General features: G+C 62.4%; 55 protein-coding genes, 3 tRNA genes and 1 pseudogene (1 of these 59 cut by a window edge). 24 read left to right on the top strand and 35 right to left on the bottom strand.

The window, feature by feature from the left end:
* From LB543_RS26285 to cpaB, 6 genes are all read right to left on the bottom strand, one after another.
* Window positions 1-676: the 5' portion of a type II secretion system F family protein gene (locus LB543_RS26285; protein ID WP_224616227.1), read on the bottom strand. It extends 290 nt beyond the left edge of the window; the window shows 676 of its 966 coding nt (coding positions 1-676); the start codon lies at window positions 674-676; its stop codon lies beyond the left edge, outside the window.
* 5 nt (window positions 677-681) lie between these two features.
* Window positions 682-2103, bottom strand: a complete 1422-nt coding sequence (locus LB543_RS26280) for a CpaF family protein (RefSeq protein ID WP_140760592.1) — start codon at window positions 2101-2103, stop codon at window positions 682-684.
* Complete coding sequence (locus LB543_RS26275) at window positions 2100-3308, bottom strand: CpaE family protein (protein ID WP_140808724.1); 1209 nt, start codon at window positions 3306-3308, stop codon at window positions 2100-2102. The genes LB543_RS26280 and LB543_RS26275 overlap by 4 nt, the downstream gene beginning before the upstream one ends.
* A 33-nt stretch (window positions 3309-3341) precedes the next feature.
* Window positions 3342-3611 (bottom strand): hypothetical protein, encoded by a 270-nt coding sequence (locus LB543_RS26270; RefSeq protein ID WP_140760588.1) that lies wholly within the window; start codon window positions 3609-3611, stop codon window positions 3342-3344.
* A 4-nt stretch (window positions 3612-3615) separates the two neighbouring features.
* Window positions 3616-5001, bottom strand: a complete 1386-nt coding sequence (locus LB543_RS26265; protein ID WP_224616240.1) for a type II and III secretion system protein family protein — start codon at window positions 4999-5001, stop codon at window positions 3616-3618.
* Between the two features lie 90 nt (window positions 5002-5091).
* Complete coding sequence (cpaB, locus tag LB543_RS26260) at window positions 5092-6018, bottom strand: Flp pilus assembly protein CpaB (protein ID WP_318013012.1); 927 nt, start codon at window positions 6016-6018, stop codon at window positions 5092-5094.
* A gap of 237 nt (window positions 6019-6255) precedes the next feature.
* Between cpaB and parE the strand changes: the two genes are divergently transcribed.
* Both parE and LB543_RS26250 read left to right on the top strand, forming a co-directional pair.
* Complete coding sequence (gene parE, locus LB543_RS26255; RefSeq protein WP_140808728.1) at window positions 6256-8313, top strand: DNA topoisomerase IV subunit B; 2058 nt, start codon at window positions 6256-6258, stop codon at window positions 8311-8313.
* Between the two features lie 44 nt (window positions 8314-8357).
* The gene (locus tag LB543_RS26250) at window positions 8358-10427 is read left to right on the top strand and encodes an FUSC family protein (protein WP_224616226.1); all 2070 of its coding nucleotides are present in this window, start codon (window positions 8358-8360) and stop codon (window positions 10425-10427) included.
* Here the strand turns inward: LB543_RS26250 and LB543_RS26245 are convergent.
* The gene (locus tag LB543_RS26245; protein ID WP_224616225.1) at window positions 10424-11548 is read right to left on the bottom strand and encodes a DUF2336 domain-containing protein; all 1125 of its coding nucleotides are present in this window, start codon (window positions 11546-11548) and stop codon (window positions 10424-10426) included. The genes LB543_RS26250 and LB543_RS26245 overlap by 4 nt on opposite strands.
* 151 nt (window positions 11549-11699) lie before the next feature.
* On the opposite strand from LB543_RS26245, the gene LB543_RS26240 reads away from it, so the two are divergent.
* Window positions 11700-12152, top strand: a complete 453-nt coding sequence (locus tag LB543_RS26240; RefSeq protein WP_224616224.1) for a MaoC family dehydratase — start codon at window positions 11700-11702, stop codon at window positions 12150-12152.
* Window positions 12152-13033 (top strand): HpcH/HpaI aldolase/citrate lyase family protein, encoded by an 882-nt coding sequence (locus LB543_RS26235; RefSeq protein WP_224616223.1) that lies wholly within the window; start codon window positions 12152-12154, stop codon window positions 13031-13033. The genes LB543_RS26240 and LB543_RS26235 overlap by 1 nt, the downstream gene beginning before the upstream one ends.
* Window positions 13034-13036: 3 nt before the next feature.
* Here the strand turns inward: LB543_RS26235 and LB543_RS26230 are convergent, their stop codons facing one another.
* Both LB543_RS26230 and LB543_RS26225 read right to left on the bottom strand, forming a co-directional pair.
* Complete coding sequence (locus tag LB543_RS26230) at window positions 13037-13645, bottom strand: flavin reductase family protein (protein WP_224616222.1); 609 nt, start codon at window positions 13643-13645, stop codon at window positions 13037-13039.
* Window positions 13646-14230, bottom strand: a complete 585-nt coding sequence (locus tag LB543_RS26225; protein WP_140808736.1) for a nitroreductase — start codon at window positions 14228-14230, stop codon at window positions 13646-13648.
* Window positions 14231-14385: 155 nt separating this feature from the next.
* Between LB543_RS26225 and LB543_RS26220 the strand changes: the two genes are divergently transcribed.
* Window positions 14386-15348 carry a hypothetical protein gene (locus LB543_RS26220; RefSeq protein WP_140760568.1) on the top strand — a complete coding sequence of 321 codons (963 nt, stop codon included), beginning with the start codon at window positions 14386-14388 and terminating at the stop codon, window positions 15346-15348.
* Window positions 15349-15351: 3 nt separating this feature from the next.
* Here LB543_RS26220 and LB543_RS26215 read toward each other — a convergent pair whose 3' ends face one another.
* The 5 genes from LB543_RS26215 to LB543_RS26195 form a co-directional block, all read right to left on the bottom strand.
* Complete coding sequence (locus LB543_RS26215; RefSeq protein WP_224616221.1) at window positions 15352-16290, bottom strand: lysophospholipid acyltransferase family protein; 939 nt, start codon at window positions 16288-16290, stop codon at window positions 15352-15354.
* Between the two features lie 86 nt (window positions 16291-16376).
* Window positions 16377-18353: a threonine--tRNA ligase gene (gene thrS, locus LB543_RS26210; RefSeq protein ID WP_140808742.1), complete on the bottom strand. Its 1977-nt coding sequence runs from the start codon at window positions 18351-18353 to the stop codon at window positions 16377-16379.
* 145 nt (window positions 18354-18498) lie between these two features.
* Window positions 18499-19317, bottom strand: a complete 819-nt coding sequence (blaOXA, locus tag LB543_RS26205) for a class D beta-lactamase (RefSeq protein ID WP_224616220.1) — start codon at window positions 19315-19317, stop codon at window positions 18499-18501.
* 140 nt (window positions 19318-19457) lie between these two features.
* The gene (gene yidD, locus LB543_RS26200) at window positions 19458-19826 is read right to left on the bottom strand and encodes a membrane protein insertion efficiency factor YidD (protein ID WP_140760559.1); all 369 of its coding nucleotides are present in this window, start codon (window positions 19824-19826) and stop codon (window positions 19458-19460) included.
* A 71-nt stretch (window positions 19827-19897) separates the two neighbouring features.
* A complete protein-coding gene (locus LB543_RS26195; RefSeq protein ID WP_224616219.1) occupies window positions 19898-20056 on the bottom strand; it encodes a hypothetical protein in 159 nt (52 codons plus the stop codon).
* 92 nt (window positions 20057-20148) lie between these two features.
* On the opposite strand from LB543_RS26195, the gene LB543_RS26190 reads away from it, so the two are divergent.
* Window positions 20149-21063: a LysR substrate-binding domain-containing protein gene (locus LB543_RS26190; protein WP_224616218.1), complete on the top strand. Its 915-nt coding sequence runs from the start codon at window positions 20149-20151 to the stop codon at window positions 21061-21063.
* On the opposite strand, the gene LB543_RS26185 is transcribed toward LB543_RS26190, so the two are convergent.
* Complete coding sequence (locus LB543_RS26185; protein WP_224616217.1) at window positions 21060-21506, bottom strand: iron-sulfur cluster assembly scaffold protein; 447 nt, start codon at window positions 21504-21506, stop codon at window positions 21060-21062. The genes LB543_RS26190 and LB543_RS26185 overlap by 4 nt on opposite strands.
* A 240-nt stretch (window positions 21507-21746) precedes the next feature.
* Between LB543_RS26185 and folE the strand changes: the two genes are divergently transcribed.
* From folE to LB543_RS26155, 6 genes and pseudogenes are all read left to right on the top strand, one after another.
* On the top strand, window positions 21747-22409 hold the full coding sequence (gene folE / locus LB543_RS26180; protein WP_224616216.1) for a GTP cyclohydrolase I FolE: 663 nt from the start codon (window positions 21747-21749) through the stop codon (window positions 22407-22409).
* Between the two features lie 7 nt (window positions 22410-22416).
* Window positions 22417-22878 (top strand): phosphoribosyl-AMP cyclohydrolase, encoded by a 462-nt coding sequence (gene hisI, locus LB543_RS26175; RefSeq protein WP_224616215.1) that lies wholly within the window; start codon window positions 22417-22419, stop codon window positions 22876-22878.
* A 138-nt stretch (window positions 22879-23016) separates the two neighbouring features.
* The gene (locus tag LB543_RS26170) at window positions 23017-23934 is read left to right on the top strand and encodes a patatin family protein (protein WP_411908789.1); all 918 of its coding nucleotides are present in this window, start codon (window positions 23017-23019) and stop codon (window positions 23932-23934) included.
* Window positions 23935-23939: 5 nt separating this feature from the next.
* Window positions 23940-24176, top strand: a pseudogene (locus LB543_RS34225) (transposase); the annotation flags it as partial.
* Between the two features lie 226 nt (window positions 24177-24402).
* A complete protein-coding gene (locus tag LB543_RS26160) occupies window positions 24403-25227 on the top strand; it encodes an Lpg1974 family pore-forming outer membrane protein (RefSeq protein WP_224616213.1) in 825 nt (274 codons plus the stop codon).
* A 90-nt stretch (window positions 25228-25317) separates the two neighbouring features.
* Entirely contained in the window at window positions 25318-25875 is a 558-nt protein-coding gene (locus LB543_RS26155) for a dihydrofolate reductase family protein (RefSeq protein ID WP_318013013.1), read from the top strand.
* Between the two features lie 21 nt (window positions 25876-25896).
* Here LB543_RS26155 and recJ read toward each other — a convergent pair whose 3' ends face one another.
* The 7 genes from recJ to LB543_RS26120 form a co-directional block, all read right to left on the bottom strand.
* Window positions 25897-27678 carry a single-stranded-DNA-specific exonuclease RecJ gene (gene recJ / locus LB543_RS26150; protein WP_224616238.1) on the bottom strand — a complete coding sequence of 594 codons (1782 nt, stop codon included), beginning with the start codon at window positions 27676-27678 and terminating at the stop codon, window positions 25897-25899.
* Between the two features lie 346 nt (window positions 27679-28024).
* Window positions 28025-29008 carry a class II fructose-bisphosphatase gene (glpX, locus tag LB543_RS26145; protein ID WP_140760541.1) on the bottom strand — a complete coding sequence of 328 codons (984 nt, stop codon included), beginning with the start codon at window positions 29006-29008 and terminating at the stop codon, window positions 28025-28027.
* Window positions 29009-29210: 202 nt separating this feature from the next.
* Window positions 29211-29378 (bottom strand): Thivi_2564 family membrane protein, encoded by a 168-nt coding sequence (locus LB543_RS26140; protein ID WP_081293949.1) that lies wholly within the window; start codon window positions 29376-29378, stop codon window positions 29211-29213.
* A 72-nt stretch (window positions 29379-29450) separates the two neighbouring features.
* A complete protein-coding gene (locus LB543_RS26135) occupies window positions 29451-29810 on the bottom strand; it encodes a hypothetical protein (RefSeq protein ID WP_140760539.1) in 360 nt (119 codons plus the stop codon).
* Window positions 29811-29936: 126 nt separating this feature from the next.
* Window positions 29937-31250: a homoserine dehydrogenase gene (locus tag LB543_RS26130; RefSeq protein WP_224616211.1), complete on the bottom strand. Its 1314-nt coding sequence runs from the start codon at window positions 31248-31250 to the stop codon at window positions 29937-29939.
* 37 nt (window positions 31251-31287) lie between these two features.
* On the bottom strand, window positions 31288-32505 hold the full coding sequence (locus LB543_RS26125) for an LL-diaminopimelate aminotransferase (RefSeq protein ID WP_140760535.1): 1218 nt from the start codon (window positions 32503-32505) through the stop codon (window positions 31288-31290).
* Window positions 32506-32549: 44 nt separating this feature from the next.
* Window positions 32550-32939, bottom strand: coding sequence for a hypothetical protein (locus LB543_RS26120; RefSeq protein ID WP_140760532.1), 390 nt, complete (start codon window positions 32937-32939; stop codon window positions 32550-32552).
* 97 nt (window positions 32940-33036) lie between these two features.
* Between LB543_RS26120 and phaC the strand changes: the two genes are divergently transcribed.
* From phaC to LB543_RS26100, 4 genes are all read left to right on the top strand, one after another.
* On the top strand, window positions 33037-34872 hold the full coding sequence (phaC, locus tag LB543_RS26115) for a class I poly(R)-hydroxyalkanoic acid synthase (RefSeq protein WP_224616210.1): 1836 nt from the start codon (window positions 33037-33039) through the stop codon (window positions 34870-34872).
* A gap of 215 nt (window positions 34873-35087) precedes the next feature.
* Entirely contained in the window at window positions 35088-36341 is a 1254-nt protein-coding gene (locus tag LB543_RS26110) for a YcbK family protein (RefSeq protein ID WP_224616209.1), read from the top strand.
* A 368-nt stretch (window positions 36342-36709) separates the two neighbouring features.
* A tRNA-Glu gene (locus tag LB543_RS26105) sits at window positions 36710-36784 on the top strand.
* A 1359-nt stretch (window positions 36785-38143) separates the two neighbouring features.
* Window positions 38144-39283: a hypothetical protein gene (locus LB543_RS26100; protein ID WP_224616208.1), complete on the top strand. Its 1140-nt coding sequence runs from the start codon at window positions 38144-38146 to the stop codon at window positions 39281-39283.
* 100 nt (window positions 39284-39383) lie between these two features.
* Here LB543_RS26100 and LB543_RS26095 read toward each other — a convergent pair.
* The 6 genes from LB543_RS26095 to LB543_RS26070 form a co-directional block, all read right to left on the bottom strand.
* Window positions 39384-39459 (bottom strand) — tRNA-Cys (locus LB543_RS26095).
* 219 nt (window positions 39460-39678) lie between these two features.
* On the bottom strand, window positions 39679-40083 hold the full coding sequence (locus LB543_RS26090; protein ID WP_224616207.1) for a TadE/TadG family type IV pilus assembly protein: 405 nt from the start codon (window positions 40081-40083) through the stop codon (window positions 39679-39681).
* Complete coding sequence (locus LB543_RS26085) at window positions 40073-40522, bottom strand: TadE/TadG family type IV pilus assembly protein (protein WP_224616206.1); 450 nt, start codon at window positions 40520-40522, stop codon at window positions 40073-40075. The genes LB543_RS26090 and LB543_RS26085 overlap by 11 nt, the downstream gene beginning before the upstream one ends.
* A complete protein-coding gene (locus LB543_RS26080; protein ID WP_181178686.1) occupies window positions 40519-41757 on the bottom strand; it encodes a pilus assembly protein TadG-related protein in 1239 nt (412 codons plus the stop codon). The genes LB543_RS26085 and LB543_RS26080 overlap by 4 nt, the downstream gene beginning before the upstream one ends.
* Window positions 41758-41931: 174 nt before the next feature.
* Complete coding sequence (locus tag LB543_RS26075; protein ID WP_224616205.1) at window positions 41932-42195, bottom strand: DUF6074 family protein; 264 nt, start codon at window positions 42193-42195, stop codon at window positions 41932-41934.
* Between the two features lie 165 nt (window positions 42196-42360).
* Entirely contained in the window at window positions 42361-42657 is a 297-nt protein-coding gene (locus LB543_RS26070) for a DUF982 domain-containing protein (protein ID WP_224616204.1), read from the bottom strand.
* Between the two features lie 402 nt (window positions 42658-43059).
* Here LB543_RS26070 and map point away from each other — a divergent pair, with 402 nt between their 5' ends.
* A complete protein-coding gene (map, locus tag LB543_RS26065; protein WP_224590349.1) occupies window positions 43060-43887 on the top strand; it encodes a type I methionyl aminopeptidase in 828 nt (275 codons plus the stop codon).
* A 56-nt stretch (window positions 43888-43943) separates the two neighbouring features.
* Here the strand turns inward: map and LB543_RS26060 are convergent, their stop codons facing one another.
* Window positions 43944-44423, bottom strand: a complete 480-nt coding sequence (locus LB543_RS26060) for a hypothetical protein (RefSeq protein WP_224590117.1) — start codon at window positions 44421-44423, stop codon at window positions 43944-43946.
* A 100-nt stretch (window positions 44424-44523) separates the two neighbouring features.
* Between LB543_RS26060 and radC the strand changes: the two genes are divergently transcribed.
* Window positions 44524-45285: a RadC family protein gene (radC, locus tag LB543_RS26055; protein ID WP_224616203.1), complete on the top strand. Its 762-nt coding sequence runs from the start codon at window positions 44524-44526 to the stop codon at window positions 45283-45285.
* Between the two features lie 160 nt (window positions 45286-45445).
* On the opposite strand, the gene LB543_RS26050 is transcribed toward radC, so the two are convergent.
* Entirely contained in the window at window positions 45446-46330 is an 885-nt protein-coding gene (locus tag LB543_RS26050; RefSeq protein WP_224616202.1) for a LysR family transcriptional regulator, read from the bottom strand.
* 122 nt (window positions 46331-46452) lie between these two features.
* On the opposite strand from LB543_RS26050, the gene LB543_RS26045 reads away from it, so the two are divergent.
* Complete coding sequence (locus LB543_RS26045; protein ID WP_224616201.1) at window positions 46453-47808, top strand: lactonase family protein; 1356 nt, start codon at window positions 46453-46455, stop codon at window positions 47806-47808.
* A 72-nt stretch (window positions 47809-47880) separates the two neighbouring features.
* Here LB543_RS26045 and LB543_RS26040 read toward each other — a convergent pair whose 3' ends face one another.
* Together LB543_RS26040 and tig are read right to left on the bottom strand one after the other, a co-directional pair.
* On the bottom strand, window positions 47881-48381 hold the full coding sequence (locus tag LB543_RS26040; RefSeq protein ID WP_411908788.1) for a hypothetical protein: 501 nt from the start codon (window positions 48379-48381) through the stop codon (window positions 47881-47883).
* 175 nt (window positions 48382-48556) lie between these two features.
* Window positions 48557-50032 carry a trigger factor gene (gene tig / locus LB543_RS26035; protein ID WP_140761349.1) on the bottom strand — a complete coding sequence of 492 codons (1476 nt, stop codon included), beginning with the start codon at window positions 50030-50032 and terminating at the stop codon, window positions 48557-48559.
* Between the two features lie 359 nt (window positions 50033-50391).
* On the opposite strand from tig, the gene LB543_RS26030 reads away from it, so the two are divergent.
* Window positions 50392-50474, top strand: a tRNA-Leu gene (locus LB543_RS26030).
* Between the two features lie 95 nt (window positions 50475-50569).
* On the opposite strand, the gene LB543_RS26025 is transcribed toward LB543_RS26030, so the two are convergent.
* The 3 genes from LB543_RS26025 to LB543_RS26015 form a co-directional block, all read right to left on the bottom strand.
* On the bottom strand, window positions 50570-50941 hold the full coding sequence (locus LB543_RS26025; protein WP_224616200.1) for a hypothetical protein: 372 nt from the start codon (window positions 50939-50941) through the stop codon (window positions 50570-50572).
* 238 nt (window positions 50942-51179) lie between these two features.
* A complete protein-coding gene (locus LB543_RS26020; RefSeq protein ID WP_224590113.1) occupies window positions 51180-51764 on the bottom strand; it encodes a GDYXXLXY domain-containing protein in 585 nt (194 codons plus the stop codon).
* Window positions 51761-52879 (bottom strand): DUF2157 domain-containing protein, encoded by a 1119-nt coding sequence (locus LB543_RS26015; protein WP_224616199.1) that lies wholly within the window; start codon window positions 52877-52879, stop codon window positions 51761-51763. The genes LB543_RS26020 and LB543_RS26015 overlap by 4 nt, the downstream gene beginning before the upstream one ends.
* Before the next feature lie 235 nt (window positions 52880-53114).
* On the opposite strand from LB543_RS26015, the gene LB543_RS26010 reads away from it, so the two are divergent.
* The 4 genes from LB543_RS26010 to LB543_RS25995 all read left to right on the top strand — a co-directional run bounded on the left by LB543_RS26010 (window position 53115) and on the right by LB543_RS25995 (window position 55921).
* Window positions 53115-53255, top strand: coding sequence for a DUF1127 domain-containing protein (locus tag LB543_RS26010; RefSeq protein WP_013531315.1), 141 nt, complete (start codon window positions 53115-53117; stop codon window positions 53253-53255).
* Window positions 53256-53303: 48 nt separating this feature from the next.
* The gene (locus tag LB543_RS26005) at window positions 53304-53444 is read left to right on the top strand and encodes a DUF1127 domain-containing protein (RefSeq protein WP_135904405.1); all 141 of its coding nucleotides are present in this window, start codon (window positions 53304-53306) and stop codon (window positions 53442-53444) included.
* A 547-nt stretch (window positions 53445-53991) separates the two neighbouring features.
* Window positions 53992-55401 carry a methylenetetrahydrofolate--tRNA-(uracil(54)-C(5))-methyltransferase (FADH(2)-oxidizing) TrmFO gene (gene trmFO, locus LB543_RS26000; RefSeq protein ID WP_224616198.1) on the top strand — a complete coding sequence of 470 codons (1410 nt, stop codon included), beginning with the start codon at window positions 53992-53994 and terminating at the stop codon, window positions 55399-55401.
* A 55-nt stretch (window positions 55402-55456) separates the two neighbouring features.
* Window positions 55457-55921, top strand: a complete 465-nt coding sequence (locus tag LB543_RS25995; RefSeq protein WP_224616197.1) for a T6SS immunity protein Tdi1 domain-containing protein — start codon at window positions 55457-55459, stop codon at window positions 55919-55921.
* Window positions 55922-55987: the final 66 nt, after the last annotated feature.

Genomic DNA, 55987 nt, shown 5'->3' with positions numbered 1-55987 from the left:
TCTGGATCGACACGGCGGTGACGAACAGCGGCAGATCCTCATGGCCGACCCGGTCGAACAACGAATTCAGCGCCGAGACCAGGTCGGAGCCATAGGTCACCTCATCGGCGATGACGCCGAATTCGGTGCCGATCGGATCGGGCATCTCGCGCGACACCATGGCGATGGCCACCGGGACCGGATGACCGGCCTTGAGGCCCCGCGTGATCAGTTCTAGCGCCTCCGGCAACTGCATGCCGAAGCGCTTCAGCCTGCGCTTGCGCATGGAGCGCATCGCCATGACCGGCAGCAGCGGCACCAGCATGACGAACAGGATGAGCCCCATCAACAGCGGCAAGCCGCGCGAGATGGCGAACAGGGCCACGGCCATCGCCACGCCGCAGGTGATCATCAGGAATTTCGAGAGCGGCATGACCATGCCCGACTGCGTGCGCAAGGCACGGAACCGGTCGGGCGAGAACAGCGACGTTCCCGCGTCGAGGCCGCGCTCCTTGCGCAGCTGGATCAGCACCTGTTCCTGGCTGATCTTGTTTTCCTGCAGCTTCATACGCCGGTTGATGGCAGTGCGCTTGTCGCTGCGGCCGGCATAGAGCAGATAGACCGCCTCGGCGACCATGATGCCGGTCAGAGCGGCCCCGGCATAGACGACATAGATCGCGCTGAACCCGTCCAACACGCCGGCTACTCCTGCGGCCGGCCGGGTTCGAAATAACGTCCGGGAAACTCGATGCCCATCGCGCGCAGATCTTCCAGGAAACGCGGCCGTATGCCGGTCGCCTCGTAGTAGCCAAGGATCTTGCCATCCGCCTCCATGCCGGTGCGCACGAAACGGAATATCTCCTGCATCTGAATGACGTCGCCTTCCATGCCGGTCACCTCGGCGACGCTGGTCACCTTTCGCTTGCCGTCGGAAAGCCGGGTCAGCTGGACGATGATGTCGATGGCGCTGGCGATCTGGCTGCGGATCGACTGCACCGTCATCGGCATGCCGGTCATGCCCAGCATCTGCTCGAGGCGCGAAATACAGTCGCGCGGCGTGTTGGCGTGGATGGTCGCCATCGAGCCTTCGTGGCCGGTGTTCATCGCCTGCAACATGTCGAAGGCTTCCTCGCCGCGGCACTCGCCGAGAATGACCCGGTCGGGACGCATGCGCAGCGCGTTCTTGACCAGGTCGCGCTGTTTGAGCTCGCCATGGCCTTCGATGTTGGCGGGTCGCGTTTCCATGCGCGCGACATGCGGCTGCTGCAGTTGAAGCTCCGCCGCGTCCTCGATGGTGATCAGCCGCTCGTCTTCCGGAATGAAGGCCGACAGCGCGTTGAGCATCGTCGTCTTGCCGGTGCCGGTGCCGCCCGAAATGATCGTCGTCTTGCGGGCATGCACGGCCGCCGCCAGCACTTCGGCCATGTTCTGTGTGATGGCGCCGAATTCGACCAGCCTGTGCAGGCCAAGTTTGTTCTTGGAGAACTTGCGGATCGACACCAGCGGACCGTCGACGGCCACCGGGCGGATGGCTGCGTTGAAGCGCGAGCCGTCCAGCATGCGAGCGTCGACCATCGGCTGCGATTCGTCGACGCGGCGGCCGACGGCGGCCACGATCTTGTTGACGATCCTGAGCAGATGCGCCTCGTCCTTGAACGGGATATGGACCTGCTGCAGCTTGCCCTTCTTTTCGACGAAACAGTTCTGATGACCGTTGATCAGGATATCGTTGATGTCGGGATCCTTGAGCAGCGGCTCGAGCGGGCCGAGGCCGACCATCTCGTCGACGATATCGTCGACCAGCGCGTCGAGTTCGGCGGTGTTGATCGCCATCCGCTCCTGGCGGGTCTTTTCCGAAACGAAATCATGCACTTGCCGGCGCATCTCGTCCTTGGGCAAGCGCTCCAGCGCGACCAGGTTGATCTCCTCGAGCAGCATCCGGTGGATGCGCACGCGAGCATCGAGCACCTTGTTGGCATTTTTTACCGGTGCTGCTTCCGGCTTCGCCGGCAAAGCCTTTCGGCTGCTCGGGATGACGACGGCATGATGCGCGACCGGTGTTGATTCCGGCGGACGCTGCGGGCGCGCGTCGCGGTTCTGCAGGGTTGAGAAACGGCTGGTCATCCTGCCTTCCTCTTCAAGAGGCCCCTGCCGAGGCCGAACAGCGACTTCGACTTGCTCGCGGTCGCCACCGCCTCTTCCGGAAGGATGATCTTCTTCAGATCGTTGACGACATTGGCGTTGGCGTCGATCTCGTGCAGCGGCACGCCGCGGTCGACCGCCTCACGCACCAGCCGGTAGTTGTTGGCGATGCCGCCGACGAAATGCTCGCCAAGGATTTCCTGGACGTCCGCCTGCTTGATGCCGTTGTCGAACATCTTCTGCTCGAAACGGTTGACGATCACGTTCGGCTTCACTTCCTTGCCGGCGGTCTCGTAGACGGCCTGGATCAGCCGTTGCGTATGGCGCAGGCACGGCACCGTCATCTCGGCAACGATGTAGAGCTTGTTGGAGCCGAGCAGCACCGTTTCGGTCCACGGAAACCAGGTGCGTGGCATGTCGATGACGACATTGTCGAAATAGGCCGAAACGAGGTCCAGCATGCGCACCACGACATCGGTCTTGAACGAGCGCATCTCGGCCGGACGCGTCGGCGCGGCCAGCACGCAAAGTCCGCTGGCGTGCTTGGACAGCATCACATCGAGCAGTTGCCGGTCGAGGCGTTCGGGCTGGTTCTCGATTTCGGTGATGTCGAAACGAGGCTCCAGATCGAGATATTCGGCGCAGGCACCTTGCTGGAAATTGAGGTCGACCACGCAGGTCGAGGCGCCGCGCGTCACCGAATGATGCAGCTGGAACGCGGTTTGCAGCGCCAGTGTCGTGGTGCCGACGCCGCCGGCGGCGGGCATGAAGGTATAGATCTGCGACTCGGTGTTTTCCTCGCGCCCGGGCCCCTGCAGCGCTCGCACGACCGAACGCACGAGGTCGGCAGTGGTGATCGGCTTGACCAGGAAGTCGGCGACCTTGAGCTGCACCAGGATGCGCACGGCGGCGGCGTTGAACTCCTGGGTGACCACGACCACCGGTGCCTTGCCCTCGAGCCGGCGCATGACGCGCTGCAGTGACTCGATTTCCTCCAGTTTCGCCGCGTCCATATCGACGATAACGACGCCGAACTCGGCCTCCTGGACCTCGCCGCGCAGCTCCGTGACGTTCTTCTCAACCGTCATGAGCTGGATGATCTCGGAGGCGGCAAACGCCGTCTTCGTGTCCTGCGCGAAGGTCCGGTCTGTCGATACGAGCAGGATCTTCTTGGTGCTGTTTGCCATTCTTGCCGCCTGTGAGGTCGATCGCCGTGTGGATCAGTTGCCGGTGGTCGTTTGCGCTGCCTTGGCACCAGCCGCCTGATCGGGTGTGACAGGTCCGGCAGTTCCGCGCTTGGCGGGCACGAGAAGCCGCGTGTTCTGGACGCCATGCTTCCACGGGTCGACCATCTGCATGACGGTGTTGGCGGCCTGCGCCTCACCGGCGGCTGTCGTCACGCCTTCGCTGCGCACATAGTCGTCGCTGGTGCAGCCGCTCGCCAAACCGGCAAGAAGCAGGGCGATGCTCGAACTCAGGACCAGACGCATGGCTTCAGTCCTTCGGCAGGTCGAGGAAATGCCCGACTTTGGTGGCGGAAGCGCTCCGGGCAGCGCTGCCGTCAGCCAACGCCAGAGCACGGTTGGTGTCCGACGCCTTCACCTCCTCGGTGTTGTTGAGGAAATAGTCGACATTGCTGGCAGGCTGCGTGCCATCGGTCGGCTCAGCCATTTTCTTCGACGGATCGACCGGCTTCACCAGATAGGGCGTGACGATGATGACCAGGTCGGTCTCGCGCCGCTGATAGGATTTCGACGAGAACAGCGACCCCAGCACCGGCATCTTGCCGAGACCGGGAATGCGAGACGTGGTGATGTCGTTCTGGGACTGCAGCAGCCCGGCGATCATGAAGCTCTGGCCGTTCTTCAGGTCGACCGAGGTCTTGGCGCGGCGCACGATGAACCCCGGCACCGAAATGTTGCCGATATTGTAGGACGCCGACGCATCGATCGAGGAGACTTCCGGCGCGATGTCGAGGCTGACCAATCCGTCCTTCAGCACCGTCGGCGTAAAGTCCAGGCTGACGCCGTATTTCTTGTAGCTGACGGAGATCTTGCCATTGTCTTCGGAAACCGGGATCGGGAATTCGCCGCCGGCGAGAAAACTCGCCGTTTCGCCGGAGCGGGCGATCAGGTTCGGTTCGGCCAGCCTTCGGGCAAGGCCGCGCTCCTCCAGCGCCTTGATGGCGATATCGATCGAGACGCCATTGGACAGCAGCCGGCCGATGATCTCGCCGGTGCCGGCTGCAGGCACCGAGCCCGGATCGAGAGAGACATCGCGACCGCCGAAGCCGTAGGCGAAATTGGCACTGTATTTCGCACCGAGGTCCTGCCCGGCCTGGCGGTTGATCTCGACGAAGCGGACATTGAGCTGAACCTGTTGCGACGAGGAGATATTGACCGAATTGATCACCTCCTCATTGCCGGAGAAGCGGGTGGCGATCTTGTTTGCCTTTTCGGCGGCGACCGCGTCATCCGCCTCGCCCGAAAGCACCACACGGCCATTGGCCGAGCCGACCTTGATCTTGGCGTCCGGCACGCTGGCACGGATGGTGCTCGCCAATTGGTCGGTGTCGAGCGTCACTTCGATGTCGACGGTGCCGACGAGCTGCTTCTTCTCGTCGAACAGCGCGATGCCGGTGGTGCCGAGATTGTTGCCCAGCACATAGAAGGATTTGTCGGTCAGCGGGTTGACGTTGGCGATCTCCGGATCGCCGATGACGATCTGATAGAAGGCAGCGCTCGTCATGATCGTCTTGGGCTTGCCCTTGGCGACCTTGATCGACGCATTCTTGGTCGACGAGACATAGACGATGTCGTTGTCCGCCTTGGCCGCGCCTGCGAAGGCGAGCATGCCGCTCGCGACCAGTGAAGCCGCCATCGCCAGGGCGCGCACGAAACGCAACCGATCCGTCATTCGATATAGGGTATGCATCACCATGATCCCGTCCCGCCCGGTCCCCACCGGTCTTTACTTCAGGTCCCGCGAAGGGACCTTGTATTCCTCGGCCTGCGTGCCGCGTGTCACGATGACCGTCTTGAATTTCGGCTTCTCTGGCTCCTTGGCGATGGCATCGAACAAGGAGCCGGCCGCGGCCTCGGCCTTGGAAGCCACGGATCCGCCGAAGGAAGAGATGGTGGTGACGCCGTTCTTGCCGTCGCCGCCTTCGCTGGCGGAGCGCAGCGACAGCGACAGCGTCCCGACCGTGCGGGCAAGCGCCACTTTCTGCGCGCCGTCGCTCGTCACCTCGATGGTCACGGAATTGGCCACCTGCGGCGTCGTCTGACGCTCGTCGGCGCCTTGCCCGACGCTCAGCACCTTGGCGTCGGCAACGACGATCTCCGAAGTGATGGTCGAACCGGCCGCGCCTTGCGCGTTCTTGGCGACTTCCTGGATTTCGCCGGCATCACGCGTCAGCACGACATCGACGCGGTCGCCCGGCGTGACGAAACCACCGACGCCGGCGATCTCGTCGGTGCGGATGGTGACCGCCCGCATTCCCGGCGTCAGCATATTGGACAGCGTCGCGCGGCCGTTCGGTCCCGACAGCTTGGTGAGCAGCACCGGCTCGTTGACCTCGATCGGAGACAGCACGACCCGGCTGCCTTCGCCAAGCAATCCATTGACGGTGGCAAAGGCGCCTTGCGGCAGGGAATCCTGCGGCCACGGGATTTCGCTGAGCTTGGCGCGGTCGAGCTCCATGCCGTAACGCAACGGCGCATTGGCCACCACGATGGTCTTGAATTCGATTTTGGGTGCCGCCGGAGCGGCGATCGACGCCGTTTTCTCCTGGGCATCGGCCTTGGCCTGGCTCTTCACCCAGAAATCCGCCGCAAAGATCGAGATCGCGCCGAAAACGGCGGCGATGCCGATCATCGTTATGGCCTTGCCCCTCACGCCGAAACCCCTGATGCCCGTCGTTTCTTGTTATGTAGGGCTCACGCTAGTCCGCATTGTTAAAGAATCGGGAATCTTGTGCGGTTGCATTCGACCTATTTCCGCCTGCTTGGTTATCGAATGGTTTTAGGGTAAGAGGGGTTAAATCCCCGAACGTAACAGGAACCTCCGTCGCTTGGCGCTGAAAAGCGTGGCAGTATCGACGGGGTGATTCGCAGCTTGGGCTCTATGGCAGGCATGGACGACAACAACGATCTTTTCGGCAACCTGGAGAAGCAGCCGCAACCGGTTCGCACGCCGGCGCGCCCGGCGGATCCGCTGGTGCAAGCGGCCGCCAGGCGCCCGGCCGCGGCCAAGGATGGCAGCGAGGGTTACAGCGCCGCCGACATCGAGGTGCTCGAAGGCCTGGAGCCGGTGCGCCGCCGGCCCGGCATGTATATCGGCGGCACCGACGACAAGGCGATGCACCACCTGTTCGCCGAGGTCATCGACAATTCGATGGACGAGGCGGTGGCCGGTCATGCCACCTTCATCGATGTCGAACTTTCGGCCGATGGCCATCTCACGGTCACGGACAATGGCCGCGGCATTCCGGTCGACATGCACCCAAAATTCAAGAAGCCGGCGCTCGAAGTCATCATGACGACGCTGCATTCGGGCGGCAAGTTCGATTCGAAGGTCTACGAAACATCCGGCGGCCTTCACGGCGTCGGCGTGTCGGTGGTCAACGCGCTGTCGGATCATCTCGAGGTCGAGGTGGCACGTGGCCGCCAGCTCTACCGCCAGCGCTTTTCGCGTGGCGTCCCGGTGACCGGCCTCGAGCAGCTCGGCGAAGTGCACAACCGGCGCGGCACAAAAATCCGCTTCCACCCCGACGAGCAGATTTTCGGCAAGGGCGCGGCATTCGAACCGGCGCGTCTCTACCGAATGACGCGTTCGAAGGCCTATCTGTTCGGCGGCGTCGAGATTCGCTGGACCTGCGATCCCTCCCTGATCAAGGAAAAGGATCAGACACCGGCCAAGGCGGAGTTCCATTTCCCCGGCGGCCTCAAGGATTATCTGAAAGCGTCGCTCGGCGACGAATTCCAGGTGACGCGCGAAATCTTCGCCGGCAAGAGCGACAAGCAAGGCGGCCACGGCTCGCTCGAATGGGCGGTGACCTGGTTCGGCGGTGACGGCTTCATCAATTCCTACTGCAACACCATCCCGACCGGCGAAGGCGGCACCCATGAGGCCGGCTTCCGCAACGTGCTGACGCGCGGCCTGCGCGCCTATGCCGACCTCGTCGGCAACAAGCGCGCCTCGATCGTCACGTCGGAAGACGTCATGATCTCGGCCGCCGGCATGCTGTCGGTATTCATCCGCGAGCCGGAATTCGTCGGCCAGACCAAGGACAGGCTGGCGACGATCGAAGCGATACGCATCGTCGAGACCGCGATCCGCGACCCGTTCGACCATTGGCTGGCCGACAACCCGCAGGAAGCCTCGAAGCTGCTCGAATGGGTGATCGCACGCGCCGACGAGCGGGTGCGCCGCCGCCAGGAAAAAGAGGTGTCGCGCAAGAGCGCGGTGCGCAAGCTGCGCTTGCCTGGCAAGCTCGCCGACTGCACGCAGAACGCGGCGGCAGGTGCCGAACTCTTCATCGTCGAAGGTGATTCCGCCGGCGGCTCGGCCAAGCAGGCGCGCGACCGTGCCAGCCAGGCCGTCTTGCCGTTGCGCGGAAAAATCCTCAACGTCGCCAGCGCCGGCAATGACAAGCTGGCCGCCAACCAGCAGATATCGGACCTGATTCAGGCGCTTGGCTGCGGCACGCGCTTAAAATATCGCGACGAGGATTTGCGCTACGACCGCGTCATCATCATGACCGATGCCGACGTCGACGGCGCCCATATCGCCTCGCTGCTGATCACCTTTTTCTACCAGGAGATGCCGGCGCTGGTACGCGGCGGTCATCTCTATCTGGCGGTGCCGCCGCTCTACTCGATCAGGCAAGGCGGCAAGGTCGCCTATGCCCGCGACGACGCGCACAAGGACGAGCTTCTGCGCACCGAATTCACCGGGCGCGGCAAGGTCGAGCTCGGCCGCTTCAAGGGCCTGGGCGAAATGATGGCCGCGCAGCTCAAGGAGACCACCATGGACCCGAGGAAGCGCACGCTATTGCGGGTCGATGTTATCGACGCCGAGGCGGCGACCAAGGATGCGGTCGACGCGCTGATGGGCACCAAGCCCGAAGCCCGCTTCCGCTTCATCCAGGAACGCGCCGAATTCGCCGAGACGGAAGTGCTGGATATCTAGCCGCCGGCGAGTTTAGCTTGCGTTCCTGACATGGAGACCAGCCTGTGACCTGGGCGCGGCTGAAAATCTATTTCGAGACGAGCCTGGCTGGGCTGACGCAACCGACGCGCTCGGACTGGATTTTTGCCCTGCGCACCGTTTCGGCCGGCATGATCGCGCTTCTCGTCGCCTATGCGCTGAAGCTCGACCATCCGCAATGGGCAATGATGACGGTGTTCATCGTCGCCCAGCCGGTTGCCGGCATGGTGCTCGCGAAAGGCTTCTACCGGCTGCTCGGCACGCTTGCCGGCGGCGTCGCGGCAATCGGCATCACCATGGCGTTCGGCACCGGCCCCTGGATTCTGGTGACGGTACTTGCCGTCTGGATTGGCATTTGCACCTTCGTCTCGTCGCTGCTGCGCAATCCCGAAGCCTATGGCGCCGCCCTTGCCGGCTATACCGCCATGATCATCGGCCTGCCCGCCTTCGGACAGCCGCATCTGGTCGTTGACCTCGCGGTCGCGCGCTGTGCCGAGATCGTGCTCGGCATCGTTTGCGCCGGCCTCACCAGCCGGTTGATCCTGCCAAAACTGGCCAGCGACGCCATCATCTCGCGGCTGAAACGCTGCATTCTCGACCTCGCCACTTACGCTGGCGGTGCGTTCTCCGGCGGCGATCGGGCAACGCTCATCGGCCTGCACCGGAAGCTTGTCGCCGACACCCAGACGCTTGGCGAGATGCGCGCCTATGCCAGGCTAGAAGCGCCGAGCTTCGCGCCTCGCGCGCATCCGGTGCGACGCACCATCGGACAGCTGCTCTCGGCCCTTTCGGCGGCGCGTGCGCTCCATTCGCATGCCGCTCCGAAAAACGCAGCCCTCATCCCGGTACGCTCGGAGCTGCAGGCCCTTGTCAGCGAACTGGCAGCCAAGCCGGGAGCTCTGGACGATACCTCGCCCTGGTTGGCGCGACTCGACGCGATCTCGACCAGGGCCCGGCAAATGCCCGATACCTCGGCCGACCAAGGTGAGGACAGGGTCGGGACCATCACGCGCCTCACCATAGCGGCCGACTTCGCCGAGGCGCTGAAACAGGTGTTGCGCGGCCTCGACGCCTTGCGCGCGCCGGTCACCCGCCGGCCAGGTCCCGGCAACCAGCAGCCGGCACTGGTGGTGCATCGCGACTATCCCGGTGCCGCGCGCAACGCCATCCGCGCGGCCGTTGCCACGCTGCTGGTCGCGGCATTCTGGCTGACAACGAAGTGGTCGGAAGCGGCCGGCACCGTCATCCTCGTTGCCGTCGTGTCGAGCCTATTTGCCGCACGGCCCGACCCCGTGCAGGTATCCTGGGGGTTCTTCAAGGGAACGCTGCTCGCTCTGCCCTTTGCCTTTCTCGTCGGTCAGGTCGCGCTTCCCGCTTTGCCCGGCTTCGGCTGGTTCATGCTGTTCGTCGTGCCCATCATGGTGCCGGCGGCGCTCGCCATGGCCAATCCGCGCCATGTCGGCGTGGCGACCGCCTTCGCCATCAATTTCCTGGCCTTCCTCAGCCCGCATCAGGCGATGGCCTACGATCCCGGCCCCTTCTTCGCCGGCTCGGCATCGATACTGGTCGGCATATTGCTGGCGATCGGCGTCTTCATTGTCGTATTGCCGGCGGATCCATGGCTCGCGGCCGACCGCATCGTGCGGGCCATGCGCGAGGATTTGGCTCGGCTTTGCCTACATGAGCGCGTGCCGAGGCGTTCGGCTTTCGAGAGCCTCGCTTATGACCGGGTCAATCAGTTGATGCCGCTGCTGCAGAATTCCGGCAGGAAGGGCGAGGCGGTGCTGGGCGGCGGCGTCGCTTCCGTCACGGTCGGTCTGGAAATCCTGCGGCTGCGCACTGCCAGCCAAAACCATGCCATCCCATCGGAAACCACGCTTTCAATCGCCAACTTCCTGAGGGGATTGGCGCGCGAGCTGCTTTTTCGTGCCCCTGGCGATCCACAAACAGCGACCGTCGCCGTCGCTAGGCAGTATGCGGCAAGCATTGCCCAGCGGAACGCCACCGGCGACATGCTGCAGATCGCGGCGTCGCTGCGCATTATCGCCGCGGCGATGGAGGATTTCCCGGATTTCTTCGCGAGGGATAAAACCTAAGCAGCGGCGATCGCCAGCGCATGGCCGCGTGCGTTCTCGCGCAGGGCGTCAAGGTGGATCGACTTGACCAGGGCGGCAAGATCGCCTTCGGCGGATTGCCCACCCAATTCCTTGAGCATCAGCCAGCTGACTTCTTGAACGCCGGCGACGCGCTTGCCGTTGGCGACCTCACGCCAGATCTTCAGGGCGCGCAGGATGACCGCATGCGTGGCGGCGGCCAGGCCGGCGCTGCGGAACAACGCCTGCAGGGCCACATCGTGCCCGCCGGCCAGCAGCGCCCTCACCCTTGGCTCGGACTGCTGGCTGAGCGCGACCAGCGCCGAGCCGAAGAAATCGACCTTGCCGTGCGCGATGGTGCGGATCAAGAAGCTCGCGGTCAGATCGCCGCGCAGGCGCAGATGTTCGATCAGCGCGGAATGTTCTTCCTGGCGCGTGCCCTCGATCAGCGTCACCGATGCCTTGACGCAAGCATCGCGCATAACGCGGTCGGCTCGCGCCGCGCCCATCAACGCCATGACCAGCGGCGACGTCTTCAATGTCTCGCCGAGCTTGATGAGCAGCATATGCCGGCAGTCGGCGGGCAGCCTGATATCCGATATCAGCGCCTCGCGCACCAGAGGCAGATGCCCGTGGCGTTCAGCCATGCGGCGGAAGCTGAGGGAGGCAATGTCGGCGCCGGTGTTGGCCAAAAGCACGGCGCAGGCCTCCGCCTCGCCGATCTCGGCGATGGCCGCCGACAGCGCCATAGAGACGAGCGGCCGGTCGGCGATCAGTTTCTGCGTGGCCCTCTGGCTCCCCGCCACGCGATTGATCAGATCGGCGTCGGTAAGCAGCGGCGAGCGCGCCAGCACGACACCGGCGACTTCCGGCTGGTCGGCGGCAAGCACGCTGATGATCTGCAGCGGTGCGTGGTGGCTCATCGAGAGCGCTTCCGCCATCGCCAGCCGCACTTTCGACGAGGCATCGTCGAGCAGCAGCGTGAGCGCCGCTTCGGCGGCGCAGCGGTCCTCGAATGGCAATTCGGAATTGACATAGGCCCGGGCCAGCGCATTGGCCGCGGCGGCGCGCTCCGACACCCTGGCCGTGTAGATCCATTTCAGGAAATGCGAAACAACAACCATGCCGTCTGCTTACGCCCCTTGCCGGAAGGTTTCCGGCCCCGCTGACGATGGTAGGCAGAAATGGTTTACGAACGGTTCACCATGTTCATTAACTGGCTTGCGAGCGCTGTATACAGCGCCTATCAACCGTCAGACAGCGCAGGAGACAGAAATGGCTGGGCTATATCTCGAGGAGTTTGTCGTCGGCCACGTCTTCCAGCATACGTTGCGCAAAACCGTCACCGAAAGCGACAACATGCTGTTTTCGGTGATGACGCTGAATCCGCAGCCGATGCATATCGACTTCGATTTCGCAGCCAAGAGCGAGTGGGGCAAGCCGCTGGTCAATTCGCTGTTCACCCTCGGCCTGATGATCGGCATCTCGGTCAACGACATAACCGTCGGCACCACTGTCGCCAATCTCGGCATGAAGGAAACCGTGTTTCCGCACCCGGTATTTCATGGCGACACCATCCGTGTCGAAACAATGGTGATTTCGGTGCGCGAATCCAGGTCGAAACCCGATCGCGGCATCGTCGAATTCGAGCATCGCGCCTATAATCAGCATGGCGATCTCGTCGCCAAATGCACGAGACAGGCGATGATGCTGAAGAAGGCGGCCTGATGCGTTCACTGCTGTTCGTTCCCGGCGATTCCGAGCGGAAGCTGGAAAAGGGATTTGGCGCCGGCGCCGACGTGGTCATCGTCGATCTCGAGGATTCCGTCGCGGCGCACAACAAGGCGCCGGCGCGCGAGATGGCGGCGCGTTTCATCCTCGAACGCCGGGCGCAAACCAACTCGGCGATCTATATCAGGGTCAACGACCTCTCGACCGGGTTGACGGACGACGATCTTGCCAAGCTCGTTCCGGCAAGGCCGGACGGCATCATGCTGCCCAAATCGAACAGCGGCCAGGATGTGCAGCAACTCGCGGCCAAGCTCAGGGTCCGGGAGGCCGAGAACGATCTGCCCGACGGTTCGATAAAAATCCTGCCGATCATCACCGAAACTCCGGCGGGCGTGCTGGCGGCGGCGACCTATGCCGGAGCGAGCGCGCGTCTTGCCGGCCTGACCTGGGGCGCGGAGGACCTGTCGGCCGCGGTCGGCGCGCGCGCGGCCCGCGACGAGCACGGCCGCTACACGGACGTTTTCCGCTTCGCCCGCACCATGGCCATCCTTGCCGCGGGTGCGGCGGAAGTCGCGGCGATCGATACCGTGTTCCCGAATTTTCGCGACATGGCGGCCTTCGCCGCGGAATGCGCCGAGGCCGAGCGTGACGGCTTCACCGGCAAGATGGCGATCCACCCTGATCAGGTGCCCGTCATCAACACTGCCTTCACGCCCTCGGCCGAGGCGGTGAAGCAGTCGGCGGCCATCGTGGCGGCATTCGAGGCAGCCGGAAATCCCGGCGTCGTCGGCATCGGCGGCAAGATGTTCGACCGCCCGCATCTGCGGCTGGCCGAACGCCTACTGGCGCGCGCAAGGGCGGCCGGTATATCCGTCTGACAGCTACTTTTGTTCCCAGCGCGGCCGGCGCATCGAAAAGACCTCATCGACGCTGGCGTACTCCATGTAGCCGAGACGAGCGACATTGCCGGCCTTGGTGATGTCGAACAGGCCGTCTTTCAGGAAAGCATCGTCGATGTGCACGCCGATCACCTCACCGGCGACGACGAAGGCGCTCGTCGACGATCCGTCCAGCGCCTTTGGGCGAAACACTTCCGTCACCCGGCATTCGAGCGCCGCGGGCGCTGCAGCCACACGCGGCGGCCTGACGAGACGCGAGGGCGCCATGGCGAGATCTGCATAGACGAACTCGTTGACGCCACGCGGTGCGTCGACGGACGTGTAATTCATCTTCTCCGCAAGGTCCCGGCTGACCAGATTGGCGACGAACTCGCCGGTTTCCTGCGCAAACGAGGCGCTGTCCTTCTCGCCCTCGGAGGAAAACCAGACGATGAAAGGCCGGGTCGAGACGGCATTGAAGAAGGAGTATGGCGCGAGATTGACCTCACCGGCATTGTTCAGCGTCGATATCCAGCCGATCGGGCGCGGCGCCACGATCGCCTTGGAAGGATCGTGCGGCAGCCCGTGCCCCTTGGACGGCTCGTAGAACATTCAGCCCGCCCAAGGCCCGGCGTAGTCGGCGTAGAGTTTTGCCGGATCGGGCCGTGGCCGCTCCGGCGCCGGACCGGCATAGGAACCGATATGGACAAAACCGACGACGCGCTCCTGTGGCGCCAGTCCGAGAATCGCCCTGCCCTCCGGCACATCGGAATACCAGTTGCTGATCATGTTGGTGCCATAGCCGAGCGCATTGGCCGCTATCATCAGGTTCATCGCCGCCATGCCTCCGGACAGGAACATCTCCCATTGCGGGATTTTAGGATTCTCCTTCGGAATAGACACGACACCGATCACCAGCGGCGCGCGCGAGAACCGCGCCAGTTCCTGGTTGCGGCGGCCCTCCGGCAACGGCCCCTCACGTTGCTCGGCCAGGGCAGCCAGCTTTCTGCCGATCTCAATGCGGGCCTCGCCGCGATAGAGGATGAAACGCCAGGGTTCGAGCCGTCCATGGTCGGGCACGCGTGTGGCGGCGGCAATCATCGTCGCGATATCGGCGTCGCCGGGCGCCGGTTCCCTAAGGTCGGGAATAGGCGCCGAATTTCGGGTCAGCAGGAAGTCGATGATCGGCGACGCCATGGGCGCAAGTCTCCTAAAACGTTCTGTTTTGAGCTGAAGCGCACCATCGGGAATTCGGGCGGCTCGAGCAAAGGCGCGCTAGCGCCGGGCTGAAGAGTCGCGCATCGGACTCTTAAGCCTTGAAATTGCCACCGCCATGGGCTTCAACGCAAGGCATGTTTGAGGGGCGACTGCGTCTTTTCCTGGTCCGGCTCTGCGCCGCGCTGTTCCTGCTGCCGGTCTCCATGGCTGTCGCGCAGGAAAAGGACGGCGTCGGCGACCTGAAACTTCCCGGAATTTCGAGCTATGCGACGCCGAAGAGCGAGACCTCGCTGGCGCTTGGCGGCGGTGGCGCCATCACCCTGTCGGCCCAGTTGACCGACAAAGGCACCGACATCACCCGCGGCCTCGTCTGGCGTGTCTTCAAGCCTGAAGCCGTCAACGGCAAATTGCCGATGGTCGCCTCCGCGCATGGCGGCAGCGCCGTCTTCCAGCTCGAGCCCGGCAGCTATCTGGTCCACGCCTCCTACGGTCGCGCCGGCGCCACCAAGCGCATCACCGTCGGCAAGGATGCCAAGCGAGAAAGCCTGGTGCTCGATGCCGGCGGCCTGAAGCTCGACGCGGTTCTGTCCGGCGGCGTGCGCATTCCCCCGAAGAAACTGCGCTTCTCGATCTATGAGGGCACCGCCGAGGCCAATGGCGACCGCGCGCTGATCATTCCCGATGTCGAACCCAACAGCGTCGTGCGGCTCAATGCCGGCATCTACCATGTCGTCTCGACCTATGGCGCGGTCAACGCCGTCATCCGATCCGACATCCGTGTTGAGGCCGGCAAGCTGACCGAAGCCACCGTCGAGCATCACGCCGCCGAGATCACCATGAAGCTGGTGCGCGAGGCTGGCGGCGAAGCGATTGCCGATACCTCGTGGTCGCTGCTCAACGAATCCGGCGATCCGATCAAGGAAACCGTCGGCGCTTTCGCCTCTATGGTGTTGGCCGAAGGCGACTACACCATCATCGCCAAGAACCGCGACCGCATCTACCAGAAGGATTTCACGGTCGTTGGCGGGCAGAATCAGGAGATCGAGGTCCTGGCGACCGAAGCGGCGGCGATGGATCCGGAAGAAGGAGCCGATTAGCCTTTATGCGGCGAGCTTGGTTCGGGCCGGCAGGAAGGGAATGCGCCGACGCGGCAGCTCTGGCGCCAGGTCGAACACGCCGCGATACAAGCGATCGAGCAACGCTTTGCGGTCGCGCAACGGTTCCAGTTCGCTCCAGCTGAGTACATTGCCGACACGCACGTCGATCGCCTTGCCGGACAGCCGCGCGAATTCACGGATGAGCAGCGAGGTACGCAAGGTCAGCGAGGCCTTGCCGACGAATTTGGCCACACGCCCGTCGCGCTCGGCCATGTTCATCGGGCCGCTGACCAGATGGAAAAGTCTACCGTTCTGGCCGGAAAAATGCATGGGAATGACCGACGCCTTGGCTTCCTGGACGAGGCGGGCTGGAAACATCTTCCATGGCAAGTCGCGCGCGCGGCCAAAACCGTTTGGCGCCGTGGCAACGCCACCAGCCGGAAACACCACGATGGTGACGCCCTCCTTCAGCAGCCGCACCGCCTCATGGCGCACCGCCATGTTGTTTTTCACCGCGTCCTTGGTCTCGGAAAAGTCGATTGGCAGCGAATAAGGTCCCATCTCGCGAATCCTGAGCAGATCCTTGTGGATCATCACTCGGAAAGGTCGCCCGAGTTGCTCTGCCAGTGACAGCACGGCGATGCCGTCGCCAATGCCGAAGGGGTGGTTGGCGATGATCACCAGCGGCGTGTCGGGCAAGTGCGCGGGCGGCCATGGGTCGGGGGTTCGCACGCCCACATCGATGAGGTCCAGCATGCGGCTGAACACACGCTGACCGGTCGGCACAACCTGATGGCGCCAGAATTCATAGAGCGCGGCAAACCGGTCGCGGCCCGAAAGGCCTTCCACCGAATGAATGAACCAGCGCGCCAGAGCCGGCTGGTGCGGATTGGCGTAGGAAAGCTCGGGGAACGGTCGTTCGCGCGATTTCAGCTTGAGCATAAGGGCTCGTTACAACGTTGCCGTGACAGGGATATGAAAAACGGCGGTGGATCGCTCCACCGCCATTCGATCGAAAACGCTCCGAATCAAGCAGCGCGCTTGCGTCGGCGATCAGGTGTGATCGCTTCTTCGGTCAGCCGGTCGATTGCTTCGGCAAGGCCGAGCGATTCCTGGTCGCGCGAACCGAGCCGACGGACATTGACCGTCTGCTCCTCCGCCTCGCGCTTGCCGCAGACGAGGATGACCGGCACCTTGGCTAGGCTGTGCTCGCGGACCTTGTAGTTGATCTTCTCGTTGCGCAGGTCGGCTTCCGCCAACAGCCCGGCGGCCTTCAGCTTCGCCACCACCTCGGTCGCATAGCTGTCGGCGTCCGAAGTGATCGTCGCCACCACCACCTGCAGCGGCGCGAACCACAGCGGGAAATGGCCGGAATAGTTCTCGATCAGGATGCCGAGGAAACGCTCCATCGAACCGCAGATGGCGCGGTGCACCATGACAGGCTGCTTCTTCTCCGAGTCCGAGCCGATGTAGAAGGCGCCGAAACGTTCCGGCAGGTTGAAGTCGACCTGCGTCGTGCCGCACTGCCATTCGCGGCCGATCGCATCCTTCAGCACATACTCGAACTTCGGCCCGTAGAAGGCGCCCTCGCCCGGATTGATCGAGGTTTTGATGCGGTTGCCGGAGCGCGTCCTGATCGTCTCCAGCACGCTGCCCATGATCGCCTCGGCATGATCCCAGGCCTCGTCGGTGCCGACACGTTTTTCGGGCCGCGTCGACAGCTTGACGCTGATTTCGTCGAAACCGAAATCGGCATAGGTCGACAGGATCAGGTCGTTGATGCGCAAGCACTCGGATGCCAGCTGTTCCTCGGTGCAGAAGATATGTGCATCGTCCTGCGTGAAACCGCGCACGCGCATCAGCCCGTGCAGCGCTCCCGACGGCTCATAGCGATGCACATTGCCGAATTCCGCAAGTTTAACGGGCAGATCGCGGTAAGACTTCAACCCATGCTTGAATATCTGCACGTGACCCGGGCAGTTCATAGGTTTCAGCGCGAAGACGCGGTCATCGTCGGTTTCGTCGCCGGCGACCGTCACCTTGAACATGGCGTCGCGGTACCAGCCCCAGTGGCCCGAAGTCTCCCACAGGCTCTTGTCGAGCACCTGTGGGGCATTGACCTCCTGATAGCCCTGCTCGTCGAGGCGGCGGCGCATGTAGTTGACCAGGTTCTGGAACATCTTCCAGCCCTTGGCGTGCCAGAAGACGACGCCGGGCCCCTCTTCCTGAAAATGGAACAGGTCCATTTCGCGGCCAAGCTTGCGGTGGTCGCGCTTCTCGGCCTCCTCCAGCATCGTCTGGTAGGCTTCGAGCTGCGCCTGGTCGGCCCAGGCCGTGCCATAGATGCGCGTCAGCATCGGGTTGTTCGAGTCGCCGCGCCAATAGGCGCCGGCCACCTTCATCAGCTTGAAGGCGTTGCCGATCTGGCCGGTCGAGGCCATATGCGGACCACGGCAAAGGTCGAACCAGTCGCCCTGCGCATAGATCTTGAGATCCTGATCCTCGGGAATGGCGTCGATCAGTTCGAGCTTGTAGCGCTCGCCCTTGTCGGCGAAGACCTTCTTCGCCTTGTCGCGCGACCAGACCTCCTTGGTGAACGGCTTGTTGCGCGCGATGATCTCGCGCATCTTCTTCTCGATCACCGGGAAATCGTCCGGGGTGAACGGCTCGTTGCGGGCAAAATCGTAATAGAATCCGTTCTCGATCACCGGCCCGATGGTCACCTGCGTTCCCGGCCATATCTCCTGAACGGCTTCCGCCAGCACGTGTGCGGTGTCATGGCGGATGAGTTCCAGCGCACGTGGGTCTTCGCGGGTGATGATCTCGACCTTGCCGGATTTGCCCAGGGGATCACTGAGGTCGCGCACGGTGCCGTCGATGGCATAGGCCACGGCCTTCTTGGCCAGCGACTTCGAAATCGATTCGGCAAGGCCGGCGCCGGTCATCGCTGCGTCGTAGTCGCGCACGGAGCCATCGGGAAATGTCAGGGAAACGGAATTCAGCATATGTATCTCCTATCCAGTCCCGCAAACGAGCGCGGGTGGTAAAATGCAGATATCAGCGGTTCGGGAACTGCGACCTGCCAGGGTGCCGGAGGCGTCCGGCGGCGGCAGTCTTTTATGAGCAGATGCCGCCGCCGTAAAGCCCGGCTCACTTAATCAGCTGCGGCAGGTCTTTCAGGAACGCGGCCCGTGTCGCCAACCCCTTCGGCATGTCGGTCCGCTTCGTATCGACGACGAGCCGGGCGAACACGATCTGGCGGCCGTCTTTCCGCGCCCAGCCGACAAACCAGCCGAGCGAGCGCTTGTCCTTGCCGCCCTCGCCGAGCCTGGTGCTGCCGGTCTTGCCCTGAACGGCCCAATCGCCGGCCTTGAAGCTCGGTATGATGGCCCGCGTCATTTCATGCGCCTTGGCCGACACCGGCATTGTGCCGGCGAGCAGTTGCCGCAGGAAGGCAACCTGTTCGACCGGCGTGATCTCGAGCGAAGAGTTGACCCAGGAATGGGTGAGCCCGTCATCCTTGCCGGGATCGCCGGAAACGTCAGTGTTGCCATAGTTGAACTTAGATATATAGCCGGCGAATTTCTCAGCTCCGAGCTTGCGGGTGATCTCGCGTGAGAACCAGATGATGGAATCGCGTTCCCATATCGTCGGATCGACGGTTTTCTGGTCGCGCTTCACGGCGTTGAACTCAGGCTTGTAGTCCCACGTCGGAGTGTGTTCATCGGTGAGGATGCCGGCATCATAGCCAATCAGCGAAAGCGGCACCTTGAATGTCGATGCCGGGCTGAAGCGCTGGTCGCAGGTACCCTCCTGGTAAAGCATCTTGCCGCTCTGGGCATCGGCGATGAGGGTACAACGCACATCCCCGAGCGGCGCCGATTGAGCGCGCATTGGAAATCCCAACAGCCAGGCGAGCAGGAACAGGACTCCGGCAAAGATGAAGGGAAGACGGTCGATGTTGCGCATGGGATGCTCGCTCCAGGAGGGGGTTCGCGAGCTGGCTTAGCGAGGCCTCTTGTCTCGATTTTGTCTCAAATGCGCAGTTGTCATGCAGGCTGGCGTTAACCCTACCGGATCGTAAACCCGGCGCGGTGCGACCAGCGCTCTCACCCCCGGGCTTCTCCGCGCTTACGGCCAATCCGCCAGTACCGCCAGGGCATGAACCAGACGTAACGGGACGCCAGCACTTCCGGCACCAGGTCGATGCCGTGCGTGCCGAATGGGCCGCAGCGCAGCACGCGGAACAACCCCATCCAGCCGCCGGCCCACAGACCATGCCGGGCGATCGCCTCATGCGCGTATTCCGAACAGGTCGGCAGATGCCGGCAGGAATTGCCGACAAAACCGGACAGCGTCAGCTGGTAAAGTCGCACGAGCGACGTGCCGAGCAAACGGCCGGGCGTCTTGCGCCACGGACCAGGCCAGTTGCGGCCGCGCCTCGACGCCGTATGCGCATGCTCGTGTTGGTCGCCCACTGCGATCTCCGCGTTTCCAAGGTGATAGATGTGAGCTTGCGCCAAAGAACGCAATCCCGTTCGCCCTGCCGTCACGGGCGGTAACGGCGAAATGGCTGCCGGTCGGCCGGCGGTGCCCACTGGCCAGGGTGAACCCACTCTTCGTGATGCCTTGCATCGCGTCTTTCATCACGCCATTGAAACGTCGCGACCCGCATGACATCGCCGAGAATGTTCAGGAACTGCATCATGGTCGTGTCTCCTTTGACGGGATTAGACCGCTGCTGGCCTTCGCCTTCAAACGAGTATAATTTCCGCTTCGGATAATCCTGGGTTATGCGAAATGAAGCGTGGACGCCTGCCCTTGACTGCATTGAGGAGCTTCGAGGCGGCTGGCCGGCATTTGAGCTTCAGCCGGGCAGCCGAGGAGCTCTTCGTCTCGCAGGCGGCGATCAGCCGGCAGATCCGCGAGCTCGAAACCTTCCTGCGCCAACCACTTTTCGAACGGCACCATCGCCGCGTCGAACTGACGGATGCCGGCCGGCGGCTGCTTGCTCAACTGGTCAGAAGTTTCGATGCGATCGACCGCCTGCTCGGTGACCTGGCCGTCACGCCGGCCCAGTCCGTGGTTCGCGTCAGCGTCGAACCTTCGCTTGCAGCGGTGTGGCTGGTGCCGAGGCTCAACCGGTTCCGGCAGTTGCGGCCCGACATCGACGTCTCTCTCGAAGTCGACCCAAGGCTGATCGAGTTCCGTGGCGACCAGCCCGAACTTGCCTTGCGTTTCAGCTCGAGCGCGGCGTCATGGCCCCGTAGCGAGGCCGAGCGGCTGGCCTCGACAGTGGATTCGCCGGTTCTGTCGCCGACACTGCTTTCATCAGGCCCAGCCCTCGAGAAGCCGGCCGACCTTGTTCGCTTCACGCTTTTGCATGAGGAAAACCGCCAGGGTTGGGCGCGCTGGTTCGAGGCCGCGGGCGTGCCCGCAGATGCCGTGCCCGCGCGCGGCCCGATGCTTGCAGACGCATCGCTCTCGAAGCAGGCCGCGCTGCTTGGGCACGGCGTGGCGCTGGGCGATCTCCTGCAGATTGGGGAGGAGCTTGCAACCGGGGCGCTGGTCAAGCCGTTCGACGTCGACGTCGGGTCCGGCGCCTATTGGCTGGTGGCCAGGCGTTTGAGCGATTTGTCGGAGCCAGCCGCAGCGTTCGCCGATTGGGTCAGAAGCGAGTTCGCTGAAAGCAGGCGCGATTCAGGCGGGCGCTAAGCCGCTTCGTCGGCGCGTTTCTTCTCGATCTGGCCGATGGCGTCGACCACGGCGTCGAAGGTCAGCATGGTCGACGCATGCCGCGCCTTGTAGTCGCGCACCGGCTCCAGATAGCCGAGGTCGGCGAAGCGGCCTTCCGGCGGCGCACCGTTCTCCTTCAGCATCTTCAGCATGGTCTCGCGTACCGCGCGCAATTCCTCGGCACTGGCGCCGACGACATGTTGCGCCATGATCGAGGACGATGCCTGTCCGAGTGCGCAGGCTTTCACGTCGTGGGCAAAGTCGGTGACCACGCCGTCCTCCATCTTGAGGTCGACGATAACTGTCGACCCGCACAGCTTGGAATGCGCCTTCGCGGTGGCGTCGGGACGATCGAGCCGGCCGATGCGGGCGATGTTTCCGGCAAAACCGAGAATTTTCGCGTTGTAGACGTCGTTGATCATTATTTTCCAATCCGTCGCCGCCAAGCGAACAGCGATTGCCGTTGTTGCGTCTTTCATTCGCTCGGCACGACCATATATAATGCTGGCAGTCCGGTATCGACAAGGCGGCGAACGCCACCGTCCTTGCCGGGAAGTTCACGCCGCTTACGGGGCTGGAAACGGGGCGAGTTTCCGACACCGAAAGGTCGTGGTCCGTTCAACTCGTTCCTCCTGAGAGAGGGACTACGGGAGACGCCTTTTATGGATGCCGTCATCAAGAAACTCATGCCCCAGGCCGCCTATATGGAAAAGCCGGTCACCGACCGGCCGAGCGAGGCCGAAGTCGAGGCCGCCGTGCGCACCTTGCTGCGCTGGACCGGCGACAATCCGGATCGCGAGGGTTTGATCGATACCCCCAAGCGCGTGGCCAAGGCGTACCGTGAAATGTTCGGCGGCTATGATATGTGCCCGGCGGACGAGCTCGGCCGTACCTTCGAGGAGGTCGCCGGCTACGACGACCTGGTCATCGTCAAGGACATCACGTTCCACTCGCATTGCGAGCACCACATGGTGCCGATCATCGGCAAGGCGCATGTCGGCTATTTGCCGGACGGCAAGGTCGTCGGCCTGTCCAAGATCGCGCGCGTCGTCGATATCTTCGCCCACCGCCTGCAGACGCAGGAAGCCCTGACCGCGCAGATTGCCGGTGTCATCCAGGACGTGCTCAACCCGCGCGGCGTCGCGGTCATGATCGAGGCCGAGCACATGTGCATGGCCATGCGCGGCATCCGCAAGCAGGGTTCCACCACGCTGACCTCCACCTTCACCGGCGTCTTCAAGGATACGCCCGAAGAGCAGGTTCGTTTTGTCACCATGGTGCGCGGCGTAAGCCCCTTGCCGACGTCATGGTCAACAGGAAAATAGACCGGCAATGTCGGCACTGGAATTTCCGAAAGCTCCGTCAAACAAGAAAAATCTGGAGGAAGGCGCGGTGTTCTCGCCGCGCTTCGATGCCGCCGGTCTTGTCACCGTCGTCGTCACCGATGCCGCCGACGGCATGCTGTTGATGGTCGCGCATATGAATGCGCAGGCGCTGGCGCTGACGCTGGAGACAGGCATCGCCCATTACTGGTCGCGCTCGCGCAACGCGCTCTGGAAAAAGGGCGAGACCTCGGGCAATTTCCAGCATGTCGTCGAGATGCTCACGGATTGTGACCAGGACGCCATATGGTTGCGCGTCAAAGTGTTGGGCCACGACGCAACTTGTCACACTGGCCGACGTTCATGCTTTTATCGGACGGTGGGGCTGATCGACGGCAAGGCGACGCTTGCCGACGACGGCAGCAAACCGCTGTTCGATGCGGAAAACATGTATCGGAAGCCACCAGCTTGAACCTTCTGCCTCACACCGACCACACAGATTCATCATTTCGATACGGCCCATTCGTATATTAGCCTCGGGACAAGGGAGATCATGATGCTCGAATGGGCGTCATCGCGTAACAGACCAGACGTCAGGGAGGCCAACGGCCTGTCCTCGGCCGGTGGCGCATCCGAAGAAAAATCCCCGAAGAAAACCGGCATTTCGCTCGCGCTCGGCGGCGGCTGCGCCAGAGGCTGGGCTCATATCGGCGTGCTGCGCGCGCTCGATGAAGCCGGCATCGAAGTTTCCATGATCGCCGGCACCTCGATCGGTGCGCTCGTCGGCGGCTGTTATCTCGCCGGCAAACTGGATGAGCTGGAAGAGTTCGCCCGCAGCCTCACCAGACGGCGAATCTTCGGCCTGCTCGATCTCAACCTGCGCGGCAGCGGCCTCTTCGGCGGCATGAAACTGGATGCGCGTCTGCGCGAGCACGTGGCCGGTATCCGCTTCGACGATTTGCGCAAGCCATTCGTCTGCGTCGCGTCGGAAATCCGCACCGGCCACGAGATCTGGCTGTCGAGCGGCTCGCTGATCACGGCCATGCGCGCGTCCTACGCGCTGCCGGGCGTGTTCGAGCCGGTCGATTGCAACGGCCGCGTGCTGGTCGACGGAGCGCTGGTCAATCCGGTACCCGTTTCGGTCTGCCGCGCCTACGAGCAGCCGCTCGTCGTGGCCGTCAACCTCCACTACGACCTGTTCGGCCGTGCCGCCGTGATCAAGCACAGTGCCGGCGAACTGATTATCGAAAAGGATGCGCCAAGGCCCGGCCAGGTCGGTGCCCAGCACCAATCGCACCAGACGCGTCTGGGCATCACCGGCGTGATGGTCGAGGCCTTCAACATCATCCAGGACCGCATTTCACGGGCGAGGCTTGCCGGCGATCCGCCCGACATGTCGCTGCAGCCCAAGCTCAGCCATATCGGCCTCACCGAATTCCACCGGGCCGACGAAGCGATCCAGCTCGGCTACCAGGCGACGATGGCGCAGATCGGCGAACTGACGCGGCTGCAGACGGTTCTCGCCTAGACTAGTGCCGACGCGGAGCGGTCGAGAACCACATCAAGTCCTGGAAAACGCATCTCGCCGCCGACCGCACATCCTGCACAAGAGCGACGGCCAACCAGTTCCGGCTGTTCCTGCATACCGGCGCCTATTGGCTGATGTGGGGCCTGCGCGCTGCGAGGAGGCTTGCCAAAAAGCACCGCAACGGCGGCCAGATCACCGCTTCAGGCCGCCAAAAGCTCATCGCCGTGAATCAAGGCGGCTAAGTTTGTCCGTCACATCGATTGCGAGATTTCGATCACCTTCTTAGGATCGATGATGTGCCCATCGGAAGTGCCGGCAGCATTTCATCGGCGGCATTTCCATTAGTCTAGCTCGATGTACCGCTCCCTTCCGGCGGTCACTGAGTGGCTCTGGAGCGAGTGTTGCAGAAAAACAATATTCAGTTTCGGCGGCAAGTGTTACAGGCAAAAAAGCCTAGTGGGAATTTTCATGAAATCGATTCTGTTTGCGCTATCTTCGGTGTTGCTCGCCACAGGCACGGCGATGGCTGCGGATTTGCAGGCAGTCGCCCAGTCGATACCGGTCGCGTCGTGGTTCGGTTATGTTGAGGGCGGGTACGTCTTTCGGGCCAACAGCCAAACGCAGGAGTTTGAGACCGGCAACTACGACGAAGCACGCACCGGCGACGGCAGTTATGGGGCGGCGAAGTTGGGATACCGCATCAACGATGCCTGGGACATGGCGGCGAGCTACAGCTATTTGGAGCAGTCCGCTGGTCGGATCAACGACGATCTCTATGGCTGGCAGTTCAGCGGTGGGCGGTACTGGAATGCGGACGTTGAGGCAGGATACCACCTGCAGCAGGACGACTGGTCCCTGCGCCCGTTTGCGGGACTGCGTTATCAGCACCATGGCGCGGACTTTACAGACAACGAACCTCCAGTCTTTACCGCAACCGAGACTTCATGGGGCATCGGCCCGCGTCTCGGCATGGATGTGTCCAAACCTCTAGGCGCTCAATTAAGCTTCTTTGGATCGGCCGACGCTTCCGTTCTGTTTGGAAAGATCAAGGCAAAGAGAGACTATGGTAGTGGCTTGGAAGAGTTTTCCGAAAGTCGCACCTTTGCAACCGTCGGTCTCAAGACCGGACTGGCATGGGAGTTCGCTCCTGGGGTAAAGCTTGGGGCAGGTTATCAGCTCGAATATCTGTACGGCGTCGGCTACAAGAACTTCTATGACGCCAACACAGTACCGGCGGGTAAAGCCAGCCAACTCACCCATGGGCCGTTTGCGCGTATTTCGTTCAACTACTGATCGGACGCCGGGGGCGTCGGGGCGCTTTCACTACGAGTACGATTTCGGCGATCTTTGGGAGCACGAAGACCAACCGAAGCGGAGTTGCCGATAGCCAGGATTGTCTATTCCATGCTGACGTCGTTGGACGGCTATATCGCCCGATCGGACGAGGACATCGGCTTGCCGGTGCCCGAGACGGAGCTGCACCAGCATTTCAACGACATGATGAGACAGGCCTCCGCCGTGCTCGCGGGACGGCGCATGTACGAAACGATGCGCTTCTGGGACAGCCCTGAGCGCGAGACCGGCGCCGACGAGGTCGGGCGGGATTTTGCCCATGCATGGCGCGAAACGCCGAAGATCGTCTTCTCGACCAGGCTTCGGCAAGTCGGGCTCAATGCCCGCCTGGTGAGTGGCGATGCCGAGAACACGGTACGATCCCTCAAGGAGCAGACCGGTGGCCTCGTCATTCTCGGCGGCGCCGATCTTGCAGCCTCTCTGACGCGGGCCGGTCTCATCGACGAATACCGGCTCTATATGCATCCTGTGGTGCTGGGTGGCGGCAAGCCATATTTCCAACCCGGCCTGTCGCTGGCGCTGAAACCGCTCGGCACGGAAAGTCTTACCCAGGGCGTGACGTTGCTGCGTTATGCGCCGGCCGGCTGAATTGCCCGGTTTCCGCCGCGGCTACGCGCGTGCGGCGTCGATGATGCGAAACTGCACCGTGCGGTTGCCGTTCCAGTGATTGCCCGACAGCGAGCCGGCGACATGCATCGTCTTGCCGCGGTTCTTGAACAGGAATTCGCCAAGCACGGTGTCGACGGCGCGAAAGGCGATCGCCTGGATGCGGCCGCCGCTCTCCGACTGCAAGTCGGCGCGAATATGGTTGGTGCCGACCGGCCTGATATCGACCAGCCGATGGCGTGGCAGCACGAATACCGGCGCGACATGCCCGGCCCCGAAAGGCCCCGCCTTCTCCAGCGCGTCGAGCAGGCCGAGCGTCGCGCCTTCCGCGGCAAGAGCGCCGTCGATCGCCAGGCTTTCCTCATCCTGCAACCGGAAAACGTCGGCGGCCGCGCGCTCCTCGAAGAAGGCCCTGAGCTCGCCCAGCCTTGCGCGCTCCACTGTGATGCCGGCGGCCATACCATGGCCGCCGCCCTTGACGATGAGCCCGGCATTGGCGGCTTCGCGCACCAGCCGGCCAAGATCGAAACCCGACACCGAACGGCCCGAACCGGTACCGGTGCCGTTGGCGTTGAAGGCGATGGCGAAAGCCGGCCGTCGTGCGTGATCCTTCAGTCGTGAAGCAAGCAGGCCGACAATGCCGGGATGCCAGTTGTTGCTGGCGGTGACGACGATCGCCGGGCCGCTGCCGCCCGCGAGCTCGGCATCGGCCTCGGCGCGCGCGGCGGCGAGCATCTCCTGTTCCATCAGTTGCCGTTCCTGGTTCAGCCGGTCGAGCGTCTCGGCGATGGTCAGCGCCTCGACCGGATCGTCCGTTGCAAGCAACCGGCTGCCGAGCGCCGCATCGCCGATGCGCCCGCCCGCATTGATGCGCGGGCCGATCAGATAGGCGAGATGGAAGGTGCCGATCGGTTCGCCGATGCGCGACACCCGCGCAAGGGCAGCCATCCCTTCATTCTTCTGTTGGTGCGCGACTTGCAGCCCTTTGACGACGAAGGCGCGGTTGACGCCCGTGAGCGGCACCACGTCGCAGACGGTGGCAAGCGCCACGAGATCGAGCAAGGAGAGCAGATCCGGCGGCGTGGCGCCGGTCATCGCGCGCAGCACCTTCGCGGTCTGCACCAGAGCGAGAAAGACCACGCCGGCGGCACAGAGATGGCCCTGCCCGGAAAGGTCGTCGTCGCGGTTTGGATTGACGACGGCATGCGCCGCCGGCAGCGCGCCGCCAACCTGATGGTGGTCCAGCACCACGACATCGGCGCCCGCCTCGTTGGCTGCCTCGACGGAGGCGGCACTGTTGGTGCCGCAATCGACGGTGACGATCAGCGTCGCGCCGCGCGAAACCAGTTCGCGCATGGCATCGGGATTGGGACCGTAGCCCTCGAAAATACGATCCGGAATATAGATTTCCGACGGCACAGAGAAATGCGCGAGAAACCGTTTCAGCAAGGCCGACGAGGCCGCTCCATCGACGTCGTAATCGCCGAAGATCGCTATTTTCTCCCGGGCAACGACGGCCGCGGCGATGCGGATGGCGGCCTTGTCCATGTCGGTCAGCGAGGCTGGATTCGGCAACAGGTCACGGATCGTCGGATCGAGAAACCGCTCGGTCTCATCGGCGGCAACGCCGCGTCCGGCAAGAACGCGCGCGACGATGTCGGGCACGCCATGGCCTTGCGCGATGGCGAGCGCGATCATGTCCTGCCGTTCGGTCAGGCGGTGCTCCCAGGAGAGACCGGTGGCCGACTGCCTGACATCGAGGAAGAGGCGCCTTTCGCCCATCATGCGCTTTGCCAACTCATTGTTGGCCGCAGGATAATGCATGTCGCCCAAAAGTGCGCAGCGGTTTTGGGATAACGGCATGTACAAACAACACCCTGAAGCGCCGTGTTAACGCGACGCGCTTTAGGGCCAAAGGCCAGCAAAGCCAAGCGGTTCACGGAGGCGCGCGTCGCGGGAGACTTCAAGAAGAACTACGCTTTCCGCTTTTCACCCTGGCGCCCAACCATTCACTTGCCGCCCCGAGACACGAGGGCCGCGTAGCAGTCGGGGCGGTCTCATCGTTAAACCCCTTGCCTCCGTCGGAGGCAGCCAGATGGCTAACAACTCAAACCCGGCTTCGCAAGCAGGTCTAGAACTTATCCAGATCCTGGTGCCGGGCCTTGATCTCCCGCACGGTGCGCGACGACGAGCGCAAGACGATCGTGTGCGTGGTGATGTAGGTGCGGCCGAACTTGACGCCCGCCAGCATGTTGCCGTCGGTGACGCCGGTGGCCGCGAACAGCACATCACCGCGCGCCATGTCCTCGGCCCGATAAACCCGCTTCGGATCGGCAATCCCCATCTTTGCCGCGCGTGCCACCTTCTCCGGCGTATCGAGGATCAACCGGCCTAGCATCTGGCCGCCGGTGCAGCGCAGCGCCGCCGCGGCCAGAACGCCTTCCGGTGCGCCTCCGGTGCCGAGATAGATGTCGATGCCGGTTTCTTCCGGGTCGGTGGTGTGGATGACGCCGGCGACGTCGCCGTCACCGATCAGCCGGATCGCGGCGCCGGTGGCACGCACGGCGTCGATCAGCTTGGCGTGGCGCGGCCGGTCGAGGATGCAGGCGGTGATATCGGACACAGTGACGCCCTTCGCCCGGGCGAGGCTGGCGATGTTGTCGGCCGGCGTGGCATCGATGTCGATGACGCCTTCGGCGTAACCCGGACCGACCGCGATCTTGTCCATGTAGACGTCGGGCGCGAACAGCAGGCTGCCCTTTTCGGCGATCGCGATCACCGCGAGTGCGTTCGGCAGGTTCTTGGCGCAGATCGTCGTGCCTTCGAGCGGATCAAGCGCGATATCGACCGCCGGGCCTTGGCCGGTCCCGACCTCCTCGCCGATATAGAGCATCGGCGCCTCGTCCCGCTCGCCCTCGCCTATCACCACCGTGCCCTTGATGGCGAGGCGATTAAGCTCCTCGCGCATGGCGTCGACGGCGACCTGGTCGGCAGCCTTTTCGTCGCCGCGGCCACGCAGCCGGGCGGCCGCGACGGCGGCTCGTTCGGTGACGCGCACCAGTTCCATGGTGAGTATCCGGTCAAGGCCGGCGACGATGTTCTGGGCCACATTCATTTCGGCAAATCCTCGTTTGATGCCGCCTCCCGCCGGAGGCGCGCCTGTTTTGTCAAACGAGCATGACAACGGCAAGACCGGCCGGCAGTTTTATCGAAAGGATAGAAATATCAATCGATTGAACCGCATTCTTGAAACAATGCCGGCCCGGCTTGAGACGAGCCAGGCCGGCTCGAAACAGGAAATTGCCGTCCTTCGCGGCCTAGAATACCGCGAGGTATTTGAGCAGCGAAATAATGCCGATGATGATGACTATGATCTGCACGATCTGCCTCATCCTGGCGTCGAGCGGCAGGCGCTGGACGAGATACAGAACCAGGATAATGACCAGGAATGTAATGAGAATGCCGATCAGCATGGACGACGCCATGATACCCTCCCCGAGACGAACATGTTGAAACGTAGCGAGATGATGCGGCCGGCCAATCTGGCCGCCTTGCAGCTAATGGTACCAGCGGCGCGGCGTGTCGTTCATCGACTGGCCGACGGCAATCCCGGCCAGGAAGCCGAGCAGGCCAATCACGCCAATCACTGCGGTCGTCGTGCCGGGATTTTCGCGCGCGGCTTCTGAAACGGACTGAGCCTGGCTGCGCAACTGCTGCGCTGTCCGCGAGGCGCGGGAAGCGGCTGTATCGTAGAAATCCGACGCTTGTTCGCTGGCGTCATCGAGCATTTCCGCGCTGCGCGCCGAAATGCTCTTGTTGATCTTGGTGATCTCCTTGCGCAGGTCGGCGATCTGCTTTTCCAGCGTCTTCTGGATATCCTCGATGTCAGGAGGGCCGGATTTGTTGGTATCAGCCATGAAGCGGCTCCCTTGGTTGCTGACCAAGAGAACGGTGCCGACGCCAATTCGTTCCGGGCGCAGCGGAATCCTCACAGAACGGAGATGCGTCGCCGGTGGTTATGCTCCGCGACGACGAGGCTGCTGCTACCCGGCCCGCTCGATGCGGATGACCTGCGGCTTGTCGGTCAGATGGCCGTCCTTGGTGATGCCGTCGACGGCCTTGCGCACGGCGGCCTCGGTGGTCTCGTGGGTGACGAGGATCACCGTCTTCTGCGCCGCCGCCTCGCCGCTGACCGCGTGCTGGACGATCGATTCCAGGGAAATATCGTTGTCGGCCATGCGCTTGGCGATCGCCGCGAACACGCCGATACGGTCATGCACGGTCAGCCGGATGAAGTAGCCGCCGGCATGGCTGCGCATCTGCGCCTTCTTGTAGGCTTTCAGCTCCTTCGCCGGCCTGCCGAAGACGGGACCATGCTGGAAGCCGGGCCGGCTCTTGGCGATGTCGGCGATGTCGCCGATGACCGCCGAGGCGGTGGCATTGCCGCCGGCGCCGGGACCGGAGAGCAGCAATTCGCCCAGAATATCGGTCTCGATCGCCACCGCATTGGTGACGCCATGCACCTGCGCGATGACGGAAGCCGTCGGCACCATGGTCGGATGCACGCGCTGCTCGATGCCGCTCTCCGTGCGCTGGGCGACGCCGAGCAGCTTGATCCGGTAGCCGAGATCGCCTGCCGCACGGATGTCGGCCTGGGTAATGTTGGAAATACCTTCCATGTAGATGTCGTTCGCCGCGATCTTGGTGCCGAAGGCAAGGCTGGTCAGGATCGACAGCTTGTGCGCGGTGTCGTGGCCCTCGATGTCGAAGGTCGGATCGGCTTCGGCATAACCCAGCCGCTGCGCGTCCTTCAGTACGACGTCGAAGGAGACGCCCTCGGCCTCCATGCGGGTCAGGATATAGTTGCAGGTGCCGTTGAGAATGCCGAACACACGGTTGACCGAGTTGCCGGCCATCGCTTCGCGCATCGTCTTGATGACGGGAATGCCACCCGCCACGGCGGCCTCGTAGTTGAGCAGCACGCCCTTCTTCTCGGCGATTTCGGCAAGCGCCACGCCATGCTTGGCAAGCAGCGCCTTGTTGGCGGTGACGACATGGCGGCCAGCTTCGAGAGCCGCCTTCACCGAGGCGCGCGCCGACCCCTCATCGCCGCCGATCAGCTCGACGAAAACGTCGATCTCGCCGGTCTGGGCCATCTCCATCGGATCGTCGAACCATTTTGCGGCGCTCAGATCGATGCCACGGTCGCGTTTCCGGTCGCGTGCCGAAACCGCCGACACGATGATGTCGCGCCCGCATTGGCGGGTCAGCTCCGCCGCCTTGTCGCGCAACACGCGCGCCACCGATGCACCGACCGTGCCAAGTCCGGCAATTCCAACACGCAGTGCTTCAGCCATGGAAAGCGGCGCCCCTCAAATCAGATCGAATTTGTATTTACCGGTGGGCGGAAAGCGGCACCACATTGTTGGGCTGCTTGGCGCTGGTAGACAGGAAGCGCTTGATGTTGCGCGCCGCCTGGCGGATCCGGTGCTCGTTTTCGACCAGCGCCACGCGCACGAAATCATCGCCATGCTCGCCGAAACCGACACCGGGCGCCACCGCAACGTCGGCATGCTCGATGAGCAGCTTGGAGAATTCGAGGGAACCCAGATGCCGGAACGGCTCCGGGATCGGCGCCCAGGCGAACATCGACGCCGCTGGCGCCGGAATTGTCCATCCAGCGCGGCCAAACGCATCGACCATCACGTCGCGGCGCTTGTGATAGATGTCACGCACCTCGGCGATATCGGCGCCGTCGCCATTGAGCGCGTGCGCGGCCGCCACCTGGATCGGCGTGAAGGCACCGTAATCGAGATAGGATTTGACCCGGGTCAGCGCCGAGATCAGCCGTTCGTTGCCGACCGCGAAGCCCATGCGCCAGCCGGGCATGGAGAAGGTCTTCGACATCGAGGTGAACTCGACGCAGACGTCGATGGCGCCCGGAACCTGCAGCACGGAAGGCGGCGGATTGCCGTCGAAGTAGATTTCCGAATAGGCAAGGTCGGACAGGATGATGATGTCGTTCTTCTTGGCGAAGGCCACCACATCCTTGTAGAAATCGAGCGAGGCGACCAACGCCGTCGGATTCGACGGATAGTTGAGGATCAGCGCCAGCGGCTTCGGGATCGAGTGGCGGACGCCGCGCTCGAGCGCGGGAATGAAACCGTCATCGGGCTCGACCTGCAGCGAGCGGATAACGCCGCCCGACATGATGAAGCCGAAGGCATGGATCGGATAGGTCGGGTTGGGACACAGGATCACGTCGCCGGGCGCGGTGATCGCCTGCGCCATGTTGGCGAAGCCTTCCTTCGAACCAAGCGTGGCCACCACCTGGGTGTCGGGGTTGAGCTTCACGCCGAAGCGGCGGGCATAGTAGTTGGCCTGGGCGCGGCGCAGGCCAGGAATGCCGCGCGACGAGGAATAGCGGTGCGTACGCGGATCGCGCACGACCTCGCACAATTTGTCGACGATGGCCTTGGGCGTCGGCAGGTCCGGATTGCCCATGCCGAGGTCGACGATGTCGGCGCCTCGCGAACGGGCGCTGGCCTTGAGCCTGTTGACCTGCTCGAACACGTAAGGCGGAAGCCGGCGGACCTTGTGAAATTCTTCCATGGCAGTTCCAGACAGCAAGGGAGCGTTGGGCGCGCGCTATATACTCATTTGCAGGTAGGGTCGAGGGCTGGGTCGCATTTGCCTTCGATCTGCTTCAGCGTCTGCGGACCATGTTTCTTGGCGAGATCGGTCAACGCCGCCTGGTTGCTGACGGCCGCGCCGCCCTTGGCGCCTTGCCCGTTCTCGTCGGCCTTCAGTTGGGCGAGCTTGGCGTTCTTCTCGGCCTCGGTGAATTGTTTCGCCGCCACTTGCGGCGGGATGTTGAGGTTCGGGAAGGTGCCGGTATCCTTCGGACCCGCGTCGGTGGCCATCGGCACCGGACCACCGGTATTCGTGCTCGAGCATCCGGCAACGCCCAGGAGCATGACGGCCGCGCCGATGCGGCAAAAGTGGCCGGCACCGAAAAAAACAGTCTCGCCAAACTTAATCGTCATATTGTTTCCTTGGCAGCCGGGGTAAGCGAGATTGGACCCTGTCGGATGTCCCATGTTAATATGTCAAGAAAACGCTTCCGGAGGAACCCCGCGAACCATGTCCAAGACACCCGATTCGGGCAAAGCGGAAGATGGCGGACCTTCGACGGTCGAGCAATATCTGGTGAAGGACCCGGAACGCTTCGCGCTGAACATGGCGCGGATGATCGAGCAGGCCGGTAAGGCGGCGTCCGCCTGGGCCGAACCGCGCGAAAAAGGTGAGGTGCGCGACCATGTCGCCGAGCCGGTCGTCGACATGGTCAAGACCTTCTCCAAGCTCAGCGAATACTGGCTTGCCGATCCGCAGCGAGCGCTCGAAGCGCAGACGCGGCTGTTCGCCGGCTATATGACGGTTTGGGCGAACGCCATCCAGCGCGTCAGCCCCAACGCCGAGGGTGCCGACGATGCCGTCAAGCCGGAGCGCGGCGACAAGCGCTTCCAGGATCCGGAATGGGGCCGCAACGCGTTCTTCGATTTCCTCAAGCAGGCCTATCTCGTCACCTCGCGCTGGGCGTCCGAGCTGGTCGACCACGCCGAAGGCCTCGACGAGCATACTCGCCACAAGGCGAGCTTCTACGTCAAGCAGGTATCCAACGCTATCTCGCCATCCAATTTCATCCTGACCAATCCGGAACTGTTTCGCGAAACCGTCGCCTCCAACGGCGAAAACCTGGTGCGCGGCATGAAGATGCTGGCCGAGGACATCGCCGCCGGCAAGGGCGACCTGAAATTGCGCCAGGCCGACTATTCGCCCTTCGAGATCGGCAGGAACATCGCCACCACGCCCGGGAAGGTGGTCGGCCGCAGCGATGTCGCCGAGATCATCCAGTATGATCCGGCGACCGAGACGGTACTGAAACGCCCGCTGCTGATTTGCCCGCCCTGGATCAACAAGTTCTACATCCTCGACCTCAACCCGCAGAAATCCTTCATCCGCTGGGCGATCGAGCAGGGCCACACCGTTTTCGTCATTTCCTGGATCAATCCGGACGAGCGCCATGGCGCCAAGAGCTGGGAAGCCTATATTAGGGAAGGCCTGCAATACGGTCTCGACACGATCGAGAAGGCGACCGGGGAACGCGATGTCAACGCCATAGGTTACTGCGTCGGCGGCACGCTGCTGGCGGCGGCATTGGCGCTGATGGCTGGGGAAGGCGACGACCGCATCAAGTCTGCGACCTTTTTCACCACGCAGGTCGACTTCACCCATGCCGGTGATTTGAAAGTGTTCGTCGACGAGGAACAGGTCGCGGCGGTGGAAAAGTCGATGAACGAAAAGGGCTATCTCGACGGCACCAAGATGGCCACCGCCTTCAACATGCTGCGCTCGGGCGACCTGATCTGGCCCTATGTCGTCAACAACTACATGCGCGGCAAGGATCCCCTGCCCTTCGACCTGCTCTACTGGAACGCCGATTCGACCCGCATGGCGGCGGCCAACCATTCGTTCTATCTGCGCAACTGCTATCTCGAGAACAACCTCTCGCGCGGCACGATGGAACTTGCGGGCCACACGGTCTCGCTGGGCGATGTCACCATCCCGGTCTACAATCTCGCCTCCAGGGAAGATCACATCGCCCCGGCGCTGTCCGTGTTCCTCGGTTCAAAGTACTTCGGCGGCAAGGTCGAATACGTGATGGCGGGATCGGGCCATATCGCCGGCGTCGTCAATCCGCCCGCATCCAACAAATACCAGTACTGGACCGGCGGCCCGCCGAAAGGCGACTTCGACCAGTGGATAGCCTCTGCTACGGACCATCCGGGGTCCTGGTGGCCGCACTGGCAAAGTTGGATAGAGGCCAAGGACAACACCCGCGTGCCTGCCCGCAAACCCGGCAAGCATATGAAAACCTTGGGCGATGCTCCCGGTACCTATGTCAAGGTGCGCGTGTAACGGACTGTAATGTCTGGTGAGTTGACGCCCCTCTAAAAGCGGGCGAAATGGTGTCGTCAACCATCAAGCAGCCGCAATTCGGCAATCGCTGCAAAAATACTTACAGGCTTGCTGATTTGACACAGGTCTCGTTTCCGGATCGGAGACAAGGGCACCCTGACGCGGACATACCAGTCAGCGCCACGGATATACCCGACCGGGCATCGAGGGGGAATTTGACTTTGAAATCAGCAGGATGGAGCCTCGCAAAGGGAGAACGCCGCGCCATTGTGGCAGCGCTCTGCTCGATGCTTCTGGCCTCCTGCACATCGGCTGGCGACCCGACAATGTCGGTCGGAATGCCCGGCTACAATGCTTCCGCATCGGACATCCAAGCCGCCTCCACGGGCAAGCCCCTCGCCGCTGCCGATTCGTCGTCGCAGGTAGCGACAGAGCAGACGACCGTGATGAGCGAAAGCGACACGGCACTCCCCGAAACGGTTGCCTACGTGCCGATGGCCAAGCCAGGAGCCACTTTCCCGCTCACCATACCGGCGGGCGCGGAAACGATCGCGGGACAGACGCCGCAGTCCTTGCAGCAGCCGGTACAGTCGGCGCAACAGACCGACGCGGTCGCCCAGAAGATCGCCGCCGCCGATGCCGCCGCGACAGCGCCGAAGCCGGTCGCGGCACCGGCGATGAACAATCCGGTCTATGTGACCGCTGGTGAGGCGCCGCTAGCCGAGGCGCCGAGGAAAAAAGGCTTCCTGGCCTCGATGTTTGGCGCCACCCCAGCGTCGGCAACACCCGCTCTGTTGGTCAATACCCGATCGGGCGAACAGACTGCCGTGCAGGCCAAGCCCGCTCAGGCAGCGGCAAAGCCGATCATCACTTTGGCCTCGGCCGATTCCACGGCAAAACCGATACAGTTGGCTTCGACCGGCGGTGACGAGGCCGGTCACATCACGGGTAGCGACGCCCTGCCCGGCGTGCGCCAGACAGCCCTGTTCGAGATCAAGCGCAAATCCGGCCTCGACGACGAAAGCGACGTCGACCTCAATGAGGATGAAGGCTCGGGCGGCAGCTATCAGGTTGCGTCCGCCGCCGGCATGGCCCGCCTGGCGCCCAACGGTCTCTTGAAGCAGAATGAGAGTGTCGACGTCGCCTGCCTGAAGCCGTCCCTGGTGCGCGTACTGAAGACGATCGAAGGCCATTACGGTCGCAAGATGGTCGTCACTTCGGGCTATCGCGACCCGGCCCGCAACCGCCGCGCCAACGGCGCCAAGAATTCGCTGCACATGTATTGCGCGGCCGCCGACATCCAGGTGCCCGGCGTCTCCAAATGGGAGCTGGCGAATTACATCAGGACCATGCCCGGCCGCGGCGGCGTCGGCACCTATTGCCATACCGAATCGGTCCATGTCGACGTCGGCCCCGAGCGCGACTGGAACTGGCGCTGCCGCCGGCGCAGCGGCGGTGACGACGGCTAACAGCGATTCGACGGACCGAAGCCTGTTGGCAGTCCAGAGTCCTTCCCATGTCGTCACCCCTGGGCGAAGCTCCGTCGCGAAGACCCGAGGATCCATGCTATGCCCTTGGTCGAAGAGCGCAAAGAGAGCAGAATTCCGCACGCAGCAACGTGTTGAAGTCGCGGCATGGATCCTCGGGTCTGCGCTGCGTCGCTATGCTCCTTGCTCCGCCCGTGGATGACGAAGCGACTAATGTCGCCGCCGATCGCCAAGTCCTGCCGACGCCTCGCGAAATCGCTGATTTGACAAGCTGGAAAAAAGTTGTCCAAGGCGGCACCTAACGGGTTGCCGGCTGCGCGCAACGCCAGTATAAGCCGCTTCGTCTGAGCGCGCCCATCGTCTAGCGGTTAGGACACCGCCCTTTCACGGCGGTAACAGGGGTTCGATTCCCCTTGGGCGTACCAGATCTTTCAAGCACTTAGCTGATTTTCTGCATTTCCCGTCCAACGTTTGGCCAATATCTCACAGCGAATCCGGGCGGAGTCTCCGTGCGATACAGACAAGGAGCTGCCGCCAGCACGATCGCTGACAGACGGCTGGTGGCCGCGAGCAATGTCGTGGCCGCCGCTATCGGAGTTTTTGTTGGTCTGGCCTTGGTGGACTTCCCAGACTTCCATGGACACTGATGATGTATCAGAGGGGCGAGCTTCTTGGAAATCAACTTGCCCCCTTTGAGGAGCGCCTTGCGAAGTGAACACTATCAAGGGCTTGGTGGTCGACTGAGCGCCTTTAAGGTTTTTTCAATATAGCTAAATTAGCATTTGCGAATGCGCTTCTCCGTTCTGCTGTTATGCTGGGCAGGATTCTTCGGTTGGGACTTTGCTACCAACGAAGGAGAGTTCACGATTGGTCTTGGTACGCGAGTTGCCCACCTGATCCACATGATTTCGCGACTTCTGTGAAGACGTGCGCCTGGCCGGCGCCAGGATGACTGGCATGCGGTCGTGGATCGGCGCCACGTCTCCTTCATCACCAGCCCTTTCCGCCTCTGCGCGAAAAGCGGTGGACCGTAACCAACCGTGATCTTCATGCATACTCACTAATGTAGTCTTTGTTTCCAGCCGGCTCCCCACCCGAGTCGGCTAGGCCCGGCGGTTCATCCCAACACTACCCCAACGAGGAACTGTCGGGCCGCTAAGGGCAAGCATCAGCCTTGCGCTTCTCAGGCGTCAACGCGTGGTTCGTGAACCGCAGGTTTTTGCCATCGCGGCCGGCTGCACGGCATTCGTGACAGAAGACGACCTTGATCAATCCCCAATGCATGCAGGAATGATCCGGCCCGAGCCTCCGACCATGACCCAAGTTGGGTCCGTTTGTTGGCCCCGGAATTGCAAGTCCTTATATTCTAATTTAGACGACGCTTGCACTCCTCCCTTGATCACGCGATGCTCGGTTTGGGCAATAAAGGGGCGGGGTTTTGCGTAGATTCTGACACGTCGTGTCATCGCGCACCGCATGGAGCGCATGATCACAGACTTATTTCTCGCTGGCGTCGCCGGTTTCTCAATCCTCATTCCGCTTTACTTCATCCTCAAATGACAACCCGCCTGGCTCTCTCGGTCATGTCGGGATCGTGGATCGGCGCGACGCAGGCTGATACAACGCTGAGAGACAGGGGGTCGAGGGGCGGCACCGCGTCGGCAATATTGCGGGATGCGGCGCCCACTGCAGCCGATGCACATGCCTTTCACCAGCCGCTCGGCTCCTCGATCTTGTCGAGCAGACGGGCCGGTGGTTAAATGGAATGCGAAGGGAGCGCTAATATGGCAGTTGACCTTTCGGCGAATACACGCGCTCCTGCGGCAACGCCCCCGAAATATCTCTTTGGTCCGCTCGCGGACTTTCTGATGCTTGGCGGCAGCGCGTTCCTGATCTTGCCGGCGCTGTACTTCGTGCCACTGAGGTACGAAGGGCCGGTGGCGGCGACGATGCTTTTCCTGGCTTATCTGATCAACTATCCGCACTTCGCCCACTCATACCAGCTCTTCTACCGCAATTTCGGGCGGAAATTGCGCGGCGACGGATACGACAGGACCCTCCAGATCCGCTACATCTTCGCCGGCATCGTCGTTCCCCTGCTCATGGGCGCATTTTTTGCCTACAGCTCGATAACGGCGGACGCCCGGCTACTGGGAAACGCAACCAATGCGATGTTCTTTTTCGTGGGCTGGCACTACGTCAAGCAAGGCTACGGCATATTGATGGTGGATGCCGTCCTGAAGCGCAGGTTCTTCTCCGATCCGGACAAGAAAATCCTGCTGATCAACAGCTATGCCGTCTGGCTGTTCGCATGGCTTCAGACGAACGCGGCGTTCAGCCAGGGAAAATACCTGGGGCTGGAATATTATACGTTTGCCACCCCTGCATGGCTCAATGCGATTGCGCTGTCGGCCGCGGCCGCTTCCACGGCAGCCGCTGCCGTGATGCTGATCAATCGTTGGAGCAGGAATGGCGGCAGCCTGCCGTATAACGGCGTCATCGCCTACATCGCGTCGCTATACCTTTGGATTCTGATCGTAAGGACAGATCCACTCTGGCTGCTCGTGGTGCCGGCGCTCCATTCCTTGCAATATCTGGCGGTGGTCTGGCGTTACCAGAGCAATGTCGAGCGTGACGGGCGCAGTGCCGAAGAAGTGTCGCCATCCAGAATCCTGTCCATCCTTGGTCCGGCCTACAGGGTGAGGCTACTGGAGTTCATCAGTGCTGGCCTCCTCCTCGGCGGTCTGGGTTTCTGGCTTCTCCCGACCGCGCTGACGGCCCTTGTTCCCTATGACCGGGAAGTCCTGGGATCGTCGCTGTTTTTCTTCATCGTGCTGATTTTCATCAACGTGCACCACTACTTTCTAGACAATGTGATGTGGCGCCGCGGCAACCCCGAAGTGTCGAAATATCTGTTCCGTTAGAGCTTTTTGCGCTCGAGCGGAATCGCCCGGCGTAATGCGGAAATGGACCGGGATGGGATTCACTCCCGCCCTATCCACCAGTCCATCAGCTTTGGAATTTTGGAGGCCTCGCCTCGGAATCGAACCGAGGCTTCCGAGATTTGCAGTCTCTAGCGTAGCCGCTCCGCCACGAGGCCATACGTGCCTTGGTAACGGGCAGAAGTTTAGAGATTCTTGATGTCTTGGGTAAAAATTTCGACAACACCCATCGTGGAAAGAGGCTGTCACGCTGCGGAAAAGAGCCGGCCCAGGACGCCTTTGCCAGATTTGAATTGAATGCCCGTCGACGAGGGGAACTCATGCAGCCTGACCGCGGCCTTGAGGCCAACAGCTTCGCGGTCTGGCAGACTAGGTGTCTAACTGCCGACCAGCGGCACGGTAACGGTCGTCGCGTAATTGATGGGAAAGGCGTTGAAATAAGGGAAGTCTATGACGAAGGCATAGGTGGCGGTGAGGTGCGCCATGCGAAAGCCGCCGCTCGCTGGGTCGGTGGCGATCGTGACGTTCACATCCTTCAGACCCAGCGCAAGCAGTTTCTGGGTCGCGATCGCCTGGATGTCGGCCTGGGTCAGCGTGTTGTTAAGCTGCAGGGACCGTGCGGACGCCTCCAGCGTGTAACGAACGCTGGAAGCCGAATTCATCGACCAGCCGAAGGCGAAGATTCCGAATAGCAGCATGATAAGGAACGGTGCGATCAGCGCGAATTCGAGCGCGGCTCCGCCCGATCGATCGGCCCTGAAGCCTCCCGCATTACCGAACACGGATCAGCTCCTGCTGGCCGATCGCGCTGGGGGCGGAAAAGACGCCGAAGGTGAAGGGCGGAGTCCACGTCGCCGATGCGTCGATCTGGACAAAGACCGACGGTGCCTTCGGCCCGCTGCACAAGGTCGAAGCGACGACCACGGTCGTCCCGCATTTGTAGATCCGACTCAGCGTGACCTGACCGTCCTCCGGCATCCTCTCCCAGTTCGCCAGTGCCGCGGCCCGCGTCGCGCTGTCGTCGGCGGAGCCCGCCAAGACCATGTTCGCTGCCGTCTTCACGCCGGCGCGCATCGACAGCGAACTCGTGACGTATGACCAGCCGTCGGCGATGCCGAGCAGTACCAGGCACAGGATGGGCAAGACCATCGCGAACTCAACCGCGGCACCGCCCGCGTCTTCGCGGATGGCTGAGGTCAATCGATAGGCCCCGCGCTTCATTCGACAATCGCGACCGACGCCGCCGCGGGAATGTCCTTCATTCCCAGACTCGAGCAGTCCTGGTTGATCGTGGAATTGCCGGACCACTGGATAGTGTCGGCCACAATCTGCGTGCAGCCATTCTTGCCTGAGAAGTTGCCGAGGTAGTTGACCTGCTGCTTGGGGAAATAGATGGCGCCGGTCAGCAAGGATGTTGCCGTACCGTTGAAGGTGCTCTGCGCAGCCGCGCCTGTCCTGTCGCCGTAGAACAGCATGCCGGAATAGGTGCCCGACTGCGGCGCGCTGAGCGTCACGTTGGCGTTTCCGTTCATGCTGACAGTGCTGCTGCCGGCCATGAAGATGGTTACGCCGTCGCCCTGGATGACCGCGCCCGCGTTGATTTTCAAATTGCCCTGCACGACATAGACGCCGGGCGAAAGCGTGACATTGCCGGAGAGGTCCATGCCACTGCAATAAGTCCCGGGCTGGATTGTTTGCGTTGTCTTATTGCCTTTGAGATTCTGGCATGGGTTGCTGGCGGCGGGCGCTGGCACGCTGGCGAACGGATCGGATACGGGCAAGGCCTGGGTGATCGGAGAGTTGCAGACCGTCGTCACCGGATTGTTCAGCACGACGCCGCCCGCCGATATCAGGCAATCGACCTGGAGGGCCGCCGAGCCCTGAAGCCGGATGGCGTCCGGGGCGATCGAATTGGACGTCACCACGCAACCAGTGACCTTCACGCTGGTATTGCCGGAAAACAATACAGCCTGCGAGGCGGTCGGATCGAGCGCGGTCATGCAGGCCTTCGAGGCGTTGGTGATGAGCGCCACCGCCCTCGCCCGCTCCGGCACCTTGCCCTGCGTGAAGACGGAGGTGAACATCCGGTCGAGATTCTGGTCGAGGATCACCTCGACCGCCTTTTTGGCGGCATTCGGCCCGGACGTCGGCGGCGTGTTGACGACGATGGTGCCGTTCCCGAGGCCGTTGTCGGTCGCCGACTGGGTCGCGGCCGCCGTGATCGATGCCGTGTCGGACCCCGCGAGCTTTTCCAGCGCACCGGCATAGGCGGCCGCGTCGGCCGTCGCCTGCAGTTTTAGGCTGCTGTAATACCAGTAGGAGGTCTCGACGCCGAAACCCGCCGCACCGACGACGATCGGCAAGGCTAGGGCGAAGATCGTGGCGACATTCGCGTTCCTACCCCGGCGGATGCCGTCCGCTAGGTGCCGAATCCGGGTGAAGCAGTTGAAGCCCATAGCATAAATTAGTAAGCACGCATGTATGAAGGAACGGCTAAAAAGTTCGGTCGATTTTTGGTGAGGATGTACAATCGCCTCGACAAGGCCGACAGGCAGGCATCATCGCGGCCGATTGGACCGCGGCAACCAAAGGCCCCGTAGGAGCGCATAGCCGGCTGACAATAGTTTTTTTCAGGCGGACAGGCTTGGCGTCGCCTCGACCGTCGGGGCAGCCAAAAGCTCGCGCTGCACGGCAAGGAAGAACCTGCGGACTTCGTCGCTGGCTGCCATTCTGTCCCTGCCCCTCCCGACAACGAGATCGAGCAGCTCAGCCGCTTTTGCCTTCCAGAACGAGGTGGCGGTCTCACCATGCAGATTGCCGAGCTTGGCGGCAACTTCCCTGACCAGGAACAGCTGACGATCGATCGGGAACGCACGGACTTTTTCTGGGGACATCTTCCGAACCATCAAACTGACGCAACGAATCAACCATTGCCGAACAAGCAATGGCTAACCGCGAAGGTGGAAACGGAAGCTTAACGGCGCCGGCTGATGCATCACCGCATGCGAATTGTCAGGCGCACTCGAAGCTGAACGGGTTCACCCCATTCGAAGCGGCCTTCAGGCCTGCAGTGCTCTCGCCTCGCCGCCGCGCTTGCGCGGCGCCATCATGTCGCCGGCCATCACTCCGGTGACGCGGCAGAACGCCATGAACGCCCGGCAGGCGTCTTCGGTCTTGACCACATCCACGGTCGCGCCAAAACAGGCATTGAATGCTTTCTGGTACACCGGTCCCTGCCGGCGTGCCGGCCAGTCCTGCAGAAAATCGAGCGCCTGTTCGACGCTGTAGATTTCCTCGACGGGCAAGCCTGGGCCTGGTGCGATGCGCACCGGCACCTCGAATTGCAATCTGTCCATCCGACATCTCCCGACCGGCATCGCCCAAGCAACGCCGCTCGTCGTCAAAAGTTGCTTTGTCCGCTTTGTGCCGCGGAAATGTGTCGTCACTGCGGAAAGCTGCCGCCTCTGCCGCAGTTGGCGAAGGCAAGGCCTGCCGGCGCACCCGGTTGCATTGGATTGATCCGAAAAACGATGCGCCGCGCCACCAATGCGCGGCCCTCGACCGCCGCACGGGTCGCGACGCGAAATAGTTTGGAATGGGGATCAACGTGCGGTCCAGGATCGCCTCGGCGAGCGAAAATCCGGGCGGCTCGGGCCGCATCAGGCAGTTCGTCCTTGAACCTTTCGCCCCCAAGTGCCAAATCTGGTGGCATCTTCGCGCCTGCACTCCTGCGGCGCGCCACCTTCTATACGGACAAAATGGTCACCTATCTCGACGCCGCCACGGCACCGCTCAGAAACACCGGCCAGATCCGCCTCTATGGCGAGGAAGGCTTTGCCGGCATGCGCAAGGCATGCGACCTCACCGCGCGCTGCCTGGACGAACTGGCGCCGATGGTCGGACCCGGGGTCACCACCGACACCATCGATCGTTTCGTCTTCGAGTTCGGCATGGACCACGGCGCACTGCCGGCCACGCTCAACTATCGCGGTTACACGAAATCGTCCTGCACCTCGATCAACCATGTCGTCTGTCATGGCATTCCCGACAACAAGCCGCTGAAGGATGGCGATATCGTCAACATCGACGTGACCTACATCCTCGATGGCTGGCACGGCGATTCCTCGCGCATGTATCCGGTCGGCACGATCAAGCGGGCTGCCGAACGCCTGCTCGAGGTCACCCACGAATGCCTGATGCGCGGCATCGCCGCCGTCAGGCCAGGAGCGCGTACCGGTGCCATCGGCGCTGCCATCCAGACTTACGCCGAAGCCGAGCGCTGCTCGGTGGTGCGCGATTTCTGCGGCCACGGCGTCGGCCAGCTCTTCCACGACGCACCCAACATCCTGCACTACGGCAATGCCAATGAAGGAGTGGAAATGCGCCCCGGCATGATCTTCACCATCGAGCCGATGATCAACCTCGGCCGGCCGCATGTGAAGGTCCTGTCGGATGGCTGGACGGCGGTGACACGTGACCGCTCGCTGTCGGCGCAATATGAGCACACGATCGGCGTGACCGACGCCGGCTGCGAGATTTTCACGCTGTCGCCCAAAAAGCTCGACCGTCCCGGCTTGCCGGCTTAGCAGGCCGCAGCGAGGTCTTGGCCTCTATTGCCTGAGTCCGCTCGGTCAATAGCGGCCTATTTCCAGCGTTTGCGTGGCCGCCAGTCTTCGTCCTCGTCCTGGTCTCGGAACCACCGCATTATTTCCCGGCAACTGCGCGGACGGCCATCGCTGACCCTGCCATCGGTGCAGGGATCATAGCGTTCGCGCGGGTAATAGTCGTGACGCTCCCGATAACGCTCCCGCCGATCCAGCATGCGCAGGAGCTCCCGGCAGTTATGCGGCCTCCCGTCGCTGTAACGGCCGTCCGTGCAGGGATCATCATATCGGATCAAATGGATCGGCAGGTTCCGACCAGGACGGCTACCGGCGGATACGGCATCGATCACCGGGGCAGCCATTGCGGGACTGAAGCTCAAAAGCAGCCCGGCTGACAGCAGGATACGAATGAGCCTGGGCATCTTGGTTGTCTCCGAATGTGGCGTCATCAACGACGACACCGCGAACTTGCGCCACTCCCATTGCCGCAACATTGCGCGAAAGGCGGAGCCGCTCATTCCTTGCCGCCGAAAAGACCTCGACCGCCCTTACCCGCCGTCCTAGTATTTCGCGGGGATCAGCGATCATTGCCAGCTGCGGGCTGGATACGGGCGGCACATGGCGACACAAGGCGACGATGACGAGCGGAGTTTTTTCTCCGAGGTGCCGGTGCGGCCGGCGGCGAGAGCCAAGGCGGCAATCGATGAAAAGCCGCATTATCTCGGCCATCGCGATCGTCTGCGCGAGCGCTTTGCCTCGGCCGGTCCAGATGCCTTGCCGGACTATGAACTTCTGGAACTCCTGCTCTTCCGCCTGATCCCGCGCGCCGACACCAAGCCGGTCGCCAAGGCGCTGCTGGCCCGCTTCGGCACCTTCGCCGAAGTGCTTGGAGCGCCCGTCGGCCTGTTGCGGGAGGTCAAGGGCATCGGACCGACCGTAGCGCTCGAGCTGAAAGTCGTCGCGGCGACCGCCCAGCGCATGGCGCGCGGCGAGGTCCATGGCCGCGAAGTGCTGGCCTCATGGCAACAGCTTCTCGACTATTGCCGCTCGGCCATGGCGTTCGAGGCGCGCGAGCAGTTCCGCATCCTGTTCCTCGACAAGAAGAACGCGCTGATATCAGATGAAGTGCAGCAGACAGGCACGGTCGACCACACGCCCGTCTATCCCCGAGAAGTGGTCAAGCGCGCGCTCGAACTGTCGGCCACCGCGATCATCCTGGTCCACAACCACCCCTCCGGCGACCCGACGCCATCGCGCGCCGATATCGAGATGACGAAAGAGATCATCGAAGCAGCCAAGCGGCTGGGTATTTCCGTGCACGACCACATCATCATCGGGCGAAAGGGCTATTCCAGCATGAAGGGGTTGTTGCTGATCTAGGCCGTGGTAACGATTTAGCTATTTGAGCCAGATAGCGATAGCGGCGAGTTTGACGAAGCCCATGAAGTTGGTGAGCAGTTTGTCGATGGTGAGCACCTCCGGTAACAATTAACGGGCTCTTCCCATTCAACGGGACATGCTTTTGATCATGCTCCGTTGATCAGCGTTTTGAAAACTCCGTCACGATATCCAGAAATAGCTGGCCACTGGCAGGCAATGCGGGTCCGCGCCAGGCCGCAGCCAATGGCAAGGAGGGTGGATCCGGGACAACCGGGCGGAACGTCACGCCGGGCCGCGCCACCTTCGCGATGCCCGCGGTCACGAAACCAAGACCCGCACCGGCGGCCACCAGCCCTGTCAGCGTCGTCATGGGTGTCACCTCCTGGACGATTCTCGGACTAATGCCCTCGGCTTGGAACAGGGCAATGACGCGGTCGTAGATGCTGGGGCCGATGCTGCGCGGCGCTAGCAGGAATGGCTCCCCCTCCAGATCGGCGATCCTGATCGCCGGTTGGCCGGCAAGCCGGTGTGTAGCCGGCAGCGCCAGGAAAAGAGCTTCGTCGGGCAAATCGAGAACGACGAGGTCCGGCGCGGAAAGCGGCGGATGGAGGACGCCCAGATCGATCTCGCCGGCCGACAAGGCGGCTTCCAGCGATGGTGAGTTCATTTCGATGAGGTCCACCTCGACATTCGGATAGCGGACACGGAACTCCCGCACGGCCTCGGGCAAGACACCGTAGAAGGCGATCACGGTGAAGCCGAGCCGCAAGTGTCCGACCTCGCCACGGACCGCCCGCAAAGCCTGTGCCTTCGCGATGGCCGCATTCTGCACAGCCTTGCGAGCCGGATCGAGGAAAGCCGCCCCGGCCGGCGTCAATGCCACGCCGCGACGGTCGCGTTCGAAGAGGTCGGCTCCGACTTCCACCTCCAATCCACGGATGCGCTGACTGAGAGAGGGCTGGGTAAGGTTCATCCGCTCTGCCGCCCGCCGGAAATGAAGGTCTTCGGCTACAGCGATGAAGCAGGCGAGCGTGCGAATATCCAAGGCCTCTCCTGATGCAAAATACCTATCACAGATAATAGTATTCCGATTGGAGGCCAATCACCATCCAAGATAAGCTTAAGAAGCACAAGGGCCTTGCGGCGCCCGTTGAAAGGAGACAGACCATGATCGCATCAATCGTCAGATTAGTGTCGCTCATCATCTCAGTCAGCGCGGGCATGCCCCTTGCCGCTTCAGCGCAAATTCCGGATTTCATCCGCGCCTTGTCGACCAGCCGGATCGTCGCTATTTCCGATGGCGACTTCCTCGCCCAGACCTACGCAACAGGCCAACTCCCACCCCCGGCTTCCGGCTATCGCGACCTTCTGACGGTGCTTTCCATCGTCGATGGCAGAGTCATTGTGGGCTCTTTGCCGATATCCAACTCCGTTACAGCCGCACCGGAGATCCTTCACGTCACGAAAGACGGCCGGGCCGCTTTCGTCGCCGAGCGACTCGGTGAACGACCGGAGGGCGGTAGAACCGTGCAGGATCTGCCGCCGGGACGCCGGCTCTTCGCGGTCGATCTTTCCGATAGCGCCGCTCCCCGTCTTGCTGACACGGTCGAGATCGCGGCGTTTCCCGAAGGCTTGTCCGCGAGCCCAGACGGCCGTCGTGTCGCTGTCGTGTCGAACACCCCCGAGGGGAACTTCGTCCAGATCGTCGATTACACGGATGGCCGCTTTGGAGCTGTCGCCCGCTTCAACCTGGCCGAGCTCGGCGTCTCCGGCTCTGCATCCACCCCGAGGGGCGGCGTGACAGCGACCAATGTCCACTGGCATCCGAGCGGTCGTTTCCTCGCGGTCAATATCAACACCCAGAATAGGGTCGCCTTCTTCGAGGTTGCCCAAGACGCCGGTACGCCTGTTTTGCGGCTCTGGGGCAACATTGCCGAGGTAGGCGCCGATCCCTTCGTCGGGCGTTTCACGCCGGACGGCCGTTACTACCTGACATCCAACTGGGGCCGGAATTTCGCGGCGACTGACCTCGCTGGGCGGATTCCGACAGCTCCATCCACCATCAGTGTCGTGCGGCTGGCGGTTTTGACGACGACCGGCGAGACGGCGCGCCACGAGACCATCGGTGTGACAGAATCCGGTCTCAACGCCGAAGGGATCGCCATTAGTCCCGATGGCCGTCTTGTCGCCACCGTCAATATGCGAGGCACTTCGCTACCGCCGGAAACCGGCCGGTTTCAGCGCGAAGCCAGCGTGACACTGCTGACTTTCGATCCGGACACCGGCGCGCTCGTGAAGATCGGCGACTACCCTTTCGAGGGCGTGCTGCCTGAGGGCGGTGCCTTTGACCTGACTGGCGATCACTTCTTGGCAACTGTTTTTCAGGGTCATGAAGGTGCGGATGACGAAGCCGGCGCCGGTCTTGCGGTTTTTCGCGTCATCAAGGGCGACCGGCCGGCACTAAAGCAAATCGGGCGCATCCCTTTGCCCCAAGGCGTCCATCATGTCGATCTGGTACGGTAGGGGCAAGCGCGAAGGAATTTTTCGGATCAATCTTCCGGTGGCGATAGCCTAAAAGGCTGCCCCTTTTCGCAATCACGGCGGATCGGTCTTGCAACTGCCTGCAATCTGGCTGACCGCCTCACCGAAGCCGGCCAGGTCGAAATCGGCCTGACCGCGCCCGGACAGCAGTCCGAAGCGCCACGATAGCAGCAGGCGGTTTGCCGGAACGAGGCGCTTGATGCCGTCGGCGCCGTCGCGCATCAACAGCCTGCCGCGTGTACCGACGGACCAGCTCTCTTCGAATTTGCTGTCCCTGTCGATCGTGACCGACATGGTGATTCGTCGGCTGGCGGAGACCGCGTCGTTCAATTGCAGCCATTCGGTCCAGGCCGGCTCGCCGTCCGCACGGCAGGCAATAGTCAGCAACGGGCTGTAGCTCAGCGCGCCGCCCCCGGTGATCAGCTTGTTGGTGGCATAGACCGACGCGGTGACGAGGCCGTCATTGCCGGTGGCGAAACGCCAATTGTCCGTGCCGGCCCCGGCAGCGCCGCGGGCCAAGGCAAGGAAAAGCACCGTGGCGGCAGCGCGCCTCATTTCCACGAACACCCGCAACGACATCACCAATTACCTCTGGTCTTCCAACCAACCAGATAATGATCAAGGCTTCGTACCGCCACCGGTGCCCATCAAGAACGAATCCGATGTTGCAGTTTCGCAACGAAAAAGGCCGCCCGGAGGCGGCCTTTCGAAATCCGTTGGAACGTCCGGTCTATTCGGCGTCCTTGGCCGCCTTCTTCTTCGGTGCGGCCTTCTTCTTCGGCTCTTCCGCGTCGTCGGCTTTCTTGTCGTCAGCCTTCTTCGCGGTGGCCTTCTTGGCCGGCTTCGCCTTGGTCGCGGTTTCGGCCTCCTCGTCGTCGGCCATCAGCTCTTCCTTGCTGACCTTGACGTCGGTGACCGAGATCTGCTCGAGCAGGTGGTCGACGACCTTCTCCTCGAACATCGGCGCCCTGAGCGCGTTGAGCGCCTCGGGGTTGCTGCGGTAGAACTCGAAGGCTTCCTGCTGCTGGTTGGCCGGGAAGCGGCGAACCTGCTCGAACAGGCCGCGCTGCAGTTCCTCGTCCGATACGGTGACGCCCGCCTTCTCGCCGATCTCGGCCAGCACGAGGCCAAGGCGCACGCGGCGCTCGGCAAGGCGCATATATTCGGCGCGCGCCTCTTCCTCGGTCGTTTCTTCGTCGGCGAAGGTGCGGCCGGCGGCTTCCAGGTCACGGTTGACCTGTGCCCAGATGTTGTTGAACTCCGCCTCGACGAGCTTCGACGGCGCTTCGAACGAATAGGCGGCATCGAGCTGGTCGAGCAACTGGCGCTTCACCTTCTGGCGCGTCATCGAGCCGAACTGGTTCTCGATCTGGCCGCGCACGATGTCACGCAGGCGCTCGAGCGATTCCAGGCCAAGGTTCTTGGCGGTCTCGTCGTTGATTTCCAGTTCGCCGGGCTTCGACACTTCCTTGACGGTGACGTCGAAAGTCGCTTCCTTGCCGGCCAGATGCGCCGCCTGGTAGTTTTCCGGGAAGGTTACGGTGACCTGCTTTTCGTCGCCGGCCTTGGTGCCGATCAGCTGTTCCTCGAAACCCGGAATGAACTCCTTGGAGCCCAGCACCAGCGGCTGGTCGTTGCCGGCGCCGCCAGCGAAAGCCTCGCCGGCGATCTTGCCGACATAGTCGATCGAGACGCGATCGCCCTCGGCGGCCTTGCCGGTCTTCGGCTCGTAGCTGCGTGCCGATTCGGCGACGCGCTTGACCTGGTCGTCGATTTCCGAATCCGGAACGTCGAACACCTGGCGCGTCACCTTGATGTCGGAGAAATCCTTGATCTCGATCGCTGGAATGACCTCATAATTGAGGCGGAACTCGAAGTCGGCGCCGCCGGCCAGGATCTTCTCGGCTTCCTTCTCGTCCTCGGTCATGATGACCTCGGGCTGCATGGCGGCCTTTTCGCCGCGCCCGGTGATGATCGAACGGGTCGAGTCGTTGAGGATCTCGTTGACCACCTCGGCCATGAACGACTTGCCATAGACCTTGCGCAGGTGCTGCACCGGCACTTTGCCCGGACGGAAGCCGTTGATGCGAACCTTGTTGCGGGCGTCCGACAGCCGCGCCATCAGCTTGGCCTCCATGTCACCGGCCGGCACGGTGATCTTGATCTCGCGCTTGAGACCGGAATTGAGTGTTTCGGTGACCTGCATCGTAAAACCTTTGTTTTCACCAATGAGGCTGCCAAACGGCTCCCTGCCGTTTACAGCCTGCCGGTAATTCTTGCCGGGAATGGCTTTTGGTACGGAACCTGGCGATTTGACCGGAAATGCGGCTCAAACTCTCCCAAACTGCGTTCCAAAATGTGAATAAGTTCTTGTTTTTCCTACTTCTTATCACATCTTGTAGAAGCGGATCGTCGCGTCCCGTCACATTTGACACGCCTTTTGTCACAGGCGAGCCCAATTTTCAACAGTCTTCGCGTTTAGGCGAATAACCACATTTCGGCCCTGACCCGACATGTTGTCTCCGACATTGACAGAATGATGGCTACATGGGATTGCCGGGTCACGCGGGTATGGCGGAACTGGTAGACGCACCAGATTTAGGTTCTGGCGAGAGATCGTGGGGGTTCGAGTCCCTCTACCCGCACCACTGCCGGTGTGAAACGATGAAGCAGACCTGCCCCATACATCTTGGTGGCGCGCTCCTGGTCCTTCTCCCGCTTGGGATTGACCCGGGGCGAAAATCTACCGGTAACTGTCCGGGTCCTTGGCCTTCTCGGTCTGGCAATTGACCTTACGCTGAACAGCCTTGCGATAAGCGTCTTCAAACACGCGGATTGCCCTCTCGAACTTGGCCTGATTGGGCGCCAAGTGTCTATCTAGCCCGTGATACAAAAGGATGGAGACAGCCATCATGGCTTTTCCACTTTCGCTTGGCCTCAGCGCCGGGCACCTTTTCAATACACCATAGATGTTTCCTGAAATTGCCGCGGCCCGATGCAATTTTCCATCTGACATACGAGCCAAGTAACTGATGTTTTGCTCCTCCTGCCCGGCTGAAGCAGTCGAAGATGTGAAGCAGATTCCTGCGATGAGTATTATCAAAATCCGGTTCAAGCGTTTCCCCCTCTATTGCAGCCAAACCGCCCCTGGCAATCAACAGCTATCATAAGCTACCCCCAGCCTCCAAAGCCTGCCAGCGGCGAACATTCTCGCTATTCCGGCGGCTCACCTGTATATTTCCGACACTGATGGCGGCATGTGTACGGATGGCAAAATCAAGAGCGCGGTTTTCGAGTGTCACGACAGCTTCGATTGTTAGCGGTCAACCGACTTTGGCAGGTTGCTGCTGCTTCTAGAAAAGCGGCTCCTCGAACAGCGTCTTGTCGCCATCCACCAGCGCCTTGATCTGCGCCGTGCCATCGGCGGCGAGCGCCAGCTTGATGCCGAACGGCCGCGCCCGCATGTCGTTCTGGATCGCCAGCCCCTCGCCTTCCGGCAGATAGAAGCGTTCGATGCCGTAATCCGGCGCGATCGTCATGCCTTCGCCGCGAAGGTCCCAACCGGCGGCGACATGGCCCGAAATGTCGGCCTCCTCTGCACCGGCCGGCGCCGGCGCCTTGCCGAACCAGGCTGTGGTCGGGGTCCAGTACCCATCGGCGCCCTTCTTCAGCCGGACCACGATCGGCGTGTCGTCGCTCGAGAATTTGCCCTCGGGAATGTTAGCGATCATCTTCACCGGCATGCGCGAGATGTCATAGCCGAGGATGATATAGTCGCCGCGCAAGAGATCATGAGGGTCGACCGGTTCGATCTTCAACAGCACTTCCTTGCCGTTGCGCAGGATCGCCGCCCGTCCGGCGATGATCCAGCTCAGGAATCCGATCTGGACGAGCGCCAGCACGAGTGCCGCGATGACAAGCCTCTTTCCAGTCATCATGCCGTGGCTCCCGCGGTGACTGGACCCTTCATGCGTTTTTCGACGCGGATGATGACGATCGCAAGCGCGCCGAGGAGCACCGCGGCGGCCAGGAAGAAGCCGGCCGTATCGAGCATCGACTGCAAGGTCACGACATAGATGACGGCGAGTTCGAAGGCGAAGCCGAGATAGGCGAGCCAGCGCAGCCCCCGGCTCTCACGCCCTGCGAACACGATAGCCGCGACGATGCCGGCGAGAGCTACGACCGAGGCAATGGCGAAGCCGCTGTTGTAGGTGCTTTCGTCAGCCAGTTCGAACTGGATGATGGCCAGGCCGGTGAGGAAGCCCAGCAATGCGTGCAACGGCAAGTGGCCGCCGAGTTGCACGATCCTGTCGACCGGTTCCGGTGCAAAGACGGCGGCAGCGAAAAGCACGACAGAGACAATGACCAGCGGGATCGCCACCGGCAGCGTCTCGTGGTCCATCGCCAGCAACACGAGATAGAAGAGCAGCGACAGGATGATCAGGTGCCGCGCCGGCTGGCTGCGGGTCCAGAACGAAATCGCAAACAGCACCACCGCCATGACGACGAAGGCGTGCGGAAAGTCGCTACGGCTGTAATAGTCGAACCCTTTCAGGAACAGCCAGGCGACGGCGATGCCGACCGCCGCGACGGTCAGCGGGTTCGACCGCAGCGCAACCGCCGCCAGCGCCGTGCCGGCGCCCCAGGTGACCAGCGCCGAAGCCTCGTCGCCGGACAAATGGTACATCTGGCCGATCAGCGCGATCGAGCCGCCGAACGCGGCCGCCGCCACGATCCACAGCGCTTCGCCGATTGCCGCGTGGTCGCGCGTCTTCAGCAACGCGCCGCCGACATAGCCGCCGAGAATGACGGCAAAGAGTGCTGTCACCCGCGCCAGGCGCGGGATCGCATCCCAGTTGGCAGCGACGAAGATCAGGACGGCCGCTCCAAAGAGAAGGGCCGCCAGCATTGCGAGGATCGAGCCGAAGCTGAGCGACTGGCGTGCGTTGACCTCGACGTCGCGCCTCAGCACATCAGCCGTCGAGGCGTCGATCAGTCCGGCCTGCCGCCATCGCTCGATGTCGGCCCTGATCCGTGTCGAGTACCCCGCCATGTCCTCTCTCCCCCACCCGGTCGCCATTTTAGCCGACGCAGCCAAACCGTTGACGTCACGGCACTTTCTGATTCTGGCTTCTTTGTGTCAGGTCCGTGAAGCCGCGTTAATGTTGCATTGCACAATTTGCATTGCTGCCATGCAGCCATAGCGCTTTTAAATCGATATGGGTCCCCCTATTTATGGTTCGTACACAAACGGAATGATCCGCAAGAAAGACGAAACGAGAACTACCATGAACTTGATCCGCAACTACCGCAACTGGCGCCGCTACCGGGACACCGTTTCCGAGCTGAGCCGCCTGAGCAACCGTGAACTGACCGACCTCGGCATCAGCCGCAGCGACATTCCTTACGTCGCTCGCAAGGCGGTCTAATTCTTCGGACCGCGAATGGTCCGAACCAGTTTTGAGAAGAGCATGACAATGAACCTGATCCGCAACTATCGTAACTGGCGCGTTTATCGCGAGACGGTTACCGAGCTGGGTCGCCTTTCGAACCGCCAGCTGCATGATCTCGGTATCGTCCGCGACGAAATCAAGATCGTCGCCCGCAAGGCGATCTAAACGACGGAATTTCGTCCGGGTCGACCTCCTCCCCGACCTCGACGAATACGGTTAGCCCTTACCTCCTCCCAAGGGTTGACCACCAAAACGGCGCCCGCCGCACCTCCTCCCGCGGCGGGCGTTGTTCCCCAAAAAGGGTTTTGCCCCTTTTAAAAGATAGCAAAAGAGATTTCGTCAAAGCCGACCTCCTCCCCGGCAATGACGAATAGGTTCAACCTTCACCTCCTCCCGAGGGTTGGCCACCCAAACGGCGCCCGCCGCACCTCCTCCCGCGGCGGGCGTTGTTTCCCCAGGGCAAAACGAATTTTGCCCCAGAGGCTTCGCCCTCTTTAAAGATGCGAAAAGAATTTCGTCTGAGCCGACCTCCTCCCCGGCGATGACGAATATGGTCGGCCTTCACCTCCTCCCGAGGGTCGACCCCCAAAACGACACCCGCCGGACCTCCTCCCCCGGCGGGTGTTGTTGTTTTCAGGGGCAGGCTTTCCCGACCAGGCGTTTCGCGCGCGCGACAATTGCAATCGCCGCGGCAAGCGATTATTCCGGCGCCATGAGCAAAAATCCTATCCATATCATCGGCGGCGGGCTCGCCGGTTCCGAAGCGGCATGGCAGGCGGCCGAGGCCGGCGTGCCCGTCATCCTGCATGAAATGCGCCCGGTTCGCGGCACCGACGCCCACAAGACCGATGGCCTGGCCGAACTCGTCTGTTCCAATTCCTTCCGCTCCGACGACGCCGAAAACAACGCCGTCGGCCTGCTACATGCCGAAATGCGGCTGGCCGGCTCGTTGATCATGAGCGCCGGCGACGCCAACCAGGTGCCGGCCGGCGGCGCTCTGGCCGTCGACCGCGACGGTTTTTCCGACGCCGTGACGAAAAAACTCGAAGCACATCCGCTGATCACCATCGAGCGCGAGGAAGTTCCCGGCCTACCACCGGCGGTGTGGGATCAGGCGATCATCGCCACCGGGCCATTGACCGCGCCCTCCCTTGCCCAATCGATCGCCGAGGCGACCGGCACCGACGCGCTGGCCTTCTTCGATGCCATTGCGCCGATCATCCATTTCGACACGATCGACATGGACACCTGCTGGTTCCAGTCGCGCTACGACAAGGTCGGGCCTGGCGGCACCGGCAAGGACTACATCAACTGTCCGATGGACAAGGAGCAATATTTCGCCTTCGTGCAGGCCCTGGTCGACGGCCAGAAGACCGAATTCAAGCAGTGGGAAGGCACGCCCTATTTCGACGGTTGCCTGCCGATCGAGATCATGGCCGAACGCGGCGTCGAGACGCTGCGCTACGGACCGATGAAGCCGATGGGCCTGACCAATGCGCACAACCCGACGGTGAAGGCCTATGCCGTCGTCCAGCTGCGCCAGGACAATGCGCTGGGCACGCTCTACAACATGGTCGGCTTCCAGACCAAATTGAAGCATGCCGAGCAGGTGCGCATCTTCCGCACCATTCCGGGCCTCGAAAACGCCGACTTCGCCCGTCTCGGCGGCCTGCACCGCAACACCTACATCAACTCGCCGACCTTGCTCGACGGCTCGCTGCAGCTGAAGTCGCGGCCGGGCCTGCGCTTTGCCGGCCAGATCACCGGTTGCGAGGGCTATGTCGAGAGCGCCGCGATCGGCCTGCTCGCCGGACGCTTCGCGGCCGCCGAGCGGCTTGGCCACGCACCGTCGCTGCCGCCGCTCACCACGGCGTTCGGCGCCCTGCTCAACCACATCACCGGCGGCCACATCGTCTCCGACGATGAGCCGGGCAAGCGCTCGTTCCAGCCGATGAATGTCAATTTCGGCCTGTTCCCGCCGGCCGAAGCGCCGAAGATCGAAGGCAAGCGGCTGCGCGGCAAGGACAAGACCGTAGCTAAGAGGCATGCCATCACGTCGCGTGCGCGGGCCGATTGCCGGCAATGGTTGGGGCTGCCCGCGCGGGCCGAGGCAGCGGAGTAGCCCATGCCCATTGCAGACAGTCTCGTACTGGCTCTACCTTCAAGGTGGAGGTCCAATGAGCACCACGTGGCGAGAGATAGCTTTCCAATTTGAGCCGGATATAGCGCAGGCGGCAGCGAGAGCGTGGTCCTGGCTTTTGCCGGAGCCTTGGACCCCGCTTGTCTGCTCAATGGTGGGAGGCATGTTTGTCGAGCGGCCGAACAATGAGGTTCACTGGCTCGATACCGGGACCGGCTTGCTCGAGCGGGTGGCTCACAATCGGGCGCGTTTTGAAGAGATGATTAGGATTTCTCCCGATCTCGTTGACGAGTGGTTCCTTCCGCCGCTTGTGGAACGCCTTCACGCCGCGGGTAAGAAACCGAAGGTGGGAGAATGCTACGGCTTCACCGTCTTGCCCGTCTTTGCTGAGGGCAAATTCGAGGTCGAGAACATGTTCGTGGTGCCAGTTACCGAACAATTCATCGGCATGGCTGACATTCACCGCCAGCTAAACGAAATTCCCGACAGCTCTAGGACGTAGTGACGATTTAACGGGTTGGGATTCCCAAGGAAGCGCAAATCAGATTCAACGCTGATTTTTGGAGGT

Source organism: Mesorhizobium sp. ESP7-2, from assembly GCF_020164715.1.
GTDB lineage: Bacteria > Pseudomonadota > Alphaproteobacteria > Rhizobiales > Rhizobiaceae > Mesorhizobium.
The sequence above is the reverse complement of the archived record's forward strand: the minus strand, read 5'-3'. Positions and strand labels throughout refer to the sequence as shown.

Bases quoted from the DNA above. Each gene is read 5' to 3' on its own strand.
- LB543_RS26280 (WP_140760592.1), bottom strand. From the start codon at position 2,103: ATGACCAGCCGTTTCTCAACCCTGCAGAACCGCGACGCGCGCCCGCAG.
- LB543_RS26275 (WP_140808724.1), bottom strand. From the start codon at position 3,308: ATGGCAAACAGCACCAAGAAGATCCTGCTCGTATCGACAGACCGGACC.
- LB543_RS26270 (WP_140760588.1), bottom strand. From the start codon at position 3,611: ATGCGTCTGGTCCTGAGTTCGAGCATCGCCCTGCTTCTTGCCGGTTTG.
- LB543_RS26265 (WP_224616240.1), bottom strand. From the start codon at position 5,001: ATGGCGGCTTCACTGGTCGCGAGCGGCATGCTCGCCTTCGCAGGCGCG.
- parE (WP_140808728.1), top strand. From the start codon at position 6,256: ATGGACGACAACAACGATCTTTTCGGCAACCTGGAGAAGCAGCCGCAA.
- LB543_RS26245 (WP_224616225.1), bottom strand. From the start codon at position 11,548: ATGGTTGTTGTTTCGCATTTCCTGAAATGGATCTACACGGCCAGGGTG.
- LB543_RS26240 (WP_224616224.1), top strand. From the start codon at position 11,700: ATGGCTGGGCTATATCTCGAGGAGTTTGTCGTCGGCCACGTCTTCCAG.
- LB543_RS26235 (WP_224616223.1), top strand. From the start codon at position 12,152: ATGCGTTCACTGCTGTTCGTTCCCGGCGATTCCGAGCGGAAGCTGGAA.
- LB543_RS26230 (WP_224616222.1), bottom strand. From the start codon at position 13,645: ATGTTCTACGAGCCGTCCAAGGGGCACGGGCTGCCGCACGATCCTTCC.
- LB543_RS26225 (WP_140808736.1), bottom strand. From the start codon at position 14,230: ATGGCGTCGCCGATCATCGACTTCCTGCTGACCCGAAATTCGGCGCCT.
- LB543_RS26220 (WP_140760568.1), top strand. From the start codon at position 14,386: ATGTTTGAGGGGCGACTGCGTCTTTTCCTGGTCCGGCTCTGCGCCGCG.
- LB543_RS26215 (WP_224616221.1), bottom strand. From the start codon at position 16,290: ATGCTCAAGCTGAAATCGCGCGAACGACCGTTCCCCGAGCTTTCCTAC.
- thrS (WP_140808742.1), bottom strand. From the start codon at position 18,353: ATGCTGAATTCCGTTTCCCTGACATTTCCCGATGGCTCCGTGCGCGAC.
- blaOXA (WP_224616220.1), bottom strand. From the start codon at position 19,317: ATGCGCAACATCGACCGTCTTCCCTTCATCTTTGCCGGAGTCCTGTTC.
- LB543_RS26195 (WP_224616219.1), bottom strand. From the start codon at position 20,056: ATGATGCAGTTCCTGAACATTCTCGGCGATGTCATGCGGGTCGCGACG.
- LB543_RS26190 (WP_224616218.1), top strand. From the start codon at position 20,149: ATGAAGCGTGGACGCCTGCCCTTGACTGCATTGAGGAGCTTCGAGGCG.
- LB543_RS26185 (WP_224616217.1), bottom strand. From the start codon at position 21,506: ATGATCAACGACGTCTACAACGCGAAAATTCTCGGTTTTGCCGGAAAC.
- folE (WP_224616216.1), top strand. From the start codon at position 21,747: ATGGATGCCGTCATCAAGAAACTCATGCCCCAGGCCGCCTATATGGAA.
- hisI (WP_224616215.1), top strand. From the start codon at position 22,417: ATGTCGGCACTGGAATTTCCGAAAGCTCCGTCAAACAAGAAAAATCTG.
- LB543_RS26160 (WP_224616213.1), top strand. From the start codon at position 24,403: ATGAAATCGATTCTGTTTGCGCTATCTTCGGTGTTGCTCGCCACAGGC.
- recJ (WP_224616238.1), bottom strand. From the start codon at position 27,678: ATGATGGGCGAAAGGCGCCTCTTCCTCGATGTCAGGCAGTCGGCCACC.
- glpX (WP_140760541.1), bottom strand. From the start codon at position 29,008: ATGAATGTGGCCCAGAACATCGTCGCCGGCCTTGACCGGATACTCACC.
- LB543_RS26140 (WP_081293949.1), bottom strand. From the start codon at position 29,378: ATGGCGTCGTCCATGCTGATCGGCATTCTCATTACATTCCTGGTCATT.
- LB543_RS26135 (WP_140760539.1), bottom strand. From the start codon at position 29,810: ATGGCTGATACCAACAAATCCGGCCCTCCTGACATCGAGGATATCCAG.
- LB543_RS26130 (WP_224616211.1), bottom strand. From the start codon at position 31,250: ATGGCTGAAGCACTGCGTGTTGGAATTGCCGGACTTGGCACGGTCGGT.
- LB543_RS26125 (WP_140760535.1), bottom strand. From the start codon at position 32,505: ATGGAAGAATTTCACAAGGTCCGCCGGCTTCCGCCTTACGTGTTCGAG.
- LB543_RS26120 (WP_140760532.1), bottom strand. From the start codon at position 32,939: ATGACGATTAAGTTTGGCGAGACTGTTTTTTTCGGTGCCGGCCACTTT.
- phaC (WP_224616210.1), top strand. From the start codon at position 33,037: ATGTCCAAGACACCCGATTCGGGCAAAGCGGAAGATGGCGGACCTTCG.
- LB543_RS26100 (WP_224616208.1), top strand. From the start codon at position 38,144: ATGGCAGTTGACCTTTCGGCGAATACACGCGCTCCTGCGGCAACGCCC.
- LB543_RS26085 (WP_224616206.1), bottom strand. From the start codon at position 40,522: ATGAAGCGCGGGGCCTATCGATTGACCTCAGCCATCCGCGAAGACGCG.
- LB543_RS26080 (WP_181178686.1), bottom strand. From the start codon at position 41,757: ATGGGCTTCAACTGCTTCACCCGGATTCGGCACCTAGCGGACGGCATC.
- LB543_RS26075 (WP_224616205.1), bottom strand. From the start codon at position 42,195: ATGTCCCCAGAAAAAGTCCGTGCGTTCCCGATCGATCGTCAGCTGTTC.
- LB543_RS26070 (WP_224616204.1), bottom strand. From the start codon at position 42,657: ATGGACAGATTGCAATTCGAGGTGCCGGTGCGCATCGCACCAGGCCCA.
- map (WP_224590349.1), top strand. From the start codon at position 43,060: ATGGTCACCTATCTCGACGCCGCCACGGCACCGCTCAGAAACACCGGC.
- LB543_RS26060 (WP_224590117.1), bottom strand. From the start codon at position 44,423: ATGAGCGGCTCCGCCTTTCGCGCAATGTTGCGGCAATGGGAGTGGCGC.
- radC (WP_224616203.1), top strand. From the start codon at position 44,524: ATGGCGACACAAGGCGACGATGACGAGCGGAGTTTTTTCTCCGAGGTG.
- LB543_RS26045 (WP_224616201.1), top strand. From the start codon at position 46,453: ATGATCGCATCAATCGTCAGATTAGTGTCGCTCATCATCTCAGTCAGC.
- LB543_RS26040 (WP_411908788.1), bottom strand. From the start codon at position 48,381: ATGAGGCGCGCTGCCGCCACGGTGCTTTTCCTTGCCTTGGCCCGCGGC.
- tig (WP_140761349.1), bottom strand. From the start codon at position 50,032: ATGCAGGTCACCGAAACACTCAATTCCGGTCTCAAGCGCGAGATCAAG.
- LB543_RS26020 (WP_224590113.1), bottom strand. From the start codon at position 51,764: ATGATGACTGGAAAGAGGCTTGTCATCGCGGCACTCGTGCTGGCGCTC.
- LB543_RS26015 (WP_224616199.1), bottom strand. From the start codon at position 52,879: ATGGCGGGGTACTCGACACGGATCAGGGCCGACATCGAGCGATGGCGG.
- LB543_RS26010 (WP_013531315.1), top strand. From the start codon at position 53,115: ATGAACTTGATCCGCAACTACCGCAACTGGCGCCGCTACCGGGACACC.
- LB543_RS26005 (WP_135904405.1), top strand. From the start codon at position 53,304: ATGAACCTGATCCGCAACTATCGTAACTGGCGCGTTTATCGCGAGACG.
- trmFO (WP_224616198.1), top strand. From the start codon at position 53,992: ATGAGCAAAAATCCTATCCATATCATCGGCGGCGGGCTCGCCGGTTCC.
- LB543_RS25995 (WP_224616197.1), top strand. From the start codon at position 55,457: ATGAGCACCACGTGGCGAGAGATAGCTTTCCAATTTGAGCCGGATATA.